53 protein-coding genes and 2 pseudogenes (2 of these 55 cut by a window edge) are annotated in these 55,813 nt (G+C 71.6%); 26 read left to right on the top strand and 29 right to left on the bottom strand.

The window, feature by feature from the left end:
* The 16 genes from ACZ6AQ_RS06750 to ACZ6AQ_RS06675 all read left to right on the top strand — a co-directional run.
* A protein-coding gene (locus tag ACZ6AQ_RS06750; protein WP_468758024.1) for an SPDY domain-containing protein crosses the window boundary here: on the top strand, positions 1–26 show its final stretch. It extends 730 nt beyond the left edge of the window; 26 of the gene's 756 nt are visible here — the last part of the coding sequence; its start codon lies off the left edge, out of view; the stop codon is at positions 24–26.
* A 110-nt stretch (positions 27–136) separates the two neighbouring features.
* The gene (locus tag ACZ6AQ_RS06745) at positions 137–913 is read left to right on the top strand and encodes an SPDY domain-containing protein (RefSeq protein ID WP_468758022.1); all 777 of its coding nucleotides are present in this window, start codon (positions 137–139) and stop codon (positions 911–913) included.
* Between the two features lie 40 nt (positions 914–953).
* Complete coding sequence (locus ACZ6AQ_RS06740; RefSeq protein ID WP_468758021.1) at positions 954–2,756, top strand: type IV secretory system conjugative DNA transfer family protein; 1,803 nt, start codon at positions 954–956, stop codon at positions 2,754–2,756.
* Positions 2,753–3,211, top strand: coding sequence for an XF1762 family protein (locus ACZ6AQ_RS06735; RefSeq protein WP_468758020.1), 459 nt, complete (start codon positions 2,753–2,755; stop codon positions 3,209–3,211). The genes ACZ6AQ_RS06740 and ACZ6AQ_RS06735 overlap by 4 nt, the downstream gene beginning before the upstream one ends.
* A 56-nt stretch (positions 3,212–3,267) precedes the next feature.
* The gene (locus tag ACZ6AQ_RS06730) at positions 3,268–4,242 is read left to right on the top strand and encodes a hypothetical protein (protein WP_468758019.1); all 975 of its coding nucleotides are present in this window, start codon (positions 3,268–3,270) and stop codon (positions 4,240–4,242) included.
* Positions 4,243–4,325: 83 nt separating this feature from the next.
* Positions 4,326–5,156 (top strand): hypothetical protein, encoded by an 831-nt coding sequence (locus tag ACZ6AQ_RS06725; RefSeq protein WP_468758017.1) that lies wholly within the window; start codon positions 4,326–4,328, stop codon positions 5,154–5,156.
* A gap of 226 nt (positions 5,157–5,382) precedes the next feature.
* Positions 5,383–6,207 (top strand): hypothetical protein, encoded by an 825-nt coding sequence (locus ACZ6AQ_RS06720; protein ID WP_468758016.1) that lies wholly within the window; start codon positions 5,383–5,385, stop codon positions 6,205–6,207.
* 172 nt (positions 6,208–6,379) lie between these two features.
* Complete coding sequence (locus tag ACZ6AQ_RS06715; RefSeq protein WP_468758014.1) at positions 6,380–7,183, top strand: hypothetical protein; 804 nt, start codon at positions 6,380–6,382, stop codon at positions 7,181–7,183.
* A 67-nt stretch (positions 7,184–7,250) separates the two neighbouring features.
* Positions 7,251–7,730 (top strand): hypothetical protein, encoded by a 480-nt coding sequence (locus ACZ6AQ_RS06710; RefSeq protein WP_468758012.1) that lies wholly within the window; start codon positions 7,251–7,253, stop codon positions 7,728–7,730.
* Positions 7,731–7,825: 95 nt separating this feature from the next.
* Complete coding sequence (locus ACZ6AQ_RS06705) at positions 7,826–8,686, top strand: adenine nucleotide alpha hydrolase family protein (protein WP_468758557.1); 861 nt, start codon at positions 7,826–7,828, stop codon at positions 8,684–8,686.
* A 31-nt stretch (positions 8,687–8,717) separates the two neighbouring features.
* Positions 8,718–9,314, top strand: coding sequence for a hypothetical protein (locus tag ACZ6AQ_RS06700; protein ID WP_468758011.1), 597 nt, complete (start codon positions 8,718–8,720; stop codon positions 9,312–9,314).
* Positions 9,315–9,491: 177 nt separating this feature from the next.
* The gene (locus ACZ6AQ_RS06695) at positions 9,492–10,610 is read left to right on the top strand and encodes a DNA cytosine methyltransferase (protein WP_468758010.1); all 1,119 of its coding nucleotides are present in this window, start codon (positions 9,492–9,494) and stop codon (positions 10,608–10,610) included.
* Positions 10,610–11,767 carry a DnaB-like helicase N-terminal domain-containing protein gene (locus ACZ6AQ_RS06690; protein ID WP_468758008.1) on the top strand — a complete coding sequence of 386 codons (1,158 nt, stop codon included), beginning with the start codon at positions 10,610–10,612 and terminating at the stop codon, positions 11,765–11,767. The genes ACZ6AQ_RS06695 and ACZ6AQ_RS06690 overlap by 1 nt, the downstream gene beginning before the upstream one ends.
* A 14-nt stretch (positions 11,768–11,781) precedes the next feature.
* The gene (locus ACZ6AQ_RS06685) at positions 11,782–13,083 is read left to right on the top strand and encodes an SPDY domain-containing protein (protein WP_468758007.1); all 1,302 of its coding nucleotides are present in this window, start codon (positions 11,782–11,784) and stop codon (positions 13,081–13,083) included.
* A gap of 407 nt (positions 13,084–13,490) precedes the next feature.
* Positions 13,491–13,730: a DUF397 domain-containing protein gene (locus ACZ6AQ_RS06680; RefSeq protein ID WP_468758005.1), complete on the top strand. Its 240-nt coding sequence runs from the start codon at positions 13,491–13,493 to the stop codon at positions 13,728–13,730.
* A 179-nt stretch (positions 13,731–13,909) separates the two neighbouring features.
* A complete protein-coding gene (locus ACZ6AQ_RS06675; protein WP_468758004.1) occupies positions 13,910–14,749 on the top strand; it encodes a DUF5753 domain-containing protein in 840 nt (279 codons plus the stop codon).
* A gap of 18 nt (positions 14,750–14,767) precedes the next feature.
* On the opposite strand, the gene ACZ6AQ_RS06670 is transcribed toward ACZ6AQ_RS06675, so the two are convergent.
* From ACZ6AQ_RS06670 to ACZ6AQ_RS06660, 3 genes are all read right to left on the bottom strand, one after another.
* The gene (locus ACZ6AQ_RS06670) at positions 14,768–15,595 is read right to left on the bottom strand and encodes an SAM-dependent methyltransferase (RefSeq protein ID WP_468758002.1); all 828 of its coding nucleotides are present in this window, start codon (positions 15,593–15,595) and stop codon (positions 14,768–14,770) included.
* A gap of 174 nt (positions 15,596–15,769) precedes the next feature.
* On the bottom strand, positions 15,770–16,096 hold the full coding sequence (locus ACZ6AQ_RS06665) for a hypothetical protein (RefSeq protein ID WP_468758000.1): 327 nt from the start codon (positions 16,094–16,096) through the stop codon (positions 15,770–15,772).
* Between the two features lie 311 nt (positions 16,097–16,407).
* On the bottom strand, positions 16,408–16,674 hold the full coding sequence (locus ACZ6AQ_RS06660) for a hypothetical protein (RefSeq protein WP_468757999.1): 267 nt from the start codon (positions 16,672–16,674) through the stop codon (positions 16,408–16,410).
* Between the two features lie 879 nt (positions 16,675–17,553).
* On the opposite strand from ACZ6AQ_RS06660, the gene ACZ6AQ_RS06655 reads away from it, so the two are divergent.
* Positions 17,554–18,000, top strand: coding sequence for a hypothetical protein (locus tag ACZ6AQ_RS06655; RefSeq protein WP_468757997.1), 447 nt, complete (start codon positions 17,554–17,556; stop codon positions 17,998–18,000).
* A 142-nt stretch (positions 18,001–18,142) separates the two neighbouring features.
* Positions 18,143–19,003, top strand: coding sequence for an endonuclease/exonuclease/phosphatase family protein (locus ACZ6AQ_RS06650; protein ID WP_468757996.1), 861 nt, complete (start codon positions 18,143–18,145; stop codon positions 19,001–19,003).
* Between the two features lie 101 nt (positions 19,004–19,104).
* On the opposite strand, the gene ACZ6AQ_RS06645 is transcribed toward ACZ6AQ_RS06650, so the two are convergent.
* From ACZ6AQ_RS06645 to ACZ6AQ_RS06605, 9 genes and pseudogenes are all read right to left on the bottom strand, one after another.
* Positions 19,105–19,494 carry a hypothetical protein gene (locus tag ACZ6AQ_RS06645; protein WP_468757995.1) on the bottom strand — a complete coding sequence of 130 codons (390 nt, stop codon included), beginning with the start codon at positions 19,492–19,494 and terminating at the stop codon, positions 19,105–19,107.
* 380 nt (positions 19,495–19,874) lie between these two features.
* Positions 19,875–20,726, bottom strand: a complete 852-nt coding sequence (locus tag ACZ6AQ_RS06640; RefSeq protein ID WP_468757994.1) for a DUF5655 domain-containing protein — start codon at positions 20,724–20,726, stop codon at positions 19,875–19,877.
* 1,389 nt (positions 20,727–22,115) lie between these two features.
* Entirely contained in the window at positions 22,116–23,177 is a 1,062-nt protein-coding gene (locus ACZ6AQ_RS06635) for a hypothetical protein (protein ID WP_468757992.1), read from the bottom strand.
* Positions 23,178–23,510: 333 nt separating this feature from the next.
* Positions 23,511–25,535, bottom strand: a complete 2,025-nt coding sequence (locus tag ACZ6AQ_RS06630; RefSeq protein WP_468757990.1) for a DNA recombination protein RecN — start codon at positions 25,533–25,535, stop codon at positions 23,511–23,513.
* Positions 25,532–26,107 carry an ABC-three component system middle component 2 gene (locus ACZ6AQ_RS06625; RefSeq protein WP_468757988.1) on the bottom strand — a complete coding sequence of 192 codons (576 nt, stop codon included), beginning with the start codon at positions 26,105–26,107 and terminating at the stop codon, positions 25,532–25,534. The genes ACZ6AQ_RS06630 and ACZ6AQ_RS06625 overlap by 4 nt, the downstream gene beginning before the upstream one ends.
* A gap of 47 nt (positions 26,108–26,154) precedes the next feature.
* Positions 26,155–27,129, bottom strand: coding sequence for a serine/threonine protein kinase (locus ACZ6AQ_RS06620; RefSeq protein ID WP_468757987.1), 975 nt, complete (start codon positions 27,127–27,129; stop codon positions 26,155–26,157).
* A 103-nt stretch (positions 27,130–27,232) separates the two neighbouring features.
* A pseudogene (locus tag ACZ6AQ_RS06615) lies at positions 27,233–27,480 on the bottom strand (XdhC family protein); the annotation flags it as partial.
* 557 nt (positions 27,481–28,037) lie between these two features.
* Entirely contained in the window at positions 28,038–29,366 is a 1,329-nt protein-coding gene (locus ACZ6AQ_RS06610) for a class I SAM-dependent RNA methyltransferase (protein ID WP_468758556.1), read from the bottom strand.
* Between the two features lie 69 nt (positions 29,367–29,435).
* Positions 29,436–31,478 (bottom strand): annotated as a pseudogene (locus ACZ6AQ_RS06605) (APC family permease); the annotation flags it as partial.
* A gap of 234 nt (positions 31,479–31,712) precedes the next feature.
* On the opposite strand from ACZ6AQ_RS06605, the gene ACZ6AQ_RS06600 reads away from it, so the two are divergent.
* Together ACZ6AQ_RS06600 and ACZ6AQ_RS06595 are read left to right on the top strand one after the other, a co-directional pair.
* Positions 31,713–32,381, top strand: a complete 669-nt coding sequence (locus ACZ6AQ_RS06600; protein ID WP_388694119.1) for a potassium channel family protein — start codon at positions 31,713–31,715, stop codon at positions 32,379–32,381.
* A complete protein-coding gene (locus ACZ6AQ_RS06595; protein WP_388694122.1) occupies positions 32,381–33,052 on the top strand; it encodes a potassium channel family protein in 672 nt (223 codons plus the stop codon). Before ACZ6AQ_RS06600 ends, ACZ6AQ_RS06595 begins: the two co-directional genes overlap by 1 nt.
* A gap of 101 nt (positions 33,053–33,153) precedes the next feature.
* Here the strand turns inward: ACZ6AQ_RS06595 and ACZ6AQ_RS06590 are convergent, their stop codons facing one another.
* From ACZ6AQ_RS06590 to ACZ6AQ_RS06555, 8 genes are all read right to left on the bottom strand, one after another.
* On the bottom strand, positions 33,154–33,885 hold the full coding sequence (locus ACZ6AQ_RS06590; protein ID WP_468757985.1) for a DUF3159 domain-containing protein: 732 nt from the start codon (positions 33,883–33,885) through the stop codon (positions 33,154–33,156).
* Positions 33,886–33,888: 3 nt separating this feature from the next.
* On the bottom strand, positions 33,889–34,287 hold the full coding sequence (locus ACZ6AQ_RS06585) for an OB-fold nucleic acid binding domain-containing protein (protein WP_388694127.1): 399 nt from the start codon (positions 34,285–34,287) through the stop codon (positions 33,889–33,891).
* Between the two features lie 114 nt (positions 34,288–34,401).
* Positions 34,402–35,088, bottom strand: a complete 687-nt coding sequence (locus ACZ6AQ_RS06580; RefSeq protein ID WP_468757983.1) for a response regulator — start codon at positions 35,086–35,088, stop codon at positions 34,402–34,404.
* A 113-nt stretch (positions 35,089–35,201) separates the two neighbouring features.
* On the bottom strand, positions 35,202–37,748 hold the full coding sequence (locus ACZ6AQ_RS06575; protein WP_468757981.1) for a DUF4118 domain-containing protein: 2,547 nt from the start codon (positions 37,746–37,748) through the stop codon (positions 35,202–35,204).
* Between the two features lie 77 nt (positions 37,749–37,825).
* Entirely contained in the window at positions 37,826–38,494 is a 669-nt protein-coding gene (locus tag ACZ6AQ_RS06570) for an ABC transporter ATP-binding protein (RefSeq protein ID WP_468758555.1), read from the bottom strand.
* Between the two features lie 361 nt (positions 38,495–38,855).
* A complete protein-coding gene (locus tag ACZ6AQ_RS06565) occupies positions 38,856–39,620 on the bottom strand; it encodes a DUF3710 domain-containing protein (RefSeq protein ID WP_388694134.1) in 765 nt (254 codons plus the stop codon).
* 1 nt (position 39,621) lies between these two features.
* The gene (gene dut, locus ACZ6AQ_RS06560; RefSeq protein WP_388694136.1) at positions 39,622–40,134 is read right to left on the bottom strand and encodes a dUTP diphosphatase; all 513 of its coding nucleotides are present in this window, start codon (positions 40,132–40,134) and stop codon (positions 39,622–39,624) included.
* The gene (locus ACZ6AQ_RS06555) at positions 40,134–40,718 is read right to left on the bottom strand and encodes a PaaI family thioesterase (RefSeq protein WP_468757979.1); all 585 of its coding nucleotides are present in this window, start codon (positions 40,716–40,718) and stop codon (positions 40,134–40,136) included. The genes dut and ACZ6AQ_RS06555 overlap by 1 nt, the downstream gene beginning before the upstream one ends.
* 170 nt (positions 40,719–40,888) lie before the next feature.
* On the opposite strand from ACZ6AQ_RS06555, the gene ACZ6AQ_RS06550 reads away from it, so the two are divergent.
* Complete coding sequence (locus ACZ6AQ_RS06550; protein WP_468757977.1) at positions 40,889–41,404, top strand: DUF3093 domain-containing protein; 516 nt, start codon at positions 40,889–40,891, stop codon at positions 41,402–41,404.
* A 44-nt stretch (positions 41,405–41,448) separates the two neighbouring features.
* On the opposite strand, the gene ACZ6AQ_RS06545 is transcribed toward ACZ6AQ_RS06550, so the two are convergent.
* The 4 genes from ACZ6AQ_RS06545 to ACZ6AQ_RS06530 all read right to left on the bottom strand — a co-directional run bounded on the left by ACZ6AQ_RS06545 (position 41,449) and on the right by ACZ6AQ_RS06530 (position 45,081).
* On the bottom strand, positions 41,449–42,480 hold the full coding sequence (locus tag ACZ6AQ_RS06545; RefSeq protein ID WP_468757976.1) for a hypothetical protein: 1,032 nt from the start codon (positions 42,478–42,480) through the stop codon (positions 41,449–41,451).
* A 12-nt stretch (positions 42,481–42,492) separates the two neighbouring features.
* On the bottom strand, positions 42,493–42,789 hold the full coding sequence (locus tag ACZ6AQ_RS06540) for a DUF4193 domain-containing protein (protein WP_468757975.1): 297 nt from the start codon (positions 42,787–42,789) through the stop codon (positions 42,493–42,495).
* 395 nt (positions 42,790–43,184) lie between these two features.
* On the bottom strand, positions 43,185–44,423 hold the full coding sequence (locus ACZ6AQ_RS06535) for a sensor histidine kinase (RefSeq protein WP_468757973.1): 1,239 nt from the start codon (positions 44,421–44,423) through the stop codon (positions 43,185–43,187).
* A gap of 4 nt (positions 44,424–44,427) precedes the next feature.
* Positions 44,428–45,081, bottom strand: coding sequence for a response regulator transcription factor (locus ACZ6AQ_RS06530; protein ID WP_468757972.1), 654 nt, complete (start codon positions 45,079–45,081; stop codon positions 44,428–44,430).
* Between the two features lie 377 nt (positions 45,082–45,458).
* Between ACZ6AQ_RS06530 and ACZ6AQ_RS06525 the strand changes: the two genes are divergently transcribed.
* Positions 45,459–45,632: a hypothetical protein gene (locus ACZ6AQ_RS06525; protein ID WP_468757971.1), complete on the top strand. Its 174-nt coding sequence runs from the start codon at positions 45,459–45,461 to the stop codon at positions 45,630–45,632.
* Between the two features lie 86 nt (positions 45,633–45,718).
* Here ACZ6AQ_RS06525 and ACZ6AQ_RS06520 read toward each other — a convergent pair whose 3' ends face one another.
* Together ACZ6AQ_RS06520 and ACZ6AQ_RS06515 are read right to left on the bottom strand one after the other, a co-directional pair.
* Positions 45,719–46,528 carry an inositol monophosphatase family protein gene (locus ACZ6AQ_RS06520; RefSeq protein WP_468757969.1) on the bottom strand — a complete coding sequence of 270 codons (810 nt, stop codon included), beginning with the start codon at positions 46,526–46,528 and terminating at the stop codon, positions 45,719–45,721.
* A 130-nt stretch (positions 46,529–46,658) separates the two neighbouring features.
* Positions 46,659–47,786, bottom strand: coding sequence for a ferrochelatase (locus ACZ6AQ_RS06515; RefSeq protein ID WP_388694156.1), 1,128 nt, complete (start codon positions 47,784–47,786; stop codon positions 46,659–46,661).
* 204 nt (positions 47,787–47,990) lie between these two features.
* On the opposite strand from ACZ6AQ_RS06515, the gene ACZ6AQ_RS06510 reads away from it, so the two are divergent.
* Complete coding sequence (locus ACZ6AQ_RS06510; protein WP_468757967.1) at positions 47,991–49,256, top strand: MFS transporter; 1,266 nt, start codon at positions 47,991–47,993, stop codon at positions 49,254–49,256.
* Positions 49,195–50,544 carry a D-arabinono-1,4-lactone oxidase gene (locus ACZ6AQ_RS06505; RefSeq protein ID WP_468757965.1) on the top strand — a complete coding sequence of 450 codons (1,350 nt, stop codon included), beginning with the start codon at positions 49,195–49,197 and terminating at the stop codon, positions 50,542–50,544. Before ACZ6AQ_RS06510 ends, ACZ6AQ_RS06505 begins: the two co-directional genes overlap by 62 nt.
* A gap of 38 nt (positions 50,545–50,582) precedes the next feature.
* Here the strand turns inward: ACZ6AQ_RS06505 and ACZ6AQ_RS06500 are convergent, their stop codons facing one another.
* Positions 50,583–51,605 (bottom strand): hypothetical protein, encoded by a 1,023-nt coding sequence (locus ACZ6AQ_RS06500; RefSeq protein WP_468757964.1) that lies wholly within the window; start codon positions 51,603–51,605, stop codon positions 50,583–50,585.
* Positions 51,606–52,056: 451 nt separating this feature from the next.
* Between ACZ6AQ_RS06500 and sepH the strand changes: the two genes are divergently transcribed.
* Positions 52,057–53,127 carry a septation protein SepH gene (gene sepH / locus ACZ6AQ_RS06495; RefSeq protein WP_388694169.1) on the top strand — a complete coding sequence of 357 codons (1,071 nt, stop codon included), beginning with the start codon at positions 52,057–52,059 and terminating at the stop codon, positions 53,125–53,127.
* Between the two features lie 81 nt (positions 53,128–53,208).
* Here sepH and ACZ6AQ_RS06490 read toward each other — a convergent pair whose 3' ends face one another.
* Positions 53,209–54,036: a sulfurtransferase gene (locus ACZ6AQ_RS06490; protein WP_468757962.1), complete on the bottom strand. Its 828-nt coding sequence runs from the start codon at positions 54,034–54,036 to the stop codon at positions 53,209–53,211.
* 162 nt (positions 54,037–54,198) lie between these two features.
* On the opposite strand from ACZ6AQ_RS06490, the gene ACZ6AQ_RS06485 reads away from it, so the two are divergent.
* Positions 54,199–54,969: a VOC family protein gene (locus ACZ6AQ_RS06485; protein ID WP_468757960.1), complete on the top strand. Its 771-nt coding sequence runs from the start codon at positions 54,199–54,201 to the stop codon at positions 54,967–54,969.
* 33 nt (positions 54,970–55,002) lie between these two features.
* Here ACZ6AQ_RS06485 and ACZ6AQ_RS06480 read toward each other — a convergent pair whose 3' ends face one another.
* Positions 55,003–55,813, bottom strand: the 3' portion of a protein-coding gene (locus ACZ6AQ_RS06480) for a polysialyltransferase family glycosyltransferase (protein WP_468757958.1). The gene runs 554 nt beyond the window's last position; only the last 811 of its 1,365 coding nucleotides appear in the window; the start codon falls outside the window, past its right edge — the gene reads right to left on this strand; its stop codon occupies positions 55,003–55,005.

The raw sequence follows: 55,813 nt of genomic DNA, 5'->3' as shown, positions 1-55,813 counted from the left end.
CGTCAGCACGCCGCCGCATCCGCTGACGCTCCCTGCCCGCACCGTCTAAGGACCTTCCCTTGCGATCCGCCCCCTCCTCCCCGGCCCCCGCACCAGTCCCGGTCTCGGCGCCCGTCCGGCGAACGGCGGCACCGCGATGAGCGTGCCCTCCGAGACCGTCGAGGTCGACTTCGTCACCCCGCGCCACCTGGCCGGCGGCGGCGACCCCGCCTGGATCACCGTCCCCCTCCACCGCGCCTGCGGCTGGAGCCACGGCAACGATCCGCTGATGCCGCGCGTTCTGCTCTCCAGCCCCGACCAGCAGGCGCTCCTGCGTCTGGACCCCGACCCCGACGGGCAGTGGTGGACCCTGCACCACGCCCCGGCTCCAGGACGGCCCGCCTGGTACGCCTCCTTCGGCGGCCGGACACCGGTCGAGCTGATCGCCGCGGTCACCGATGCCCTCACCGACCCGGCCTTCGCCGCGAACGCGCCGTCCGACCCGTACGAACCGCTGCGCCAGAGCGCGTGGACGCCTTCCGCCGGCGCGCCGGGACTCGTCTCGCCCGACGGCACGGCGCACGTCCAGCGGCTGGGCGACGAGGAGGGGGCCTGGTTCGTCACGGCCACCCTGGGCCAGGACGACCGGCCGGTGTGGCAGGCCCGCTTCGGCGAGCACGCCCCCGTCCGCCTGGTCGCCGCCTTCACCGCCGCGCTCGCCGACCCGCGCCCCGCGCTGCGCACCGACGGTGTACGCCGTCTCCCGACCTGCGACCCGAAGCTCGTCACCCGCCGGCCCACGGACGTGCCGGTCGCGCTGGTCGCCCATGCCCTCGAAGACCGGGTCCGGTCCCTCGCCGCCCGGCATACGCCGGCGCCGACGAACCCGGGCTCGCCACGGCGGACACCGCCCGCCAACGGCCGCAGTCGCTGAACCCTCGCCCCCCGCCCCCTGCCCGGAAGTACGTAGCCCTTTGCCCTCCTCCTCCAGCGGTTCCACCGACGGGTACGACCTCGCCCTGAAAGTCGGCCTCGGCGCCCTCGCCGTCGGCACCCCTCTCGCCTCCTTCGCCTGGCTGTCCGCGAACATCGCCGCCTGGCTGTCCCGGACCGGACCATGGGCCCCTTACCGGCCGGTCGAAGCACTCCTTCATCCCGAACGGCTCTGGCCCCGGGCCGGAGAAACGTCCCTGCTCATCACGACCCGTGTGCTGCCCGTCCTGCTGACCCTGCTCCTCGGCGCCGTCGCCGGAAAGCTGTGGCTGCGGTACAAGAACCGCTCCGGCGGCGGGAAGAAGAGGGTCGACGGCATGGCCACGGCCCGGGACATCGAGCCCCTGCTCGCCAAGGCGGTCGAGGCCAAGGCCCGCTCGCTCCGGCCCAGTCTGAAGACCGTCCCGCGCATCGTCCCCCGTGACGCCGGTGTCCTGCTCGGCAATCTGGCCGGGAGCCGTCATGAGGTGCGGATGGGCTTCGAGGACGTCGCGGTCGCGATCATGGCGCCGCGCTCGGGCAAGACGACCTCGCTCGCCATCCCGTCCGTGCTGGCCGCGCCTGGTCCGGTCCTGCTGACCTCGAACAAGGCGGCCGGCGACGCCTACACCGCGTGCCTCGACGCACGCGCCGCCGTGGGACGGGTGTGGTCGATGGACCCGCAGCAGATCGCCCACGCCGAGCGGACCATGTGGTGGAACCCGCTCGCCGACGCCAAGACCCTCGACGGCGCCGGACGGCTCGCCGGGCACTTCCTCGCCGCGAGCGTCGATGCCTCCCAGCAGGGCGACTTCTGGTCGAAGGCCGGCAGCAACATCCTGTCCCAGTTGCTCCTGGCCGCAGCCCTGGACGAGCGGCCGATCACCGACATCATGCAGTGGCTGGCCTTCCCTGGCGACCGGCGCCCGCTCGACATCCTGCGCGACCACAACTTCGCGGCGGTCGCCTCCCAGCTCAAGGGCACCGTCGAAGGGCCGCCCGAGACCCGGGACGGCATCTACGAGACCGCCCGCCAGTACGCCGCCGCCCTGCTCAACGAGGACATCGCCGCGTGGGTCACCCCGCAGAAGGACGTCCCCGAGTTCCGGCCGGCCACCTTCGTGACCTCCCGCGACAGCCTGTTCCTGCTGTCGAAGGACGGCGGAGGCGGCGCGAGCGCGCTGATCGCGGCGTGCGCGGACTCCGTGATGCGTGCGGCGACCGCCCAGGCCGAGCGCGCCGGCGGTCGGCTCGACCCGCCGATGCTCGCGATCCTCGACGAGGCCGCCAACGTCTGCAAGATCAGCGACCTGCCCGACCTGTACTCCCACCTCGGCTCCCGCGGGATCATCCCGATCACGATCCTGCAGTCCTACCGCCAGGGCCAGCGGGTCTGGGGTGACGCGGGCATGGACGCGATGTGGTCGGCGGCCACCGTGAAGATCATCGGTGCCGGCATCGACGATCCGGACTTCGCCGACAAGCTCTCGCGGATGATCGGCGACCACGACGTGGAGACCACCTCCACCTCGCACTCCGAGTCCGGCAAGTCGACCTCGATCAGCATGCGGCAGGAACGGATCCTGCCCGCCGACGCCATCCGCGCCCTCCCCAAGGGCAGCGCGTTGTGCCTGGCCACCGGCATGCGTGTGGCCATGCTCGATCTGCGCCCCTGGTACGCCGAGCCCGACGCCGACCGGCTCGCCGCCGCCTCCGCCCGCGCCTCGAAGGCCATCACCACCCGGGCCCTCGCGAAACACACCTCGGCCTCGGCACAGCCCGGCGATGTCGGGACGGCGGCATGAGCGAGCCCCGCCTGCACCTGGTGCCCGTACGCTCCCGCGAGGCCAAGGAGTTCGTCCGTCTCTGGCACCGCCATCACCCTCCGCCCGCGGGACAGATCTTCTCCGTCGGCGCCGCCGACGAGACCGGCGTCCTGCGCGCCGTGGCGGTCGTCGGCCGCCCCGTCGCCCGCCACCTCGACGACGGCGCCACCCTGGAAGTCACCCGAACCGCCAGCGACGGCACCCGAAACGCCAACTCCCTTCTCTACGGGGCCGCCTGGCGAGCGACGAAGGCACTCGGGTACCGGCGGCTGGTCACCTACACGCAAGCGGGTGAGAGCGGCGCTTCACTGCGCGGCGCCGGGTGGCGCGTCCTGGCCCACCGCCCGCCGCGGCCGGGCTGGCATACGCCGTCCCGGCCGCGGACAGCCCGCGGGACCGAGCAGATCGCCCGCACCCTCTGGCAGGCCCCCTGATACCGGCCACTCGACAACACCGTCGGTGACGACCCCGACTCCTGGAGATCTCTTCCTTGAAGCAGCCCCGCCCCGCGCCCGCTGCAGCCGAGCTGACGGTCATCGTGCGCGGTCTGACCTGGCAGCAGCGTGCGGCGTTGCGCGTCCTGGTCCGTACACCGAGCCGGATCCGGCAGCGCGGCAACGGCTCGCTGTACGTGGATACGCAGTCGTCCTCGTCCTTGCCTCTTGTCACCTTCCACGCCCTGGAACGCAAGGGTCTTGCGTACCGCGACCATGAGGCCCATCCCGCCTCGCTCCTCGGCCAGCGGCTCGCACCGACACCGCTCGGGCTCTTCGCCCTTGCTCACCTCACCGCTCTGTCCTTCCCGCCCTCGGCTGCCCGGCTCTGGCCGCCCCACCCCCCGAAGTACCTCACAGCAGCCCCCGGTCTCCTTTCTGCCTCTGCCCGGGGGGGGCCGACCGTGCAGATGATCGACCTGATGGAGCAGGCCCGGCTCCTTGGCATGGTGTCCCGAGAACTCGAGCGCCTGGCCGAGGAGATCGACCGGGTACGTAGCGGTGAGATCGCTCGGCCGGTCCGCGAGATCACCCCGCTCGGTGTACGGGCTCATACCCTCTCGATCCGGTGCCTGACGCAGCTCGACACCCTCGCCAGCAGCCAGTGCGCCGTCATGAAGGAGGGAGCCGAAGCTCTCGCCGACATGGCCGAGGCCGTCATGGGAGTCGGCTTCGCGGCCGGCACGTGTGCGCAGGCGATCACCGACCGGACCGGTGCCCTGATCTACGAAGCGGCCGACGCGACGGCCTCGACGGCACGCGAGCGGCTGGGCGAGGCGAGTAAAGAGCTACGGCAGGTCGCCGACGTGTACAGGGAGTTCTCGCAGCGGCTCACTATCCGTCTGGTGACGCCTGCCGCCAGGATCGAGGACGGGCGCCTGATCGCCCGTGCTCTTGACCGGTCCGCCGCCACCCCCCTGCCGCCGGGCCTTCCCAGCCGGCCGGCCCCCGTGCCAGGCCACCGCCGGTAGCACCCGCACCGCCCGCTTCCCCCGCGACGGCACCCCGCAGTCCACTCACCCGGCCGCCCCCCTGACCGAAGGGCTTCTCCGCCTTGCCCGACTTCCACCACCAGGTCCCCGAACCCGGGGATCTGCACATCCTCGGCGACCGGCTTCTCCGTATCGCCCGTACGCTCCACGACCTGCCCCGGCCCGACGCCGACGTGCTGGAACGCCTCGTCCCACTCGCCCCCATCTGCCTGGGCACATCCCGGCACGCGAGCGACCTCGCCACCCGGGCGGCGGGAAGCAGTGCCGCGTGCTCGGTCGACGGCCGGGCGGCGATCGACCTGCTGACGAAGGTCACGACCATCACGACGGCAGCCACCGTCCACGTCACCGCCGCCCTGTCCGCCGTGCGCCACGGCCACCGGGCCGCCGGTGACGACCACGTCCGTGCGGCGCTGGCCGAGCTGTCCCCGGTCCACCGCGCCTGTACGGACGCCGGTGCCGCGCTCGTGCGGCACGCCGGCATCCTCGACGCCCGGCGCGAAGCCGAGGCCCACCCCGTTCCGGAGGAAAAGCCGGAGGCCGTCACCGAGCCCCAGCAGCAGGCCCTGGCCCATATCGCCTACGGAACCGCCGTCCTGCACACCTACGACTACGACCGCCCGCGCGAGGTGCGCGGGGCGGGCACCGTGCGGACCTCGACCGTCGACGCCCTGGTGAAAAAGAACCTCGTCGTCCTCACCCCGCTGCCCGACGCCCCGCTCCTGAAGACCATCACCCTGACTCCGTCCGGGCGGCACACCCTGATGGCCGCGGCCACGGCGCACCACGCTTCCCCCACGACTCCGGCCGCCGCCGCGGGACGTTCCACCCGCCCGGCAACGGCACGGCGTTTGCCGACAACCGCTGCCCCGGTCACCGGACGGGGCAGGTAGCCGTACCCCCACGAGCGGGTCCTGGTCTCCCCCGGCACCCGGCCGGCACCGGTGACCGGGTACCTGCCCTCCGCTCGGCCGTCGGGCGCCCAGCACGCCGCCCTGGAAACCCTCCGCCCAACCCAATGCCCGACCTCAAGGGCCCAGATGGAAGAACCCGCATGAACGAATCCTCTCCCAGAAAAATCTCCGCCCCTGTTTCCGTCCGGCCGGAAGGACCGAAGCGATGACGACCGCGCACGAAGCAGACAGCGAGCCGATGGCAGAGGCCCTTCCCTCCTACGTCCTCACGCTCGCCGAACAGACCACCCGGTTTCGCGATCACCTGTCCAGCCTGGAGTTCAGCGACCCGAACGCCGCGCTCAAGGCCCATGAACTCGCCGAGCACGCGGGAGACCTCTGTGAAGCCGTGAAGACGGCGACGGCCAAGATCGGCACGGTCCGGCTCCACCAGAGCCCCACCATGCTGGACACCTTCAACCGCCTACGTCTCCTGGCCTCCCAGGCGCATCTGGCCGACGAGCATCTGACGTGGACCGGCGTCTACCTGGGCGACCTGACGACCGAGGAGCGCTCACACCGGCCCTATCCGCCGGGCCGTGTTCTCGACGCCTTGCTCGAAGCCGGCCGTCACCTGCGGCAGGCGGACATGCTGACCGCCCTCGGTGCGCCTGACGCCCTGCACGCCGCTAAGGATCTCGCCGTCGCCGTGCGTCACCAGAAGACCGACAGCCGGCCACAGCAGATGTCGCCCGCGCAGTACGCCGTTCTGCACGCGACAGCGTCCGGATACGTCACGGTCGGCACGCTAGGGACCGAGGAGTGGGCCCGGGCCCGCCGGGACCGGATCTCGATGGCCACCGTCCGCTCCCTGGAGGCGCGCGGCTGGGTCCTTCGCGAAGCGCATCACCCCGTACCCGGGTCGCGGTCGACGCGCCTGCACCTCACCGACGCCGGGCGCATCGCGCTCGCCTCCCGGCTCGGGCGTGCCCCCGTCGCGTCCCGCCCGTCTGCGGTCCCCGCCCGGCCGGCTCGACCCCGCATCCGCTGATCCGGATCTTCCTGAACGGAGGTTCTCCCACGTCCCCCTCCATCCTGACCGCGCACGCCCCCGCCGTCCCCGCACCTGCCGGCCCGCGGCCAGGCCCCGTCCACCGGGCGGGCGTCGGCGCACCCGCATCCCCTGCCCCGCCGGCCGGGGGAAGCCGACGCTCCCTCCACCGATGACCGCCCCCACCCCGCCCGCCGAGCAACTTCTCGCCCTGGCGGCCGATTTCACCCGTCACAACGACGCTCTCGCCGAGATCCTCCTCCACGGCTCCAGCCCGGCCACCGACCTCACCGGACAGGTCGTCGCCGCCCGGCGCCTGGCCGATGCGGCGCTGGAGATCGTGGACGGCTCCGGGTACGAGCAGTGGGTCAGCCACAGGGCCGTGCGTGCACGAATCCGGCAGCTCGCCCACCTGGCCCTGGAAGCCGCCGATCACCTCGCCGACACCGTCGATCTCCTCGACGACACCCGGGCCGGGCTGCCCGTGCGGGGCGAAGGACCGGTGCTGTCCCCCCGGCAGGCCCTGATGGCCGCCGTCGCCCGGCTGCCCCAGATACACGACCTGACCCTGCTCGGCGCCCGGGACGCGGTCAACGCCGCCGAGCGGCTCGTCGCCGAGCAGCGGCGCCGGGGCTGGTCCCCTCAGCACCGGCCGCCCGTTCTCTCCCCCGCCCAGGACGCCGTGCTGTACGCCGTCGCGCGGGGCCAGGTGACGGTCCTGGGCAGCAAACCTCAGCCCTACTACACCCACGCCGGCGTCGTCTTCACCACGATCAGCACCATCCGCGCCCTGGAGTCCCGCGGTCTCGTGGCCCGCGAGATGTGCTCGCCCCGGTCCAGCCACGAGCGGGTCCACCTCACCGCCGGGGGCAGCCGTGCTCTCGCCGCGTCCTTCGGCCGGCCACGGCCCCCCGCGCTCACCCCCGCCCGCCCCGCCGTCACGGCCCCCGCCCCCTCCGCCGGCCGGACTCGCTGATCCTCCGCCTCCACCTCCACCTCCGCCTCCGCCTCCGCCTCCGCCTCCGCCTCCGCCAAGGATCTTCTTGCACCCCTTCCACCTCTTCACCCTCCAGCTTGCCGACCGCCTGCCCGGCACCTGGACGGCCACCTTCAACCAGTACGCCCGTCCCCTCGACGAGTTCGCCGCCACGCAGCGTGTGTGGACGCCGTACGACGCCCGGCCCTCCATCAACTTCCGCAGTCACGGTGCCACCCTGCGGCGCGACGACGGCCCGGAGCTCTACCTCGTCGAACACCGTCGCAGGCGGGTTCTGGTCTGCCCCGTGATCCCCGGCGGTCTGCACGAGGACGTCACCGACCCCATCCCCGCGCCGCCGACCGTCGCCGTCCCCCGTGACCCGGCCCGTGCCGCCTGGCGGATCACCGACCGCGTCCTGCCCCACTACACCGACGCCCTCGCCAGCGCCCGCAGAGCCGCCGACGCCCTCGCCGCCCGCCGCTCCGCCGCCCCCGCGCTCCCGCCCGCCCCGGCAGCCGGCGCTTCCCGGCCGCGCACTCGCTGACCCACCCGCTTCCGCGCTCCGCCCAAGGATTTCCCATTTCCCCTTCTCCTCAGTTCCGTGCGCTTTCCCTCGGTGCCGGCGTCCAGTCCAGCACCCTGCTCGCCCTGTCCGCCGAAGGCATCCTCCCGAAGATCGACTACGCGATTTTCGCCGACACCGGATGGGAACCGCGCTCCGTCTATGACCATCTCGACCGCCTCGAACGCGAGATAGCAAAACCCGCTGGAATACCCGTCCTGCGGGTCTCGTCCGGAAACATCCGCGACGACGCCCTGAATCCGGATCACCGTTTCGCCTCCATGCCCCTGTACATCCTCAACAAGGACGGGCGACCGGGGATGACCCGGCGCCAGTGCACCGGGGAATACAAGGTCAAGCCCATCAAGAAGGCGATCCGCAGCCTTCTCGGCTACCCGTATCCGGTCCGGGTTCCGAAGGGTGTTTTCGTCGAGCAGTGGATCGGGATATCCACCGACGAATTCCACCGTGCCAAGGACGCCGATGTGAAGTACATGCGTAACCGGCATCCGCTGATCGACATGGGCTGGTCGCGGTCCGACTGCGTCCGCTACCTCACTTCCCTCGATCTGGCCGACACCCCGAAATCCTCCTGCCTGGGCTGTCCTTTCCACGGCAACGCCCAGTGGCGGCACATCCGGGACAACTCCCCCGCCGAATGGGAGGACGTCGTGGAATTCGACGCGGCGATCAGGAAGGGCAACGCCCGCGCGAACGCCGGCGGAAACCGGCTGTTGGGCGAGGCGTTCCTGCACCGCTCGCGCGTCCCACTCGACCGGGCCCCGATCGACCACGTCACCGCCGCCGAGTGGGCGGCCCTGCAGCAGGAACTCGCCGGCGAGGACGAGCTGGAGCAGGGCGTCACGGACGGCTGCTCCCCCTGGGCGTGCCGCGGCGATGCCGAGGCGGCGCAGGACGGCTTCGGGCTCACCGCATGACCGCCCGCGCCTACACCCAAGGCGGCTGCCCGTGACCGACATCCACCAGGCTCTGGCCCTTTACGACATGGCCGGCCGGATCGACCGTTTTCGTTTTCAGCTGCGCACCCTGCCCCCCGCACCTTCCATTCCGGACGTCAGCACCGTCTCGGCGCAGGTATACACCCTGGCCAAAATCATCACCGCCGTCAGCGAGAAAGTCGACTACCTCCTGTCCGACCCGTTCTCCACGAACGCGAAGAAGGCCGTCGAGGCGTACAGCGACGCCCTCTCTCAGCTAGGCGAGGTCATGACCGAAATGGGCCGCATGCAGGCCCAAGTCGCGCACTTCCACTTCACCGCCCTTCCTGCGACCAAGAGGAATCAGTCAGATCTGGGGCAGCTGAACCGGCTGTCGAATGAGATGATTTCCGGATGCTGCGAGGCGGCTGACGAAATACTCGAAGCAGTAGTCACCGGGCTCCGGGAAGCAGCGATCAAAATGGCACCGCCCTCCGGCCGTGTGCAGGAAGCCTCCCACGCCCAATCGCCTCACGCCCCCGACTCCGGGCAGTCCCGCCCCGCCCCTGCCTCGCCGCGGCCCCCGGCACTTCCCGCCACGGCACCGCGCACAGCGAAAAGCCGCTGACCCCCTGGCCCGATCCGAAAGACCACCTCGCATGAAAATCCAGACCCCGTCCACCATTTCGATATCCTGCCCGCCTCACGGCACCACCCCATGCCGATACTTCCGTGACACCGTCCCCGCCGAGCGGGCTTCCGCAACCGGGACAGTGCGGGGCGGCTTCGGGCTCCCCGCGTGATCATGCGCCGGTTGATCCTGGATTTGTTCGCGGGCCCGGGGGGTTGGAGCGTCCCGCTGTACCGTGCCGGGATCCGGGACGTGGGTCTGGAGTGGGACGAGTGGGCGTGCCGGACCCGGGCCGCGGCCGGGCTGCTGACGATCCGTACCGACGTGGCGATGTACCCGGCGTGGATCTTCGCCGGGCGGGTCCGGGGGTTCATCGCCTCGCCGCCGTGTCAGGCGTGGTCGATGGCCGGCAAGCGGCTCGGGCTGGTCGACCAGCCGCTGGTCCACCAGGCGGTCGCCGACCTCGCCGCCGGCCGGGACACCCGCGAGCGCCTCCTCGCCGCGTGCCGCGATCCGCGTTCCCTGCTCGCGGCCGAGCCGATGCGCTACCTCCACGCGCTCCATGCGGTCGGCGAGCCGGAGTGGATCCTCATGGAGGAGGTTCCCGACGTGCTGCCGCTGTGGCGCCAGTACGCGGCGATCCTGCGCGGATGGGGGTTCTCCGTGTGGTGCGGGATCCTGAACGCGGCCGACTTCGGCGTGCCGCAGACCCGGCGGCGGGCGATCCTGATCGCCTCCCGCGTCCGCACCGCCGAGCCCCCGCCCCCGACGCACGCCCGGGCCGCTGAGCCCGAGAGCCTGTTCGGGCCGGGCCGGGCGCGGTGGGTGTCGATGGCGCAGGCCCTGGGGTGGGGGGCGACCGACCGGCCCGTTCCCACCGTGTGCGCCGGTGGCGGGCCCGGCGGCGGCCCCGAGCCCTTCCCTTCCGGGGCCCGCAAGACGCTCGTCGACGCCCGGGCCCGCGGGACGTGGGCGCTGCGCAGCAACAACCAGGCCAACGCCACCGTTCGCAGCGTCGACGAGCCGGCCGGGACGCTGTTCTTCGGGCACCGCGCCAACGAATGCACCTGGGTCCCCTCCGACGAAGCAGCCGAGGCGCTGGAGCCGATCCGGATCACCGCCGTCGAGGCCGGCGTCTTGCAGACCTTCCCCGCCGACCATCCCTGGGCCGGCAACAAAGGCCAGCAGTTCTCCCAGATCGGCAACGCGGTCCCGCCGCGGCTCGCCGCGCACCTGCTCGCCCCGCACCTCGACCGTGCCCTCAACCCCGACGACTTCACCCTGGCCGCCTGATGCCCCACACCCCCGACCCTCACAACGACGACCCGTACGACAGGCCGGCCGAGCCCACCCCCGTGGTCTTCGCCGAGAAGGCGCTCCTGGGCGCCCTGCTCCTGGCCCCCGCCCGCCTCGCGGACGTGTCCGGACTCGAGCCCGAGAGCTTCTCCAACGCGGCGCACGGCTCGCTGTTCGCCGCGATGCGCACCGTCCCGGCCCCGGGCACGCGGGAAACCCGGGCCGGGCTGGACTGGCTCAACTCCGTGCTGGAACAGGCCCGTCGGGAGGCGCCGGGGCTGACCGCCTCGTACCTGCACACCCTGATCTCCGCCTGCCCGCGCGCCGAGCACGCGAGCGCGTACGCGGCGATGGTCCGCGCCGAGGCCGCCCGCCGCAGCATCCGCCGGCACGCCGACCAGCTCGCCCGAGCCGCCGACGAGACCACCGTGCCCGACCCGCCCCGGCACGTCCTGGACGCGGCGGACGCACTCGCCCGGCACCTGGACGATCTCGCCGCCCACTTCCCCTCCCACCCCGGCTCCCTGCCCCGCACCCCGCCACCTCCCACCGTGTCCGGGGCCGGCCCGGACGTCGCGGCGGAGGAGGAACGGCTGCTGCTCGCCAGCGCCCTCGCCTGGCCCGACGCCGCGCAGGCGATGCGCTGGCTCGTACCGGAGGACTTCACCGACTCGGTCCACGGCGGGCTGTGGCAGTGCCTGACCACTCTGCTGCACCGCGGGCAGCCGGCCGATGCGGTCACCGTGCTGTGGGAGGCCCAGCAGCGCGGCATCCTGGCCGCCGGCGTCACGCCGACGGAGGTGGTCGCCCTGCTGTCGGAACCGGCCGGAACCCCCGACCACTGGGGCGAGCAGGTCCTGGGCCGGGCCCTGCTCGCCCGCGCCCGGCAGACCGCCGCCCGGATCAGCGCCTACGCCGACGACCCGGCCACCACGCTCTACCAGGTCCTCACCGGCTCCCGACGGGCGCTCGCCGACCTGACCGCCGTACGCACCCGCTGGCAGCACGCCACCCTCCCCCCGAAGACGGCGCCGACGGCCACCGTCGAGCCCGCCGTCGCCGCACGGGCCGGCCCCCGCTCCCGGCCCTCCACCACACCACCCGCCCCCCTCCACTCCCCCGTCTCCCGCCGGGTCGCCGGCCGGACTCCGTAACCGAAGGCTTCCTGTTGCCCTACGCTCCCGCCGACGCGCACGTCCGCTTCGCTCTCCACCCCGACCACCACCCCGGCGTCGTCGCCACCACCACCGGGCCGACCGCCGACGCCGCCCGCTCCCACCTGCACGACGCCGGCTTCCGCAGCACCGGACCGGACACCATGGTCCTGGCCCGCATCGACCGCGAAGAGCCCTTCTACACCGGCAAGACCGCCGACCTCCTCAAGGGCTACGGGTTCACCGTCGAGATCGAGCCCTCCCTCCAGAAGGAGATCGACACCGAGTGGACCTGGGGCACCTACCCCATGCCCTGGTGCACCCGCGAGGAGATCCGCGAGATCAGCGCCGCCGCCCAGCGCATCCACGACGACATCGCCGAGGGCCGCCTGGTCATCCACGCCCACGCCCACGACGGCCACACCACCGTCGCCGTCGGCACCTACACCACCGGCGTCCACCGCCACGTCCACCTCCACGGCGAGAACCACCTCCGGCAGGAGACCGACATCAGGTTCGGCAGCGAGACCGAAGCCGTCGCCGAGTTCCACCGGCTCTACTCCGTCGCCGTCCGCCCCGGACCCGCCCCGCTCACCGGCCTCGAACACGCCGTCCGCCGCGCCCTCGGCGCCGGCCCCCAGCCGCCGCAGCGCCAGGAGGAAACCGTCGACATCCCGGCGCCGCCCACGGCCGGGCCCGGCGAGCACGAGGAGTTCCTGGACGCGTTCCTCGACGCTTCCCCCTCGTGGGAGAAGTACCGGACCTGGAGCGACGAGACGACCGTCGTCTCCCACGAGTCCCTGACCGTCCGGGCGGTGTTCGACCACGAGGCCCGCCACCGCACCGACACCGCCTGGACGATCGCCGAGTACGACGGCCCCGTCGGCCAGCGCCTCTGGCACGCCACCCTCACCGCCACCACCCCCGTCCCCCTGATCCGCGCCCTCCTGCAACACCTCGACAACCCGCCGTCCACGTACGTCCCGGAGCCGTACGAGGCGCTGCGGGACGCCGGCTGGCACCCTGCGAGCCACCCTGCCCGTACCACCTGGCACGCCCCGGACCGCACCCTCACCGTCGAGCATGTCCCTCACGCCCAGGACGACCGGTGGACCCTGTACGGAGGCGACGACCTCAACCGGTCGGCCTGGTCCATCCGTCTCTCCGCCGCCGCCCCGCACGACCTCCTCGCCCAGCTCACCGCCGAAGCCGCCGACCTCGTCCCGCCCCGCCCCCGGGCTTCCGCCCCCGCAGCACCGCGGACGGCATCCGCCCTGGCGCTTCCCCCACCCGTTCACAGGTCCCGGTACCGCTGAACCGGCCACCCTTACCGGGCGGCACGGCGGTCGCGATCCCGAACGGCAGCGGTCCGCACGTACTTGGTGCGTGCGGACCGCTGTCCAGCCATAGGCAAAACAGGCAACTTTAGCGAACCTGCCTAGCCTCCGTTCCGGGTTTTAATAAATCAACAGCAACACTGGCCATATCCAGCCATTCACGAACTACCTTCACACCCTTAAATATGATTATCTTACGTATTCTTTCAATGCCGCTGAGAACACCCTTGCGAGGGACAGCGGCACGCCCTGGAGAGGGTCTAGCATCTCGTCCGTTCTCACCGACCCGTGAAATTTTCACGTCGTCGTGAAAGTGAGGAGCCCACCTCAACCGCTGAAGCGGCAAGTGGGCATGTCAATGCTGGCCCGAGGACGAGAGAGAGGCAATGAAAGTGCAGGAACTCCACAACGGCATGGCCGCCGGGACGCTGATCGGGGCTCAGTGGGTCAAGGCGAGCGCGAGCGACGGAAGGGATGACTGCGTCGAGCTTGCACAGGTTGGTGAAAGCGTCGCGCTGCGCAACTCCCGGTACCCCGACGGGCCGGCCTTGATCTTCACGAAATCCGAGATCGCCGCATTCGTCGACGGTTCCTCGAAGGGCGAGTTCAACGTCATGATTGTCTGAATCCCTTGGCCACGGCTTGCGGGTCGGCGCTGGGGACGGACATGCTCTGATTAGATGGGCGGCGAGGTGCCGCCCGTGTTCAGGGAGTTGAATTGTCCCCTCATCTCGCCCTGCTGCCGGAGCCCGAAGGGGAAAGGCCGCGGCGGTCCGTTCATCCTCTGGAGCGGGCCGTCGCGGACATGCTCGTGCAGTACCGCAAAGGCCAGCCCCAGGGCGAGGTCGTGCTCGCGGTTCCGGAGGTCGGCTCGGTCCCGACGCTGAGCCGTTACGAGAACAACAAAGTGGAGTTGAAACCTGAGAAGGTCGAGGCCCTGCTTACGTACTACGACGCCCCGCAGAAGGACATCGAAGAGGCACTGGACTGCCTGGCCCGGGCGAAGCAGACCCCGGGCTGGGCGCCGCCGGCTGACACCTCCGAGGCGTTTCGCGCGCTGTTCGCGATGGAGTCACGCGCCAAGATCATCCGGGTCTATCACGAGGCCAGCATCCCCGGCATGCTGCAGACCCGCGCGTATGCCCGGTCACTCATGGAGGAGTTCAACCGGACGCCGCGCGAGGAGAGCCTGCGGCACAGGCAGCAGACGGACCTGGACGAGCGTCTGGAGTTCCGGATGCGGCGCCAGGCGCTGCTCGAAGGTGACCGTGGCGTCATCTACGAGGCTCTCATCGCCGAGGCTGCTCTCCTCACCCAGCGGGGTGGCCCCGCCGCGCAGAGGGAGCAGCTGCGGCACCTCTACAACGTGGCGGAGAACAAGCCCCGCACGCATCTGCGGGTTCTTCCCGGCTCGTCGGCCCGGGCGGGTTCAGCTCTGCACAACGCCATGACCCTGATCAAGCCCTATGACGAGGACAGGGGCCGGGCCGTCTACCTGGAGAACCGGAACCGGGGCGGCGAGCTGATCCTGGAGGGCCCCGAGCTGGAGGCGTACGTCCAGTCGCTGGACGAACTGTGGCTGGATGTGGGCAGCAAGGAAGAAACGCTGGAGCTGATCCAGAAGCACATCGACCTGATCGGCTGAAGCCGGCACGCAGCGGCTTTACTTGATGAGGGCGACCCCTCCGTACTCGATCCACTCGCTGTTTTCGCCCTGACGGGGGCCGAGGTCTCCGTCAGGGCGCCAGGTGGAGACCTCCACCGGTTCCTGCCTGTCCACTTCAAGCAGTTCGAGCCCTTCGAAGAAGCGCTTCACCTCATCCGTCGAGCGGACTTCGCCCCACTGCCCTTCGGTGATCTCGTCCATGAAGCCGGTGATCCTGGCGCGCAGTTCGGGGTCGTCGCTGGCGAGCTGGGAGATGACCATGTAGCTGCCGGCGGGCAGCCGCTGGGCAACACGGCGGACCAGGCCCCAGGGGTCATCGGCTTCCGGGATGCAGTGCAGGACGGAGACGAACAGCGCCGCGACGGGCTGGTCCCCCCGCAGGAGCCTGGTGACCTCGGGGGAATCGAAGATCCGGTCCGTCTCGCGCATGTCGATTTCGAGTATGGCGGTCGTGGACGGGTCCTCGGCCAGGCTCACTCTCCCGTGAGCGGCCACCACGGGATCGTTGTCGATGTAGACGACCTTGCATGACGGGTCGACCGCCTGGGCGACTTCGTGCACGTTCGGGCGGGTCGGCAGACCGGAACCGTGGTCGAGGAACCGGCGGACCCCTCGCTCCTCGGCGAGATAGCGGACAGCTCGGACGAGCCACGCCCTGTTGACCAGCGCTAGCTCTCTGGTGGACGGTGCCATTCGCAGTAATTCGACGCAGGCGTCCCGGTCTACCTGGTAATTGTCCGTTCCGCCGAGAAGATGATCATACATTCTCGCGACGCTGGGTTTACTGGAATCGAAAATGGGAGGCTCCCTACGCTGCGGCCACACGCCTCCCCGCGAGTGCGTGGGCCCTTCCAAGGCAGGGATCACATGCTATGCAGGTGACTTGCGCCAGGGCTACCCCGCCCACACCTTCGAGCGAGGCACGTTCGGAGCAAATCTGCCGCCGGGATGCCGTGAAATGCTCCGGCGTACGCCGTCGAGCGCCAGTCCGCATTCGACTCAGGCATATGCCCCGCCTTCTCGGGGCCGGGGCGCCTTCATGAGCGCGGTACGTCGCAGCAGTTCGAAGGCGTCGGACGACAGGCCCATGGCGCGCCCGCCGGCGGCGGCAGAGCACCCGAGCCGGTGCCGCAGAACCAGGGCGTCCGCCTCGGTGGCACGGAAGTTCTCGTACAGGAACCGAACGGATCGTGTTCGATAAGGCGCCAGAGCGCCTGTCAGCAGGTTCCAGGCGTACCTGGACGGCGAGGCGCTGCTCAGAGCGGCCGGCCACCGGGCCCCCAGCTCCTCCAGGACGGATCGCGCCAGGTCCTGGCCGACAGACACGTCACCTGTGACGACTGCGGCAAACCGGGAGTAAACCGGCCAGTGCTCACGGCAGAAGGCGGCGTAGGAGGTCTCGGCGGAACGCCGCCTCAGGGACTCGCCGACGGCGTTACGCCGCGCCCGGCTGTCGTTTTCACCGCGCGTCTGCGGCGTTGAACGGAGTGGGTGCCGCCGCACGTTCGTCACCTCGTTTCACGGCGGCCCGCAACACCGCGGCGGACGAAGCCTGATGGTGTTGCGGGCCCTGTGGAGTTCCCGGATGCGCTCAGGGGGCCGGCCGCCGCGCGAGCGGGCGCGGCGGCCGGCACAGGTCAGCGGAAGCGGCGGATCTTGAAGAGCACCAGACAGCTGGGGTCGGTGCAGAAGGCGAGCGCAACGGCGAGGACGGTCTCGGCCGGCACCAGCTCCGGCCTGACCGTGGATACGACGGTCACGCCGGCCGTAAGCACAGAGCCGAGGCGAAGCTGCAGCAGAACAACGCCCTCCGTGCCGGTTTGCAGAGCGTGCGAGAACGGAATGCTAACCTCTGGCATCGCCGAAAGAATGCGCGCGAGCTTTCGGCGGAAGTGCTGGGCCATCTTCTCTCCTTGGGTCGAGTACAGGTCCGGCACGGCCAAGGGGGGTCCCGTGGGCGACCGCAAATCAATCCCGGGGCCCCTTTTCCGTGCCTGTTCGGACACTAGCCGCCACTCCTCGCCGGCGCAGTTCCCCGATATCCGTGAAAGCGGAGTACGGAACTCCTCATGCCGGGGCTGCCACCGCCTCATCCGAACCGCATTACGGCGCGGGGGCCGCCAGGACGAACACGGCCAGAAGAATTCGAGCAAATCCGGTCGGAAAATCTGCACGCCCCCCTGAAAGCCTGGTTACGCCACCCCGACGAAGGCCACTCTTTGGAGTGAATTGCGATCAGAGTGCAGGCACACCGGCCGGCGCCTGCGAACTCGTACGACGGGGGACAACCGCAGGACCCGTCAGTGCCCTTCCCCGGGCGCCGCAGCAGGGCGAGGCCGAACCGCACTACCGTGAGCCGGCACGACGGTGCTGATCATCGGAGGGCACGGATGCCTGAGGACCGAACTGGTGCACCGGGAAAGCTCGCAGGCCGCGCGACAGCCCCGCCGTTCCACCAACTCCCCAGCAGCACTCCCGGACCTCCGAGGAGATCGGTACGTCGAGGTCGCTGCGGCATCCAGCGCGAAGACCTGCCGCGCGAAGGCTGCCGCGCTACCCTGGGCCGGTCGTTCGGCTGCGCGGACCTTCGCAGGCGGCAAGGGACCCGACAGCGTCGCTTGAGGAGGGGACCCCATGAAGCAGTTCGCGTTTTCAAGGCCGTCCGCGGCCGAGCGGGATGCCGGCGCTGGCGGCGCACGTTACGTGCCCCGCCCGGAGTGGACGATGAGCTGCTGCCGTTCGCGTACGGTCGCCGTGCCTCCCCGAGGCGGTGCTCCCCGCTGATGGTCGGCTGGAGCGTGTTTCTCGCCCTCGTGGTGTCGGTCGGCGGCCTGATCGCGTGGGGCTTCGCCCGCAGCGTGGTCCGGGGAGCCGTGCAGGCCGGCCAGGAGCAGGTCCGCCGAGACCTGATCGCTCTCGGCCAGAACCGCTCCGTGGTCGAGGAGCTGTCTCTCCGGACCGGCGAGGCGGCCGTGGCTTTCGCGGCGCCCGGCGCCGATGGCCGCGAGTACATGATCGGCTGGCTGTGGTGGCGCGCGGAACTCGCTCCCGAGGGGTCGGTCCGGCACACCACGGGGTGGGCGCTGACCTACCGGCGGGCACGCCGGGCCGCCGGCCTCCCCATGTCCATGCGGGCGCGCACCCCTGAGTTCGTCATCGCGCGGACGCCCGTCGATGCAACGCCGGCAGGCAAGAACTGTCCGGATGCGATGCACCAAGATCGGCAGTAGGGGTCCCGCGCGAGGCCAAGGGGTTTCTCGGCCAGCTGCCTGCGATACACGGCTGGAACCCGCCTTTGGCACACCTGCTCGCGCGGAGCGGAGTAGGGTCGCGCCGCGGTCTTGGGGCTGCCGTTCACGGCCAGGAGGAGCAATGGAACTGCGGATCGTCGTCCAGAACCTAGGGCTCGGAGGGCTGCGTAACAGTAGCGGCGATCCGGAGGACCGGTGGCCGGCCCTCGCCGAGCGGATCCTGAGCGCCGGCCGTCCGGACCTGGTCTGTCTCCAAGAGGCCCAGGGGTGGGGTGATTTCGGGCACCGGCAACTCGCTCGGGCCGCGAATGACCTGGACATGGACCCGCTGCCGCTCCCGCCGTCCAGCTCGGGCATCATGCCGGCGCTGTTCTACCGCCGTGAGACGCTCGGCCGCTGGACGCACTGGAACACCGACTTCGCCGGCCAGACCCTGCACGGCTTCGGCGTCGCCGTCTTCGACGTGGGCCTGCCCGCCCCGCTCGCCGTCATCAGCGCCCATCTGGACCCGTTCGTCCCGGACCGGGCCCGGCACGAGGCCAAGCTGCTGGCGACCCGGGCCCTGCGGTACGGGCCGTACGGCATCGTCGCCGGCGACATCAACTACCCACCGGCCAGCCCGGACCACCCGGCGCCGGACTACGCCGAGATGCGCCCGTACAACCGCTCCGCCCGCACAAGACTCCCCTCCGAGTCTGACGGCCGGATCACGCCGGAACGCCGGGTCGCCGAGACCCTGTCGTACACCGGGTTCGTCGACGCGGCCTGGGAGCTGTACGAGCGGACCGGCGACGAGAAACTGCTCCGCCGCACGTGCGCCGAGGAGCGCATCGACCAGCTGTGGGCGTCGGCGCCGCTGCGCGACGCGATCACCGACTACCAGCTGCTCGACTCCCCGCCCGGAGCGTCCGACCACCATGGCCTCGCCGTGACGCTCGACCTCGCTCTCGCGTCCACCGAGAACGTCTGGGAGTACCGGTAAAACCAGGTTCCGCAAGGGCATGCCGCAGCGCAGACGGGCCCCTCGAAGCGATCGAGGGGCCCGCCTGCGCTACTGGTAGACCTGCACTTCAAGCATGCCGGTCAGATCTGCAGGATCAGCGTCTCGACCTGGTCGAGCGACGTCACACCGGCCCGGGCCGCGTCCCGCGCCTTCGACAGCTTCTCCATCCACTCGATCCGCTGATCGGCCGGCAGCGAATCCTCTCCGACCTGGACCCGCAGACGGCGCGCCTCCTCGAAGTCCGTCATCAGCGTGTGGGCGGAGTCCATGGCCCGCTGGTAACTCCCCTCGACAAGCTCGACCCGGGCGGGCAGCTGCTGCCGCAGGGCGGCCAGCTGGTCGCGGGGGTCGACCGGCACCTCCTCGCGCGAGGTGCCGCCGTTGCCGGTACCCGCACTGTTCTCGGCGCCCGTGGAGGTGCCGGTGTCCGCTCCGGCCGGGGCCGGGCGGCCCAGTTCCACGGGGAACATCTCGTCGAACCACGCCTTGTCGGCGACGAAGGCGGTGGGCCGGACGGGGGTCCGAAGACCTTGCCGCCCAGGGGTTGCTGTAGAAGAGGGACGAGCCCTGCAGGACGTCGGAGGCTCCTGCCCAGCCGGTGTTCTCGGCGTGCGCCTGTTCCCAGCAGAAGTCCACGGCCGCAGGGCCGGTGCGAGTGAACCAGTAGAGGCTGGCGGCAGTCAGCAGGTTCTAAGCGGCGCAACATAGCGCGGGATCGCCGGTTAGCCAAACCGGCGATCCCGCGCACCATTGATAGTCCACCGCCACGCCCTGCCCACCTATCGAAAGGCATCTCCCGACGACCACAGAGCAACCGCGAATCGAACACGTCCCGCAGAGCAGCTTGCGATCACGCAGCCGCGTAGCTCGCGCGGAACAGATCCTGCGCCCGCTCCACGTCCTTCGGCGTACGGAGCTGCACCTCCAGGTCGCCCGTCCCGTGGTGACCGAGACCGGAGACGTCCCGGGTGAAGCCCGGTACGAGGTCGATCTCCTTCGGGTCGACCTTCAGGTAGACCAGGAGCTTGCTGCGCTGCGGCGGGCAGACACACGCGAAGTTCCGCAGCCGCTGGTAGGCCCGGTACATCTTGCGCTCGACACGGTTCACCCCGTCCCCGAGCCCGAGCAGCGCTTCGTCGACCGCGCTCGCCAACTCCACCATCGCCGCGCACTGGGCCTCGGCAACCGCCCTGGAGGCCGTCTGGCGGCGCGCCCGGCGGGCTACCGGCATGCCGCCGCTGACGGATGCCACGGTCTCAAGGCCGAGCAGGTCGCTGCCGAAGAGCCGGTAGCGCACCAGGTCGATCGAGCGCCGGTGCTCGCGGACAGCGTGCACGTCGTAGCGGGTGAAGTCGCCTGCGATGCAGATCAGCCGCGGACCGCTCCACAGCACCTGGGACGCGGCCGTCGCCCCGAGCCGGTCGCGGACCAGGTGCTCGAACTCGGCCCGGTGGTCCACCAACCAGCTGAGATAGAACAACCCCTGGTTGATGACGCCGGCGTCGACGCCCCGCTTGTACTCGACGATGACCGGCGATCCGTTCTCATCCAGCCCGAGCGAGTCGATCCGGCCCCCGTGGACCGGCCCCGTGCCGTACTCGCTCGCCAGGAACCGGACTCCCAGCAACGTCTCCATGTGCGTCTCGACGAGACCCTGCAGATCTGCCTCGACCTCGGCAAGACGCGGCATGACCTCGGTCATGCCGCTATTTGTCGTGTCCGTGCGGAACAGCTTCAGCCCCCGACACCTCCCCCTCTTCGACTAGGAGATCTCAACGTCGAGCCGATGCGAGATTGTTTCCGTGAGGGGCTTCGGGGGTGTGAAGATGGTGTGAGAAGCTACGCCCGGACCACCGAGGGACAACTACGTCCCACGGATTCCCAAGGATCGCCAGATCCCACATACGTCCCACAGGATCGCGGGGCGAGCGTCCGGAAGGCTGCGTTTTCGCAGGTCAGCCCCCGTAGCTCAGTGGATAGAGCAGGTGCCTTCTAAGCGCCTACTCTGTCGTACCCAGTCGCCCGCAGGGGTCGATCGCCCTGCGAGGGAACTCAAGGATGGTGAGCAATGCGAACGAGGGAAAGTCACTGCGGACACCCAAAATCACGACTCTCACACTGATGTATTTCGCCAGCAACCCGGACTGCGGGGCTCTAATTTCGGCGGCGCTTCGCAAAATGCGCGATGACCCAAGTGCGCACCCCGAGGCGATATCGTTCCGCCGGGCAGTCAAATAGTTACACCTACGGGTCTACAAACAGAGGGAGCGGGAAACTCCCCCATTACGTCCAGAGGTAGAAGCAAAACCGCTCTGCAGTGGACTTCGCGGGCCGCTCCCAGCCACTCGTGGCGTGAGACGACGATCTGCCGCTCGGAGTGCGCAGGCTCTGGTTCCTGGCAGACCGGCTACAGCGGCGTCGACCTCGGGAGCTGCCTCAGAGCTGGAACCTTCCCTCCGGGGCAACTGCCATCAACCCGGCCGATTGTCAGAGGGGTTAGCTACGATGGTTGCAGTTGTCGAGACCTCGGAAGGCAGGGCGCGTCGATGCAGGGAGTCAGCTATCACGGCGGGACGGCCGCGATCCTATAGGAGCGCCTGGCCGGCGCTCTCCTATGGCGACGCCCGATGGGCGGCGACGTCGTGACCCCGATCCGGCGGTGGGTTGACACCCGCCCTGGCTCTGTGACGGCGCTCTCTCGAAGTTCCGGAGGGCCCCTTGACTACACCCGCTTCTACCTGCGACCACGGCATTTACCACGTTGTCGTCGTCACTCTGACCTCCATGGTCGCTGGGCTCGCCATCGGGATCGGCTCCGCCGCTCTCGGACAGGCTCCGTTCACCGCTGCCGCGTCCGGTGCGGCCGCCCTGGCATTCACGTTTGGTGCGGGTATGAGCATGATTACTTACGTCAGCAGGCACCGGTAGCAAGGTCCTCGCACGGGGCGGCCGGTCGAGGCCGCCCCAAGAGCGCTCCGCCCGAACGGTTCGTCATCATCTGCCATGACGCAGGAACCATCACAGGCACACCACGTTCGCCAACCTTTTGTCCAATCCTCAACATCCGGACACGTTGGAGCCGTGAATCGAGCTACCGTCGGCCCTGATCCGGTACGTCCAGGGCGGGAGATCCGCTGCGCTCAAGCCAGCGGTCGACCCAGGCGGGCACGTTGAGGAGAAGCTGCTGCTGGGCTTCGTAGAACGCCGGGTGGTCCTCCTGGATTCGCGCGAGGCGGTCGCCGCGACGCTGGATGGCCCGGACCTCCAGCACGCCGGGCCGCTCCGCCGCCCCGGCGATGGTCGTGGTGCACTGGTCGTGCCCAGGCGGCAGATGGCAGTTGCAGCGGGCGTCCCGGAGAGTGACTGGCAGGCCCCACCCTGGGGCTGCGAGCAGCGCCATCATCCGCCGGTGGCTGTTGGCACCCTGACCTCCCTCGAACATGGGGTCGATGATCCAGCGTTCGCCGCCACCTTCGTGGTGGCCGACCCAGCCGGTCACGGCCAGAGGAACCCCCAGGGTGCGGATCAGGCCCACTCGGCGCAGCAGCCCGCTGGTCAGCCAGGCCGACACCACAGCGGCCCGGCGTCCCACCCGTAGGTAGGGGCGTTCTGCAGAGTGCGCCCGGTTCGGCTGGTCGCGGTGGCAGAGCGTCATGCCATACGTACTCAACTTCTGGTCCTGGACATCGACCGCATGCAGCCATTCGTCGGGGCTCAAGCCCAGCAGGGTGACGGAGGCGGAGGTGCCCACCAGGCGTAGCACTACCCGTCCGTCCTCAACGCGAGCGCGGGCCCCGGGAATCCCGTGGATTTCGCCGTACTCGTCGACACGCGGCAGCAGGACCTCGGCCAGGTCCAGAGCCTGGGTCTCGTCCCGGTAGCGCCGCATGCCTGGGTCTGCCTCAAACCGGATCAGGAGGCGATCGGAGCGTGGGTCGACGTACTCAATGCCCCACGGATACACGGTGCTGATCCGGCGCCAGACCACTGCGGCCATGACGCCAGCCTCCAGCAGCAGCTGATGGGCGTCGGGCTGGTGAATCAGCGGGGAGCCAGGCATGGTGGCCTCGACCCGACGTCGGGCGGACTGCCAGGACAGCCCAGTGTAGAGGCGCAGCAATTCGGTGCGCCGTTCGATAGGGGATGACTTCATTCTTCGGAGCCCCTCACCACCACGGAGCCGTCCCGACACAGCCCGCGGCAAGGAGTCACGAGAAACATGCGGACCTTGCAGCGGTGCCGGCCGTGTTGGCTTCTCCACAGCGTGCTCCATGTCGGGTCGAGCACAGGGTAGGGGCCCCGCCGGGCCCACCGCTTCGCAGTAGACCACTTCGGATCAGATCCAACCGTCGGCCGACTAGGCAGCGCGCCGCTATGTCACCCGAATACCGCCCCCGCCGACTGTGGCCGGACCGACGCCAGCTGCCACCCTTTGGCGCGGCGCCTTACCTTGCACCTGAATCGAGCGGTTAGCCGGGAACACCTGTCAGAGATTGGCCTCCACCTCTTCATCCGTAATGGTTTCGTCCTCGATCAGTCCGTACGGCGGGCGCTCCTCGTTGCGGCTGTAGCGCACCACCACATCGTTCTCCACCAACGGCGGCGGACTGTTGTCGGCGACGATGAGCTGCGCTTGGCTGCCGCGGTCCGCCAGCCAGCGAGAGAGGTGCTGGTAGAAGTCGCTGATCGCCACGGCATCCGCGATCACGGCATCGAGAGTGCCGCCGTGGCCGAGGTTCTTCTGAGGGCTGTCGATCATGAGGAATCCAGGGTGTGCGGCCCCCTCTTCGACGGCGATCTCGAAGACGGCAAGCTGCCAGGCCAGGGTCAGCAGGGTGCGGGCGCCGGACGAGGCTTCCTGGTACGGCTCACCGCGTACGAAGGGGGTGAGGTCGGTCTTGATGAAGGGGGTGCTGACCTTGGGGTAGCGCCAGGCCCGCAGGAGTTCGCCATACCGGCTGCTGATCTTGGCGATGACACGGTCGCGGTCGTGGGAGGCGTCTCCTAGCCGCGCAAGTTCATCCCGGAGACGGGCGATCTCGGTTTCGTGGCGTTCCACGGCGTCGGCCCGTTTGGTGAGTCCATCGCGAAGCTTGACCGCGCTCTCGGCCTGTTCGAGTTGGCGCAGGACCTGCTCGCGCCTTCGGTGGAGGTCGTCGCGGGCAGCGAGGAATGGTGAGACGGAGGGGGACGTCGCGGCGTCCAACGCGGCGGCGGCTTCCTCCTCCCGCAGAGCCGCATCTTCGGCCTGGACCTTGAGCGGGGCGAGCGAGGCACCGAGTTCGTCGATGTAGCTGCTGATCTCCCTGAGGCGGGCCTTGGTGGACCGGGTCTCCGCCTTGACGTCCACACGGCTGTCCCCGGCCTGGCTGCCGGCATCGGCAGTGCCCAGGACCAAGGCCCCCTCTTGTGCGCTCAGTTCGTGACGGCACAGGCTACAGCGTCCGTTGTCCGCGGTGGGGGCGGCCGAGAGCCGGTTCAGGCAGGCGGGGCAGGTGGTGACGCTCAAAGGGTCGAAGAGTTGCTGCGCCTCGCCGAGCATGCCGAGCTTGAGGAGATCATCCGCGTACTGGGCCCGCAGGGGCATCAGGCGTTGGAGCTGAGTTTCGCAGTCCCGCAGGACCGCTGCCGCCCGGCGGGAAATCTCGGCCGCCGCTTTGTGCTGGCTACGCAGCTGGGCCGCGAATTCCGTTCCCGCCTGCGCACGGCGGTCCAACTCTCTCAGCCGGCTCGTAATGTCGGCCAGTTCCCGTTCGTGGACCGCAGGAGTGGAGTCGTTGTTCAGCGCGGTGGGAGCCTGCTCCACGACGAAGGTACGGGCTGCCGCGAGTTCGGCCTTGGCGCGGTTGAGCCGGCCGCCGAGTTCCTGGATGCGCTGGCCGAGCTCGACGGCGCGGTCATCGTGGACCCCGAAGGCGACATCGACGACCTGCCGTAGCTTGTGCTTGCGCATGTAGTCGTTCTCGAACAGGAAGTTCTTGTCCGCGACGCGTTCGTTGGGAAGGAAGGCGAGCCACATCACGTCGCGGAAGCTAAGCGGATCCGTACGGGATTCGCTGTTCCTGGGCGCTTCACGTAGCTGGACGCCTGCGAGCTTGCAGTGGCTCAGCAAGAGGGAAGACAGGCTCTCCTGCGCCCCGGGCGGATCGATGATCCTGCTCTCGGCCCGGGAGACGGTCGTGCTGACGAGCGTTCCGCGGCGGACGAAGGCGACCTTGGAGGGCTCTCCGACCGACCGCTCGATCACATGCGGCTCGCCGGAGAGCTCGACCTCCAGGAGGCACGAACGGACCCTGCGCAGCACTTCCTGGTGGCGGGGGTGCCGCTTCGCGCCGAGCCCGTAGGCGATGAACTCCAGGACCGCTGTTTTGCCGGAGCTGAACGCCCCGGCGATGACGGAGAGGTTCCGCACCCTCTGGTCGGCGGTGAAGTCGACGTCGTAGGACCGCTCCATGCCGACCAGGCGCAGGCGGCGGATGCGGATGCCGGGAAGCGGCTCCATAGTGATCATCCCTCCCAGGACGTTTCCAGCACGGGCCCCGGGCCCAGGATGCTTATGAGGGCAGCAGCGGGTCCATCGGATCCGTCCGGCCTCAGCCACCGAGCGGTCTGCTCGCGCAGTCTCTTGTCGGTGAGTTTGCGGAGCTGGCGGACGACGATGCCGGCGGCGGTGGTGAAGGAGGTGGCGTAGGTGGCGGTGAACCGGCCGCCGAGATCCTGACCAGCCTCGGTGATCGAGTAGGTGAGGGAACCGTCGCGGTTGCGGATGCGGCAGCACCCGTAGGCCACCAGGAGCGCCAGGTCGTGCTGGATCCGTTCGCGTCGGCTTGTGAACCGCTGGGAGGAGGATGCGTAGGCCAGGACCTGCGGGTCGAATCCGGCCAGTCGCAGCAGGCTGGCGTCCCGGCCCTCGGGGGGAACGACGAGGAAGGGGTTCGCGGACAGGAAGTCGTAATACCCGATGCGCTCCAGTGTCGCCCCGTTCGCGTCCTGCGCGGCGACGGCGTCCAGGAGCAACAACAGCTGAGCGAGGCGGAAAGGCACCTCGTCCTCGGGCATCACGACCGGCCGGTCTGCGTGCACGGCATGCTCCTCATCAGTGGTCAGGCGGTACGGGCAGTCGAGACATCTCAGTCGTCGGCGTGACCGCTCGCGATCTGCCGCCAGTGCGTGACCCATCCTGCCCGGCGGTTGTCGACCAGCCGGTGGACCAGACCCCAGCTGTGCGTTACCTCCAAACGCAGCACCGTGGGCAGTTTGTCGTGCTCGGAGCGCACCTCGCGCCAGACCCGGCCGTGCAGAACGGGGAGGGTACCCTCGGCCAAGCACTCGTTGAACTGCATCTCCCACACGCCGTGCAGCGTGGCGTCGGCAGAACTCAGCGCGGCGACCTCGCTCGGCACGCCCTTGTGTGCGACTTCGCGCGCCACCAGGTCGGCGTTGAAAAACTGCCTTTTGGCCGAGTCCAGTTCGACGTGACCGGCCTCGGTCATCTGCCGCACGAACAGGGCAGAGTCGAGCGCGGTCGCCTTGTCCTCCTCCACGTCCAGCACGAGGCGCGTCTGCCCCTGGGCGGGGGCGGCGGGGGCTGTGAAGGGTTCGTAGTAGGCGCGCCGTACGTGGTCGCCTTCGGGGCTCTGCAGCTTCTTCACGAGCGTGGCCTTGTCCCACAGCTCGATGACGAGGCCGTGCGCCTTCTCCTGCCGCTTCTTCCAGCCGTCCCACCAGTTGGCTGCTGGCCCGTCCATGCTGGAGGGGATGCACAGGATCCAGAGCGTGATGGTGTGACCGTTGGCCGCAGCGGCTTTCAGCGCGTTCTTCAGGGAGTCGCGAATCTGGTCCGACTGGCTGGTGGTGGTCTGCGGCATGAAGTACTTGGACTGCCAGACCGTGATGGCGCCCCCGAGGTCACCGGCGAAGGCGTCGATTCCCCAGTCTCCCGGATTCGCGGCGATCATCCGGACGTTCGGATTGGTCGCACCAGCGAGCTGCGCGAGCATCTCCTCGAAGTCGGCCCGCGCCCCGTCCGCGCTTCCGGTCCGCAGCTCGTGCACGCGGAAATTGATGGGCGGAACCCCGGCCCCCACCTGCATGGAGCTGTTCAACCTGCACCCCCATATCCCGCGGGCACCCCGAACGAACCGTATTCAGCGGCCTGTTCCCCCTGCACCACGCACAGTAACGGCCGTCAGCGTACGTGGAGCGGAATCATCCGATCAAGGTGCTTGCGACGGGCAATGTCTCGGCCGCAGCGGAGCGATGGATGGGGCCGGTACGCAGCGACAGCGGCAGCCCGCTTGCCCCATTGGCGTGGGCGATGATCTCGGAGGTGATGGAAACGGCCGTCCCCTCGGGCGCACGGGCCCCCAGACCGAGGTCGATAGAAAAACGCAGTGTGGCCAGCGCAAGCGTTCCTCGTGGGAGCGGCGGGAACCCATCGCGCCGACGTAGCCGACGTAGCCGACGTAGCCGACGTAGCCGACGTAGCCGACGTAGCCGACGTAGCCGACGTAGCCGACGTAGCCGACGTAGCCGACGGGCAGGCTACCCAGGAAGGCCGCACTGCCGTTCGATCAAGGCGACCGCTAGTGCCAAGGTCTCGGCGGCTGCGCTCCGACCTACGTCGAGTAGACCCGAATGGGTACCGTTCGCCGTGGGAGTCCTCTGGGACTTTCCTGGGACTTCCAACCCCATCAACCGGCATGAGCGTGAAACAACCGAAAGACTATTTGCGCAGGTCAGCGATCGAGGACTCCTCACCGCGGCAGGTCACAGCGCTGGCTGATCTCTTCCGGGACATCTGATCTGCACGATCCGGTGGCCCCGCATTGAGCGTCACCAGCCCTCGGCGTCACATCTTCACTCGCAGCTTTGGCGCCACCTGACCAGCCCAATGCGCACCTGACACCCAATCAGAACGAGCGTCAAATGAGCGTCACGAGCGTCATTTCAGCGTCAAGATATCGCCCGTAACGCCCACACCGCACATAATGCGCACGGGCAAAACTGCAGGTCAAGAGCCCTTCGAAGCCGGTTCGAGGATGGCGACACACTCCACATGATGCGTCATCGGAAACAGATCGAACACCCTCAGCGTCCGCACCCGGTACCCCCGCTCCCGGAAGTACCCCAGGTCCCGGGCCAGGGCCGCCGGGTCGCAGGCGACGTAGGCGATGCGGCGGGCGCCCAGGGTCGCCAGGTGGTGGACGGTCTGCTTGCCGGCGCCGGCGCGGGGCGGGTCCAGGACGATGAGGTCCACCTCCGTGATGCCGGTGCGCGGGAGGACCGACTCGACCTTGCCCTGTTCGATGCGGACGCGCGGGAAGTCGGCCAGGTTGTGGCGGGCGTCCTCCACCGCGCGCTTGCCGGACTCGATGCCGAGGACCGCGCCCTGGTCGCCGACCCGGTCGGCGAGGGCGCCCGCGAAGAGGCCGACGCCGCAGTAGAGGTCGAGGGCGGTGTCGCCCTTGCGCGGGAGGAGGCCCTGCATGACGGCCTTCATGAGGGTGTCGGCGGCCTTCGGGTGGATCTGCCAGAAGCCGCCGCTGCCGACGCGGTGGGTGCGGTCGTCGGCGCGCTCGCGGACGAAGGCGCGGCCGTGGACGCGGTGGACCCCGCCGTCCTTCTCGTCCACGCGCATCACGGAGACCGGCTTGTCCAGCTCCACCAGGGGGAGGCGGGCGCCGGGGCGGGGGGTGAGGATGACCTGGCGGTCGTTCGAGCCCGAGGCGGCGATGGCCTCGACCGAGGCCATCCCCTCCCACGTGCGCTTCTCGACGCCCAGCTCCGAGACGCCCTGCGCGGCGATCATGCAGTGGTCGATGACCTCCACGTCGTGGGAGCGGTGCTTGCGCAGGCCCGCGCGGCCCTCGGCGTCGATCGCGTACTGGACGCGGGTGCGCCACTGCGGGACCTCGCCGGCGGGCAGCTTGTCGCCCTCGGCCGGCATGACCGTGCCGTCCCAGCCGGCCTCCTCCGGGGTGAGCCCGGCCAGGCGCTGGAGCTGTTCCGCGACGACCTCGCCCTTCAGGCGGCGCTGGGCACCGGGCTTGGCGTGCTGCCAGTCGCAGCCGCCGCACCTGCCGGGGCCCGCGAAGGGGCAGGGGGCCTCGACCCGGTCCTTGGAGGGCTCCAGGACCGTGACCGCGTCGGCGCGCAGGAAGCGGGAGGTCTCCTCGCCCTCGGTGACGCGGGCGACGACCTTCTCGCCGGGCAGCGCGTGGCGGACGAAGAGGACGCGGCCCTCGTCGGTGCGGGCGATGCAGTGACCGCCGTGGGCGACCGGGCCGACCTCGACCTCGTACTCCTCCCCGACCAGCGACGAAACAGGGGTGTTCTGCATGGTGGGGGGTCTCCAAGGGGAAGCGGGGGTGGGGTGGCGGTGGGGCGGGAGCCCCCCCACCTCCCCGTTCTTCGCGGCCGGTTCCTTGTGCCTCTTCTCCACCGGTCCGCGGCGGACCGAGCCCGGCGCGTTCCACTCCTGCCGCTTCCGGGCCCGCTTCTTCGCGACCTCGGAGGACTGGAGCTGGTACGGGACCGAGGTCACCATGACGCCCGGGGTGAAGAGGAGCCGGCCCTTGAGGCGCAGGGCGCTCTGGTTGTGCAGCAGGTGCTCGTACCAGTGGCCGACGACGTACTCGGGGATGTAGACGGAGACGGCGTCGCGCGGGCTCTCGCGGCGGATGCTCTTCACGTACTCGATCACCGGGCGGGTGATCTCGCGGTACGGCGAGTCGAGGATCTTCAGCGGGACGTCGATGCCGCGCCGCTCCCACTCCTCCTTGAGCGCCTTCGTCTCGGCCGGGTCGACGTTGACGGTCAGCGCCTCGACCTGGTTGGCGTGCACGAGCTTGGCGTAGGCCAGGGCGCGCAGGGTGGGCTTGTGGAGCTTGGAGACGAGGACGATGGAGCGGACCCGGGAGGGGCGCACGTACTCGTCGGGCTTCTCCTCGGCCGCGGCGATCTCCGCCGCCACCGAGTCGTAGTGCTTACGGATCGCGGTCATCGTGCCGTAGAAGATCACCATGCCGAGCAGGGCGACCCAGGCGCCGTGGGTGAACTTGGTGGCGAGGACGACGACGAGGACGAGGCCGGTGAAGAAGGCGCCGAAGGCGTTGATCGCGCGGGAGCGGATCATGTGGCGGCGCTTGGCGGGTTCGCGTTCCGTCGCGAGGTGCCGGTTCCAGTGCCGGACCATGCCGATCTGGCTGAGGGTGAAGGAGACGAAGACGCCGACGATGTACAGCTGGATCAGGCGGGTCGAGTCGGCCCCGTAGATCCAGACGAGGAGGGCGGCGGCGCCGGCGAGGAGCACGATGCCGTTGGAGAAGGTGAGCCGGTCGCCGCGGGTGTGCAGCTGGCGCGGCAGGTAGCGGTCCTGGGCGAGGATCGAGCCGAGGAGCGGGAAGCCGTTGTACGCGGTGTTGGCGGCCAGGAAGAGGACGAGCGCGGTGGCGGCGGCGAGGACGACGAAGAAGAACGTCCCGTCGCCGAAGACGGCGGCCGCGACCTGGGAGATCACCGGGTCCTGGACGTAGCCCTCGCCGACCGGGACGCCGTCGCGGAGCAGGTCGTGGGCGGGCTTCTCGGCCATCCGCACCTGGGTGGCCATGGCCAGGAAGATGATGCCGCAGAACATGGTGACGGCCAGGCCGCCCATGAGGGCGAGGGTGGTGGCGGCGTTCTTCGACTTCGGCTTGCGGAAGGCGGGGACGCCGTTGGAGATGGCCTCGACGCCGGTGAGGGCGGCGCAGCCGGAGGAGAAGGCGCGCAGCAGCAGGAAGACCAGGGCGAAGCCGGCCAGGCCCTGGTGTTCGGCCTTGATCTCGAAGTCCGCGGTGGGGGCCTTCATCGTCTCGTCGAGGACGATCCCCCGGTACGCGCCCCAGACGATCATGAGGAAGACGCCGGCGACGAAGACGTACGTCGGGATGGCGAAGAGGGTGCCCGACTCCTTCACCCCGCGCAGGTTCATCAGGGTGAGCAGCAGGATGACGGCGACCGCGGAGGCGACCTTGTGCTCCACGACGAAGGGGACGGCCGAGCCGAGGTTCTCGATGCCGGAGGCGATGGAGACGGCGACGGTCAGGACGTAGTCGACGAGCAGGGCGCTCGCCACGGTGAGTCCGGCCTTCGGCCCCAGGTTGGTGGTCGCCACCTCGTAGTCGCCGCCGCCGCTGGGGTACGCGTGCACGTTCTGCCGGTAGGAGGCGACGACCGTGAACATCAGGACGACGACCGCGAGCGCGATCCACGGGCTGAAGTGGTAGGCCGACAGACCCGCGACGGAGAGGACGAGGAGGACCTCGCCGGGCGCGTACGCCACCGAGGACAGCGGGTCGGAGGCGAAGACGGGAAGGGCGATCCGCTTCGAGAGGAGGGTCTCTCCGAGCTTGTCGCTGCGCAGGGCCCGCCCGATCAGGATCCGTTTGGGCACGTCGGTCAGTTTGGACACGGAGAGGATCGTAAGCGTTCGAAAAGAGCCAAGTTCACCGCGACCCCCTATCCATACGGAATCTTTTCGTCAAGCACCTCGGATGCGGTCCCGGTCGGCGTTGCCGCATAAGCTCGGACCGGACGACCCGGCAGGGCGTCGTCCGCCGCGGCCCGGGCGGATCGGGCGAGGAAAGTTGTGAGCAGGGTGTTTTCGCAGGTCAGCAAGGCGATCAGGAGTGCGGGGTAAGGGGACGTGCACATCGTCATCATGGGCTGCGGGCGAGTGGGAGCCGCTCTCGCGCAGACCCTCGAACAGCAGGGGCACACGGTCGCGGTCGTGGACCAGGACCCGACGGCGTTCCGCCGCCTGGGGTCGGGTTTCGGCGGTCGTCGCGTCACGGGCGTGGGATTCGACCAGGACACGCTGCGCGAGGCCGGGATCGAGGACGCCGGGGCCTTCGCCGCGGTGAGCAGCGGCGACAACTCGAACATCATCGCGGCGCGGGTCGCGCGCGAGATGTTCGGCATCGAGAACGTGGCGGCGCGGATCTACGACCCGCGCCGCGCCGAGGTGTACCAGCGGCTCGGCATCCCGACGGTCGCGACGGTCCGCTGGACCGCCGACCAGATGCTGCGGCGGCTGCTGCCCTCGGGCGCCGAGCCGCTGTGGACGGACCCGAGCGGCGGGGTGCAGCTCGCCGAGGTGCACACCTCGCCGTCCTGGATCGGTCACAAGATCAGCCGGCTGCAGGACGAGACGGGTGTGCGGGTCGCGTTCCTCACCCGGCTCGGCGAGGCGGTCATCCCCACGTCCCAGACGGTGCTCCAGGAGGGCGACCTGGTGCACGTGATGATGCGTACGGACGAGATCGCGAAGGTCGAGGAGGCCTTCGCCGAGGGTCCTGAGGAGGGCGGTCACTGATGCGTGTCGCTATTGCGGGCGCGGGTGCGGTGGGCCGTTCCATCGCCGGCGAACTGCTGGAGAACGGCCACGAGGTCCTGCTGATCGACAAGGCGCCGACCGCCATCTCGGTGGAGCGGGTGCCGCAGGCGGAGTGGCTGCTCGCCGACGCCTGCGAGATCACCTCCCTGGACGAGGCGGCGCTCCAGCGCTGCAACGTGGTGATCGCGGCGACCGGTGACGACAAGGTGAACCTGGTCGTCTCGCTGCTCGCCAAGACCGAGTACGCCGTGCCCCGGGTGGTCGCCCGGGTGAACAACCCGAAGAATGAGTGGCTGTTCAACGAGGCGTGGGGCGTGGACGTGGCCGTCTCGACCCCGCGGCTGATGTCGGCCCTGGTGGAGGAGGCGGTGAGCGTCGGCGACCTGGTCCGGCTGCTGCGCTTCAGCCACGGCGACGCGAACCTGGTCGAGCTGACGCTCCCGCCGGAGTCGGCGCTCGCCGGCACCTCGGTCGGGGACGTGGACTGGCCGCAGGACACCTCGCTGGTGACGATCATCCGCGGTTCGCGGGTGCTGACGCCGAGCGCCGAGGAGACCCTGGAGGCCGGTGACGAGCTGCTGTTCGTGGCCGCGCAGGCGCGCGAGGAGCAGCTGGAGGACCTGTTGCAGGTCCGCCGCGAGCCTTCCTGACCGGCCGCGGCCGTACGCGTACGGGAGGGCCCGGACCGGCCGGTCCGGGTCCTCCCGTACGTGCCGGGGCTTCCCGCGTGCGGCGGGCGCCGGCGTCCCGGTCAGGCCTCCGGCCGTCCCCCGGCCGCCGCCTCGCGGGCCTTCTCGGCGCGCTCCTCGGCCTCCATCTCGGCGAAGACGTCGATCGGCGCCGGGGCCTTCGCGAGGAAGACCCAGGTGAGGTAGACCGCGAGCAGGAACGGCGGGATCTTCAGGGCGACCGAAACCCAGCCGAACCGGGTCGGGTCGGCCCACCAGTACAGCGGGAAGAGCACCGCGCACTTGCCGAGCAGGATCAGGCCCCAGGCCCAGCTCGCCTTCGTGTACGCCTTCTTGCGGCCGGGGTTGCGGGTGCGCCAGGAGAGGTTCTCCTTGAAGACCGGACCGAGGATCAGGCCGATCAGCGGCACCCCGGCGGCGGCGGTGACGATGTACGCGAGGGCGAGGCCGAGCGTGTACAGCATGCCCGGCAGGTAGAAGTCCTTGGCGTTGCCCGTCATCATCGCGAAGACCACGCCGAAGGCGACGCCGAAGACGCCGCTGAAGGCGTGCTTGACGGTGTCGCGACGGATCAGCCGGACGGCGACGAGGACCAGCGAGACCGCGAGCGCGGCGATCGCGGAGACGTGCAGGTCCTTGTTGACCGTGAAGATCGTGACGAAGAGCAGGCCCGGCAGAATCGTCTCGATCATGCCGCGCAGGCCGCCGAACGCCTCGAACAGCGCGGCCTCGGTGACCTCCTTCGGGGTCCGGTCGTCCTGGTCCGTGCTGGTCGGCTTGTCGAGGGACGTCACCGGCTACTCCTGTCCGAGCGGTCGGAGCTCGTATTTGGGGTTGAAGAGGACCCGTCGGCCGTGGCTCATGGAGACGCGGCCGGAGGCGATCAGCTTGCGGCCCGGCTCGATGCCCACGATGGAGCGGCGGCCGAGCCAGACGACGTCCAGCGGCGCCGTGCCGTCGAAGAGTTCGGCCTCCAGGGCGGGCACGCCCGCCCGGGGACGCAGCGTGACCGTGCGCAAAGTACCAGCCACCATGACCACCTGGCGGTCGGAGCAGTCGCAGATGCGCGTGCACCCCGACGCCTCGGTGTCCTCCTGGAGCTCCTCGGACTCCAGGTCCTCGGGCGAGGAGGAGAGCCGGTCGAGCATCCGGCGGAACCTGCCGGCCGGCTTCTCTGTACGCGGTGCAGCACTCATACAGAAAGCGTACCGGCCGCCGCCGTCACGGGAGGCGGCTCCGGCGCCGTACGGAGGCGGCCCCGGGCGGTCCCCTCCGCACGGTCCGGGACGCCCCTCCGTACGGTGTCCGGTTCACCGTTCGAAGCGGTACCCCATGCCCGGTTCGGTGACGAAGTGCCGGGGGTGGGACGGATCGCTCTCCAGCTTGCGGCGGAGCTGCGCCATGTACACCCGGAGGTAGTTGGTCTCCGTGCCGTACGAAGGTCCCCAGACCTCCTGGAGCAGTTGCTTCTGGCCGACCAGGCGGCCGGCGTTGCGGACGAGGACTTCGAGGAGGTGCCATTCGGTGGGGGTGAGCCGGACGTCCCGCCCGTCGCGGTGGACCTTCTTCGCCGCCAGGTCGACGGTGAAGCCTTCGGCCTCGACCACCGAGGGTCCCTCCCCGGTGCCGCCGACCGGCTCGGCCCGGCGCACGGCCGCCCGCAGCCGGGCGAGCAGCTCGTCCATGCCGAAGGGCTTGGTGACGTAGTCGTCGGCGCCCGCGTCGAGGGCCTCGACCTTCTCGTCGGAGGTCTGCCGGGCCGAGAGGACCAGGATCGGCACCCGGGTCCGGCCGCGCAGTTCCCTGATGACGTCGACGCCGTCCCGGTCGGGCAGGCCGAGGTCGAGGACGACGACGTCCGGGTGCCGGTCGGCGGCGAGGCGGAGGGCGGTGGCGCCGTCGGGCGCGGAGTCGACCTCGTACTTCCGCGCCTTGAGGTTGATCACCAGGGCGCGGACGATCTGCGGCTCGTCGTCGACCACGAGGACCCGGGTCATGGGGGAGGGCCTTTCTTTCGGTTCTTTCGGTTCTTGCGGTTCTCCCGGCCCCCGTGCGGGCGGGTGGACGGTGCGTACGGAGGGGTGGCGCGTACGGAGGGACGGGGCCCGGTTCAGGTCGCGGCACCGGCCGCCGGGTCCCCGGCCGGCACCGGGGGGCCGCCCGGCGCGGCGCGGAGGGTGAGCACCATGGTGAGGCCGCCGCCGGGAGTGTCCTCGGCGTCGAGCGTCCCGCCCATCGCCTCCACGAAGCCGCGGGCCACCGCGAGGCCGAGGCCGACGCCGGAGCCGCGCGGGGCGTCGCCGAGGCGCTGGAAGGGCTCGAAGATCCCGTCCTTGGCCTCGTCGGGAACGCCGGGCCCGCGGTCCACCACCCGCAGTTCGACCCTGTCCCCCAGGGCGCTGGCGGCGACGGCGACGGGCACGCCCTCGGGGCTGTACTTCACGGCGTTCTCCACGATGTTGGCGACGGCCCGTTCCAGGAGGCCCTTGTCGACCTCGACCATGGGCAGGGTCTCGGGTATGTCGAGCCAGGCGCTGCCGTCCGGCACTCCCCCCAGGGCCATGGGGACGACTTCGTCGAGGTCGACGACGCGCATGAGGGGCCTGACGGTGCCGGTCTGGAGACGGGACATGTCGAGGAGGTTGCCGACGAGGAGGTCGAGGCGGTCGGCCCCGTCCTCGATGCCCTCCAGGAGTTCGGCCCGGTCCCGCTCGGACCATTCGACGTCGTCGGAGCGGAGGGAGGAGACGGACGCCTTGATGCTCGCGAGCGGGGTCCGCAGATCGTGGCTGACGGCGGCGAGCAGGGAGGTGCGGATCTTGGTGCCCTCGGCCAGTTTCCGCGCCTCCTCCGCCTCGCCGACGAGCCGCTGGCGGTCGAGCACGACGGCGGCCTGGGCGGCGAAGGCGCCGAGCACCCGCCGGTCCTCGGCGGGCAGCACCCGGCCGGACAGGGCGAGCGCCAGGTGGTCCCCGACCGGCATGTCCACGTCGGCCTCCTCCGGCCGGGCCGCCGGGTGGGGGCCGACGCTGGCGGCGGGCGTCCACGGCTCCACCTCGTTCTCGCGCTCCAGGAGGGCCACCGACTCCATGGAGAAGGTCTCGCGGACGCGTTCGAGGAGGGCGTCCAGGCTGGTCTCGCCGCGCAGCACGCTGCCCGCGAGGTACGAGAGCACCTCGGCCTCCGCGCGGAGCCGGGCGGCCTGGTGGGTGCGGCGGGCGGCCAGGTCCACCACGGAGGCGACCGACATCGCGACGCCGAGGAAGACGGCGATGGCGACGATGTTCTTGGGGTCGGCGACGGTGAGCCGGTGGACGGGCGGGGTGAAGAACCAGTTGAGGAGGAGCGACCCGGCGGCGGCCGAGGCGAGCGCCGGCAGGAAGCCGCCGAGCAGCGCGGCGGCCACGGTCAGGGCGAGGAAGAGCAGCATGTCGTTGGCGAGCCCGAGGTCGGCGTCGACATGGGTGAGCAGCAGGGCGAGACAGCCGGGCCCCGCGACGCCGACCGCCCAGGCGGCGAGGGTCCGGGAGCGGCCGAGGCGGGCGCCGCGCGCGACCGGCAGGCCGCGCCCCTTGGCGACCTCGCCGTGGGTGACGATGTGGACGTCCAGGTCGGGTCCGGAGTCGCGGGCCACGGTCTGGCCGACTCCGGGGCCGAGGATGTACTGCCAGGTCCGGCGGCGGCTGGAGCCGAGGACGATCTGGGTGGCGTTGACCCCGCGGGCGAACTCCAGGAGCGCGGAGGGGACGTCGTCGCCTATGACGTGGTGGAACGTGCCCCCGAGGTCCTCGACGAGGGTGCGCTGGACGGCCAGCTCCTTCGGGGAGGCCGCGGTGAGTCCGTCGCTGCGGGCGATGTAGACGGCGAGGACCTCGCCGCCTGCGCCCTTCTCGGCGAGCCGGGTGGCCCGGCGTATGAGGGTGCGTCCCTCGGGGCCGCCGGTGAGGCCGACGACGATGCGTTCCCTGGCCTGCCAGGTGGAGCGGATGTTGTGCTCGCCCCGGTACCGCCGGAGGTACTCGTCGACCCGGTCGGCGGTCCAGAGCAGGGCCAGCTCGCGCAGGGCGGTGAGGTTGCCGGGACGGAAGTAGTTGGAGAGGGCCGCGTCGACCTCGTCGGGGGTGTGGATGTTGCCGTGGGCCATCCGGCGCCGCAGGGCCTCCGGGCTCATGTCGACCAGTTCGATCTGGTCCGCCCGGCGCACGACCTCGTCGGGGACGGTCTCCCGCTGCCGTACGCCGGTGATCGCCTCGACCACGTCGCCGAGCGACTCCAGGTGCTGGATGTTGACGGTCGAGACGACGTCGATGCCGGCCGCGAGCAGTTCGGCGACGTCCTGCCACCGCTTGGGGTTCCGGGAGCCGGGGGCGTTCGTGTGGGCCAGCTCGTCGACGAGGGCGACGGCGGGGCGGCGGGCCAGGACGGCGTCGACGTCCATCTCGGCGAGGACGGTCCCCCGGTGCTCCGCGGTGCGGGGCGGGACCCGCTCCAGGCCGCGCAGCACCGCTTCCGTGCGCGGCCGTCCGTGGTGCTCCACGCACGCCACCACGCAGTCCGTGCCGCGCTCCACCCGGCGGTGGCCCTCGGAGAGCATCGCGTAGGTCTTGCCGACGCCCGGCGCAGCGCCGAGGTAGATGCGTAGTGTGCCGCGTCCCATGGCTCGACCCTACGTCCGGCCGGCCGGGCCGGGGCCGCCAGGCCCCGGTGCTCCCCCGGTCCCGCGCCGGTTCCCCGTCAGTGCTCGGCGATCTCGCCGTCCCGCAGCTCCAGGACCCGGTCCGCGAGCCCCAGGAGCTGGGGGTCGTGGGTGGCGACCAGGGCCGTGCAGCCCTCGCTGCGGACCACCGCGCGCAGGAGCTGCATGACGGCGAGCCCGGTCTCCGCGTCCAGCTGGCCCGTCGGCTCGTCGGCTATCAGCAGGGCCGGCTTGTTGGCCAGGGCGCGGGCGATGGCGACCCGCTGCTGCTGGCCGCCGGAGAGTTCGCCGGGCCGCTGGGCCGCGTGGTCGGCGAGGCCCACCAGGCCGAGCAGCAGGGCCACGCGCTCCTCGCGCTCCTTCGGGTCCGCCTTGCGCAGCCGCAGGGGGACGCCCACGTTCTCGGCGGCGGAGAGGATCGGGAGCAGGCCGAAGGACTGGAAGATGAAACCGATCCGGTCGCGGCGCAGCTCCAGGAGGCCGCTCTCGCCGAGCGTGGAGAGGTCGGTGCCGTCGATGACGATCCGGCCGCCGTCGGCGGAGTCGAGGCCGCCCACGAGGTTGAGCAGGGTCGTCTTGCCGGAGCCCGAGCGGCCCTTGAGCGCGACGAGCTGGCCGCGCGGGATGTCGAAGGAGACGCCGCGCAGGGCGTGCACCGCGGCCTCGCCCGTGCCGTACGAGCGGCGCAGGTTCTCGACGCGGACCATGGGAGGTCCGGCCGGGTCCTCGATGACGGCCGTCGCGGACCTCGTGCTGCTCTCACTCACCCGGTGTTCCCCCTCCTCGAACATGTGCGCTCGCCAGTATGGTCCGCCGCCGGGCCCGAGGGCCAGAGCCGGAGGGCCGGGCCTGTGGAAAACCGGGACGACGGGAAGAACGGCCGACGGGAGACGGCAGGTGGAGGGCCCGGGAGGCGGGTGAAGGGCCCGGGACGACGGCCGGTGGGCCGCTCCCCGTACGCGCGGTACGGGGAGCGGCCCACCGCTCGTTCTCCTCCGCGCCGGAAGGCGGCGCGGTGCGTCCCGCCGGGGCGCGCGGAGGTCCCGGAGCGCGCCGCGGCCGGAGGGGTCAGCGGATCTCGGAGATCTCCGGGCCGCGCTGGAGCTGGCCCATGCCGCCGGAGAAGCGGGAGCCCTCCTGCTCCTCCTGCTGAACGCCGTCCGGCACCATCTGGGCGTCGTTCGGCAGCTTGAGGACGATCGGGTCGCGCGGGGCCATGGGGGCGTCGCCGCGGACCACCACGGTGTCGCGGACGATCTGCTCCAGGAGCCCGGCCGCCTCGGGCTGGACCGCGCCCTGCCCGGAGATCACTCCGCGCAGGAACCAGCGGGGGCCGTCGACGCCCACGAAGCGGACGAGCTGCACACCGCGGTTGCCGTCCGGCAGCTGTACGGGGACCTGCGCGCGCAGCTCCCAGCCCAGCGGCCCCTCGACCTCGTCGATGACGCCGCCCTGCTGGATGATGCCCGTGGCGATCTCGTCGCGGACCTCGCCCCAGATGCCCTCGTTCTTGGGGGCGGCGAACGCCTGGAGCTGTACGGCGCTGTCGCGCAGCACGACGGTGGCCGCGACGATCGCGTCTCCCGCCACTTCCACCCGGAGTTCCATGCCCTCGACACCGGGCACGAAGATCCCTCCGAGGTCCACGCGGCCCTCCTCGGGCGTGGTGACCTCGGAGATGTCCCAGGGCCCGTCGGGCCGGGGCGCCGGCGGGAGGTTCACGCGGCGCGGCGCACCGGCCGCGTCCTCGTCGTCCTCCACCGCGTCGACGACCTGCTCGGCCTCGCTCGCCGCGTCCTCGGCGGCACCGCTCTTCTTGCGACGTCCGAACACGTCACTGTCCTTCCCGGTCGGATACGGCCGAAGCGTATCGATTCCCACCCGTTGTGCCGTCCACGGCGGTGTGACCGCCGGTGGACCCGAAGCCCCCCTCGGCCCGCGCCGAGCCGGGAAGCTCCGCCACCTCGTGGAAGCGCACCTTCTCGACCTGCTGGACGACGAGTTGGGCAATCCGGTCGAACCGCTCGAACCGCACGCTTTCGCGCGGGTCGAGGTTGACCACGATCACCTTGATCTCTCCACGGTACCCGGCATCCACCGTCCCCGGGGCATTCACGAGCGCCACTCCGCAGCGGGCCGCGAGTCCGGAGCGCGGATGCACGAAGGCCGCGTACCCGTCGGGGAGGGCGAGGGAGATCCCGGTGGGGAGTACGGCGCGCTCGCCGGGGGCCAGTACGGCGGCCTCCGTGGTCACGAGGTCGGCGCCCGCGTCGCCGGGGTGCCCGTAGGCCGGGAGCGGGACCTCGGGGTCCACGCGCCGGATCAGTACGTCCACGGGGTTGCGCATCAGGGGTTCACCTCGAAGGCGCGGGCGCGCCTGGTCTGGTCGGGGTCGGACATGGCGGCCCGGATCTCCTCCGGCCGGCCGTTGTCGATGAAGTGGTCGACCTTGACCTCGATGAAGAGGCCGTCGGCGCGGACGGCGACGGGGCCCTCCGGCCCGCCGATCCGGCCGACGGCGGTCGAGTAGAGCTTGCGGCCGTGCACGGCGGTGACGGCGGCCTCCAGGTGGAGCACGGTGCCGACCGGCACGGGCAGGAGGAAGTCGGTCTCCAGGCGTCCGGTCACGGCGATGACCCGCAGCAGCCAGTTGAGGGAGCCGAGGGTCTCGTCGAGGGCGGTGGCGAGGACGCCGCCGTGCGCGAGGCCGGGGGCACCCTGGTGGTCGGGGGTCACCGTGAACTCGGCGGTGACGGTCACGCCCTCGCCCGCCCGCGACTCCAGGTGGAGGCCGTGGGGCTGTCCGCCGCCGCATCCGAAGCAGTGGCCGTAGTGCGAACCGAGGAGCTCGCCGGGAGCCGGCGCGTCGGGGTGGCGTACCGGCGGTACGGCGTCGGCGGGCGGGGTGAGGGCGGCAGATGTTGCAGTCACAGGCGCAGACCTTACCCGCGCGGGCGGACGCGGTGCGGGCGGCGGTCGGCCCCCCGGAAGAACACGGGCCCGCCCGCGCGGGCGGACCGGACGCGATGGCGGCGCGGACGCCGCACACGGCCCCCACCCGCGCGGGCGGGGGCGGGACGCGCCGTGCCAAGCTTGGACGCATGCAGCCTTCCGTACCGTCCCCGGCCTCCTCCCCCGAGCCCTCCGCCGCCCCGGCCGCGCCGCTCTTCGACGAACGGCTGACGGCTCCCCGCTCCTGGTGGGCGATCGCGGGCCTGCTCGGCCTGTCCGGCGGTCTGATCATGTTCCCGCTGGGCACGGTCCCGATGCTGGGCGGCCTGATCGCGGCGACGGTGCTCGCCGGGATCGCGGTCTCCTCGTACGGCTCCGCCCGCGTCCGGGTGGTGGCCGGTTCGCTGGTGGCGGGCGACGCCCGGATCCCGGTCTCCGCCCTGGGGGCGGCCGAGGTGCTGGACGCGGAGGAGGCGCGCGCCTGGCGCACGTACAAGGCGGACACGCGCGCCTTCATGCTGATGCGCGGCTACGTGCCCCGGGCGGTACGGATCGAGGTGACGGACCCGGCGGACCCCACGCCGTACGTGTACCTCTCCAGCCGTGAGCCGGAGGCCCTGGTGGCGGCACTGGACGCCGTGCGGGACGGCGCCGGGGACTACTGAGGGACGGTTTCCCCCGGGCCGCCGTTCCAGGGTCCGGGCCCGCCCTAGGAGCCCGGTCTCCCGGGGTCGGCGGGCCGGTCGAGGGCGGGCAGCTCGCGGAGGGCGTCCCAGGGGACCTGGCGGCGGCGCAGGTCCTCGCGGACGCGCGCGGCGAGCTTCCTGGTGTCGCGGCGGTTCATGACGGCGCCGACGGCGGCGCCCACCATGAACGGCATGAGGTTCGGCAGGTTGCGCACCATCCGCTTCATGATCTGCTGGCGCAGTTCGCGTTTGAGCTGTCCGCCGAGCGCCGCGTTGACGGTGGTGGGCCGGGTGGGGTCGACGCCCCGTTCCTCGGCCCAGGAGGACAGGTAGGCCGTCGAACGCTGGGGAAGCCGGCCGGGGGGCCGCAGGCCGTACACCTCGTGCAGTTCGGCGATGAGTTTGAGTTCCACGGCGGCGACGCCGGTGATCTCGGCCGCCAGTTCGGCCGGCAGGGCCGGGGGGACGGGGAGCATGGCGGCGGCGCCGACACCGGCTCCCACGGTCGAGCTCGCGTGCGCCGCGCCGGCGACGAGCTTGTCGGCGAGCTCCTCGGGACCGAGCCCGGGGAACTGGGCGCGGAGGGTCGCCAGGTCGCGGACGGGAATCCGCGGGGCGAGGTCGATCAGCCGGTCGGCCAGGTGGCCGATGCCGGCCCTGGCGCCGTCTCCGCCGCGCTTCACTCCGTACGCGACGCCGCGCCGGACGGCGTCGATCCGGCGGGAATCGACCTTGAACCGGTCGAAACGGCCCCGGGCGGGGACGGCCGGGCGGTCGGCGTCGGGAAGACCGTCCTGTCGGACTTCGACGGTCCCGTCGTCCCGTCCCGCCTCCCGTTCCGCGGGAAGGGGTACCCGCTCCGGCCCGGTGGCCGCCTCGAGCGAGGCCGGCAGGCCCCGCTCGTCGTCACGTGCGCCGAGAGGGGGCAGGGAGGCGGTGGGCTCGGCTTCGGGGGCCTTCTGGGCACCCTCCGCCGGGCCCGGGTCGCCCTTGTGCGTCCGCGGGCTCCCGGGGAGCCACGAACGCCGCTTCCGGGACGGTGTGTCGCCTGCCACGGCCGGTCCTTCTCAGTCGCAGTCGCGGCAGATGGGCTGACCGTTCTTCTCCTTGGCCAGCTGGCTGCGGTGGTGCACGAGGAAGCAGCTCATGCAGGTGAACTCGTCGGCCTGCTTGGGCAGGACCCGGACGGCCAGCTCCTCGTTCGAGAGGTCGGCGCCGGGAAGCTCCAGGCCCTCTGCGGCCTCGAACTCGTCGACGTCGACGGTCGAGGTCGACTTGTCGTTCCGGCGGGCCTTCAGTTCTTCAAGGCTGTCCGAGTCGACGTCGTCGTCGGTCTTGCGTGGGGTGTCGTAATCCGTTGCCATGTCGCTCTCCCCCTCTGGGTGGTTGCGGTGTCTCCAGCGCACGTAACGCGTGAGAGGTCGGACTTGTGCCCGACCTGAGGCGGAGATTTTGCCTCACATCAAGGTCTGTTACTCAATCGACACCCGTCGCGCCTTCTCGCGAGTGATCGGCTTCGGGTGGCGATGCGGACCGTACACGGTCCTTCGGGCGTTCCTCACAGGCGCCACCCCGTGTACTTCCCGTCATACCGGGGCCCGGAAACCCGTACTTTTCCTGGTTTTCCGAGGGGTTTCCCGGTCACGGAGAGTGGAGAACCACCCACCCCGGCCTGTGATCGATCACACACGGGCGTCTCAGGACCGGGGGGACGGAATTCCGCGCAAAGCGAACAGAACGGGTCGGGTCGCGCAGTCTGTCAGATCGGCAGGGTGACGCGCATCACGAGACCGCCGCCCGCGCGGGGCTCCGCGATGATACGGCCTCCGTGGGCCCGGGCCACGGACCGCGCGATCGACAGGCCGAGGCCGACCCCCTTGTCGCTGCCGGTCCGCTCCTGCCGGAGCCGCCGGAACGGCTCGAAGAGGTTGTCGGTCTCGTACGCGGGGACCACGGGGCCCGTGTTCGACACGACCAGGACCGCCTGGCCGTGCAGGGTCCCGGTGGTGACCTCCACCCAGCCGCCCTCCGGCACGTTGTACCGCACGGCGTTCTGGAGCAGGTTCAGCATGATCCGTTCGAGCAGGACGCCGTTGCCCTGGACGACGGCGGGCGCGCGCTCCCCGCGGATCTCGACGCCCTTGGCCTCGGCCTCGGCGCGCACCTGGTCGACGCCCCGTTCGGCGACCTCGGCGAGGTCGACGGGTTTGCGCTCGACGATCTCGTTGTCGCTGCGGGCCAGCAGGAGCAGACCCTCGACGAGCTGTTCACTGCGCTCGTTGGTGGCGAGCAGGGTCTTGCCGAGCTGCTGGAGCTCCACGGGCGCCCCGGGGTCCGAGAGGTGCACCTCCAGGAGGGTGCGGTTGATCGCGAGCGGGGTCCGCAGCTCGTGCGAGGCGTTCGCGACGAACCGCTGCTGGGCGGTGAAGGCCCGTTCCAGCCGCTCCAGCATCTCGTCGAAGGTGTCGGCGAGCTCCTTCAGCTCGTCGTCCGGGCCGTCCAGCTCGATCCGCCGGGACAGGTCCGAACCGGCCACCTGGCGGGCGGTGCGGGTGATCCGGCCGAGCGGGGAGAGCACCCGTCCCGCCATGGCGTAGCCGAAGGCGAAGGCGATGATGCTCAGACCGAGCAGGGCGAAGAGCGAACGGCGCAGCAGGTCGTCCAGGGCCCGGTCGCTCTGGTGCTGGAGGCAGACGGACACCGCGTCGTTGAACTGCTCGCCGGTGCCCGTGTCGGGCAGGTCGCACCACGAGGTGGTGGGCTGGACCTCGCCCTTGACGATCTTGAAGGGCAGATGGGCCGCGCTGTCGCTGAGGGCCTGCGCGGTGAACAGGTAGATGATCGAGAGCAGCAGGATGCCCGCGATCAGGAACATCCCGCCGTACAGCAGGGTGAGCCGTATCCGGATGGTGGGGCGCAGGAGCGGGCGGACCGGGTCCCTGGGGTCCCAGGTCGGCTTGGGGGGCGCCTGGGGGTGCGGCGCGGGAGTGGTGGCCATCGGGTCAGATCCGGTACCCGGAGCCGGGCACGGTGACGATGACGGGCGGCTCGCCGAGCTTGCGGCGCAGGGTCATGACGGTGACGCGCACCACGTTGGTGAAGGGGTCGGTGTTCTCGTCCCACGCCTTCTCCAGGAGCTGCTCGGCCGAGACCACGGCGCCCTCGCTGCGCATGAGGACCTCCAGGACGGCGAACTCCTTCGGCGCGAGCTGGACCTCCCTGCCCTCGCGGAAGACCTCGCGGCGGTTCGGGTCGAGCCTGATGCCGGCGCGCTCCAGGACGGGCGGGAGGGGCACGGTCGTACGGCGGCCGAGGGCGCGCACGCGCGCGGTGAGCTCGGTGAAGGCGAAGGGCTTGGGCAGGTAGTCGTCCGCGCCGAGTTCGAGCCCCTCCACGCGGTCGCTGACGTCGCCGGAGGCGGTGAGCATCAGGACACGGGTGGGCACGCCGAGTTCGACGATCCTGCGGCAGACGTCGTCGCCGTGCACGAGCGGGAGGTCGCGGTCGAGGACGACGACGTCGTAGTCGTTGACCCCCACCCGCTCCAGGGCCGCCGCGCCGTCGTACACGACGTCGACGGCCATGGCCTCCCGGCGCAGTCCGGTGGCCACCGCATCGGCGAGCAGCTGCTCGTCCTCGACGACGAGTACGCGCACGTCGTACATCCTTCCCGTGGGGCCGCGGCCGGAGGGGTGCCGGCCGGACCTGAGTGTGCTGACTGTGGGTGTCCCATCCTGCCCCGTACGCGCGTAAACCGGCTGTAAGGCGGCGGTCGGCGCCCCCCGGGACGGTCCGCGGGCCCGTGGGCGGGGGCCGGACCGGGCATCGGGGGCGCTCCGGGAGTCCGCCCGATTTCCGGGCCGGTTGAGGTTTCTCTGAGGAAAGGGCTGGGGAGGACGACTGCACACCCCGCGATCACGCCCTGTATGTGGCACGCCACCCGACGCTCCCTGTCCCCAGGGGCCACAGGGTGTGATCCGACCCACCCTCGGCACACCCCCGTGCCAGCCGACCCACGACGAGGGGGCGCACGATGGACGCTTTCACCGCCGGCCTGCTGCACCGCATCAGGACCACGCAGACGGACCTCACGCGGGCGCGTGAGACGGGCGACGACTACCTGGTGGAGGTGGAGCAGGCGGAGCTGGAGGACCTGCACCGCCTGGCCGCCGAGCACGGGGTGGAGGTGGCCGCGCCGACCGCCTGACCCGTACCGCCCGCGGCCCCGTGAGGCCGCGCGAGGGCCCCGGAGCCGTCCCCCGGCTCCGGGGCCCTCGCGCGTCCCGGTCCCGGTCAGTCGTGCCAGGCCCCCAGTTCCTCCAGGAGTTCCTGGAGGGGCCCGAAGAGCCCGGGGGAAGCCGCGACCGTCAGTTCGCCCGACTCCGGCTCCCCCGGGCGGCCGCCCGTCAGCGCCCCCGCCTCGCGGGCGACGAGCGCGCCCGCCGCGAGGTCCCAGGGGTTGAGGCCGCGCTCGTAGTAGGCGTCGAGGCGTCCCGCGGCGACGTCGCAGAGGTCGACGGCCGCCGAGCCGCCGCGCCGGATGTCGCGGACGCGGGGGATCAGCTGCCGGACGACCTCGGCCTGCCGCTCGCGCCGGTTCCTGAGGTAGCCGAAGCCGGTGCCGAGCAGGGCCTGGTCGAACGGGGGCGCGGGGCGGACGGCGAGGGGCCGGTCCCCGGCGTGCGCTCCGCGGCCGAGGACCGCGTGGTACGTCTCGCCGCGCATCGGCGCCTCGACCACGCCGACGACGGTCTCGCCGTCCCGCTCGGCGGCGATCGAGACGGCCCAGGTCGGCAGGCCGTACAGGTAGTTCACGGTGCCGTCGAGCGGGTCGATGACCCAGCGGATCCCGCTCGTGCCGGGGCTCGACGCGCCCTCCTCGCCGAGGAAGCCGTCCTGCGGGCGGTGCTCGGCGAGGAAGCCGGTGATCAGCTTCTCGGCGGCGATGTCCATCTCGGTGACCACGTCGATGGGACTGCTCTTGGTCCTCGCCACGGCCAGGTCGCCGGGCCGGCCGTCGCGCAGCAGCGCTCCGGCGCGTCGCGCCGCTTCCAGGGCGAGGTCGTGCAGCTCGGTGAGGAGGTGCTCTGCCGGATCGGTCACGGGGGTCTCCTTGCGCGTGCGGTCGGTCACGGATCTTCTGCGCGTGCGGGGCGGTCACGGCAGGTCTTCTCGCGCGTACGGGCCGGGCACGGCGGCTCTTCCTCCGCGCGGGCCGGCCACGGGCTTCTTCCTACGCGTACGGGCTGTCGGCGCCGGCCGCCGCGGGCCGCTCCGTCCTGGCCGGGCAGCAGCCGACCGGGCACAGGTCGTGGGAGGGGCCGAGCGCGCCCAGGGCGCACCGCTCCGGCCGGGCCCCCCGTTCCGCGGCGGCCCGCTCCAGGACCAGGTCGCGGACGGCGGCGGCGAAGCGCGGGTCGGCGCCGACGGTGGCCGAACGGCGGACGGGCAGGCCCAGTTCGGCGGCCTTGGCGGTGGCCTCGGTGTCGAGGTCGTACAGGACCTCCATGTGGTCGGAGACGAAGCCGATCGGGACCATGACGGCGGCGGGGGCCCCGGCGGCGCGCAGCTCCTCCAGGTGGTCGCAGATGTCGGGCTCCAGCCACGGGATGTGGGGGGCGCCGCTGCGGGACTGGTAGACGAGCTTCCAGGGCCGGTCGGTGCCGGTCCGCTCGCGGACGGCGTCGGCGATCACCCGCGCCACGTCGAGGTGCTGGCGCACGTAGGCCCCGCCCCCGCCGTGCCCGGTGGCCGGCCCCGAGGTGTCGGCGGCGGACTCGGGGATGGAGTGGGTGGTGAAGGCGAGGTGGGCGCCGTCCCGGACGGCGGGGTCCAGCTCGGCGAGGGAGGCGAGGACGCCCTCGACCATGGGTTCCACGAAGCCGGGGTGGTTGAAGTAGTGCCGGAGCTTGTCGACCCGGGGCAGCGGGAGCCCCTCCGCCTCCAGGGCGGCGAGCGCGTCGGCGAGGTTCTCGCGGTACTGGCGGCAGCCGGAGTAGGAGGCGTAGGCGCTGGTGGCGAGGACGGCGATGTGGCGCCGGCCGTCGGTGACCATCTCCCGGAGGGTGTCGGTGAGGTAGGGCGCCCAGTTGCGGTTCCCCCAGTAGACCGGGAGGTCGAGCCCGGACTCCGTGAAGTCCTGCCGCAGCGCGTCGAGGAGCGCGCGGTTCTGGTCGTTGATCGGGGAGACGCCGCCGAAGAGGAAGTAGTGCTGCCCCACCTCCTTGAGGCGTTCCTTCGGGATGCCGCGGCCGCGCGTCACGTTCTCCAGGAACGGGACCACGTCGTCCGGCCCCTCGGGGCCGCCGAAGGAGAGCAGCAGCAGGGCGTCGTACGGGGCGGGATCGTGCTGATCGGACATGGCACCGATCCTGCCACCCGCTTGCGCCGGAGGGGGCCCGGCCCGTCCGGGGGGCCGTCGGGCGGGGTAGCCGACCGGGAAAAAGGGGGCACCCCGCAACTTCAACACTGTAGGCTTTAGCTATTAATTACACCTGTCGGTGCCGGCGTCCCACGGGTCGTGCCGTCGCGCGGGACCCGGCTCCGCGGCACGTACGGAGTCCCCTTGGCCAGTCCCTATCGCGCGATCTTCGCGGCGCCCGGAGCCGCCGCGTTCTCCGTCGCCGGCTTCCTCGGACGGATGCCCCTGTCGATGATGGGCATCGGCATCGTCACCATGATCTCGCAGGTCACCGGCGCGTACGGGCTCGCCGGCGCGCTCGCGGCGACGCTCGCGATGTCGGCCGCGGTCCTCGGCCCGCTGGTCTCCCGCCTGGTCGACCGGCACGGGCAGCGCAGGGTGCTCCGGCCGGTGACGCTGGTGTCGCTCGCCGGGGCCGCCGGCCTCCTCCTCTGCGTGCAGCGGGACGCGCCGGTCTGGACGCTCTTCGCGTTCACGGCCGTGATCGGCTGCGTGCCCAGCGTCGGCGCGATGGTCCGGGCCCGCTGGGCCGAGATCCACCGGGGCGGAAGCAGGCACCTGCACACGGCGTACGCCTGGGAGTCGATCGTCGACGAGGTGTGCTTCATCTTCGGCCCGATCGTCTCCATCGGCCTGTCCACGAACTGGTTCCCCGAGGCGGGCCCGCTGTTCGCCGGGGCGTTCCTCGCCGTCGGCGTCTTCTGGCTGACCGCGCAGCGCGCCACGGAACCCCGGCCCCACCCCCGGCGGAGCGGGGAACGGCGCGGCTCCCCGCTCCGCTCCCCCGGCCTCCAGGTCCTGGTCCTCGCCTTCGTCGCCACCGGCGCCGTCTTCGGCTCGGTGGACGTGGTGACCGTGGCCTTCGCCGAGGAGCGGGGGCGGCCGGGCGCCGCCAGTCTCGTCCTGGCCGTCTACGCCCTGGGTTCCTGCCTGGCCGGAGCCGTCTTCGGCCTGCTCCACCTGAAAGGGGAGCCGTCCCGCAGGTGGCTGCTGGGCGTCTGCGCGATGGCCGTGAGTATGATCCCCCTCCTACTGGCCGGGAACCTGCCGTTGCTGGCCGTGGCGCTCTTCGTCGCGGGCCTCTCCATCGCGCCCACCATGGTGACCACGATGGCCCTCGTCGAAGCGCACGTACCGCGCACCGCACTGACCGAGGGCATGACCTGGACGAGTACCGGGCTCGCGGTCGGCGTGGCGCTCGGCTCCTCCGCCGCCGGCTGGGTGGTCGACGCGGCGGGCGCCGAGACGGGGTACGTGGTGCCCGTCGTCGCGGGCGCCGCCGCGGTCGCGGTGGGTCTCCTCGGACACCGCCGGCTGCGCAGGCCGGCGCCGAACCGGGAGGGGCAGCGTGAACGGGACGACAACAGCGGGGCCGGGGAACAGCAGGACGGCGAGCGGTCCGTGGCGTAACTGGGCGGGGAACGTCACCTCCCGTCCGGTCCGGGAGGCGAACCCGGCCTCGGCCGAGGAGCTCGCCGAGACGGTGCGCCGGGCGGCCGAGGACGGGCTGCGGGTGAAGACGGTCGGCACCGGCCACTCCTTCACCTCGATCGCGGCCACCGACGGCGTGCTGATCAGGCCGGGACTGCTGAGCGGGATCCGGCGGATCGACCGCGAGGCGATGACCGTGACGGTCGAGTCGGGCACGACGCTGAAGCGGCTCAACGTGGCGCTGGCCCGGGAGGGCCTGTCGCTCACGAACATGGGCGACATCATGGAGCAGACCGTCGCCGGCGCCGTCTCCACCGGCACGCACGGCACGGGTCGCGAGTCGGCGTCGATAGCCGCGCAGATCCGCGGTCTCGAAATGGTGACCGCGGACGGGCGGCTGCTCACCTGCTCGGCGGAGGGGAACGACGAGGAGCGCGCGGTCTTCGCGGCCGCCCGGATCGGGCTCGGCGCCCTCGGCGTGATCACCGCGATCACCTTCGCGGTGGAGCCGGTCTTCCTGCTCACCGCGCGCGAGGAGCCGATGTCCTTCGACCGGGTCACCTCGGAGTTCGACGCGCTGCACGCGGAGAACGAGCACTTCGAGTTCTACTGGTTCCCCCACACGGAGAACTGCAGCACCAAGCGCAACAACCGCAGCGCGGGCCCCGCCGCTCCCCCCGGACGGATCAGCGGCTGGGTCGACGACGAACTCCTGTCGAACGGGGTCTTCCAGCTCGCCTGTTCGCTGGGCCGGGCGGTGCCGCCGGTCGTCCCCCCGCTCGCCAGGATCGCCAGCCGGGCCCTGTCGGCCCGTACGTACACCGACATCCCCTACAAGGTCTTCACCTCGCCGCGCCGGGTGCGCTTCATGGAGATGGAGTACGCGCTGCCGCGCGAGGCGGCCGTCGCCGCGCTGCGCGAGCTGAAGGCGATGATCGAGCGGTCACCGCTCAAGATCAGCTTCCCGGTGGAGGTGCGCACGGCCCCGGCCGACGACATCGCGCTCTCCACGGCTTCCGGGCGGGAGACCGCCTACGTCGCCGTCCACCTCTACCGGGGGACGCCCCACCGGGCGTACTTCACCGCGGTGGAGCGCATCATGACGGCGCACGGGGGCCGCCCGCACTGGGGCAAGATCCACACCCGGGACGCCGCGTACCTCTCCGGGGTCTATCCGCGCTTCGCCGAGTTCACGGCGCTGCGCGACCGGCTCGATCCGGACCGCCTGTTCACCAACGACTACCTGCGGCGCGTCCTCGGCGACTGACGGGAACGGCCGCCCCGCGCGTGCGGGGCGGCCGTTCCTCATTCGTCCCCGGGCTCCGTCCCGGTCCCGGGACCGGCCGGGGCCCGGGTCTCCGGGGGCGACGGGGGCGCCGGGGCCCCGGACGGTCCCGTCCCGGTGGACGGCTCCCCGGTCGGGGCGGTCGGTCCCGTCGTGGGGCCGGTCGGTTCCGGCGGGGGCGTCGTCCCGCTCCCGGTGGACCCGGAGGGGGACGGCTCCGCCGACGGGGAGCCGGTTCCGCTCCGCCCGGGGTCCGGCTGCCCGGACCCGCCGCCGCCCGGAGTCGGGACGGTGCCCGGCGCGGAGCTCGCGCCCCCGTCCTCCGGCCGCCCGGTGCCGTCGCCCGTCCCGGACGGCGCGGGCGTGGTCTCCCCGCCCGGGGCCGGCGCCTTCTTCCCCGTACCGCCGTCGCCGCGGACGGCGGAGCCGAAGGTGGTGGCGCCCTGCCTGCCGCCGAAGTCCTCTCCGGCGACCAGCTCGTAGGTGGTGATGCCGCCCATGGTGACGCCGAAGACCAGGGCGGCGGCGACCACCGGGCGCCTCCAGCCCCGGACGCGGGTGCCGTGGGTGGTCGCCTCCCCGAAGTCCTCCCCGCCGGGCGTCTCCCCGCCGGGCGTCTCCGCGCCGGGCGCCGGGACCGTGCGGAGCAGCAGGGTCCGGTCGTCCCCGTCGGGCGAGGTCGTGGTCACGAGCCGGATGCGGCGCGCCTTCGGCCGGGCCGCCGTGGTCACGTCGCGGACCTGTTCGCCCGTGCGCCGCAGGGCGTACTGGAAGAACGGGCCGCCGCAGGTGGCGATGACGCTGATCACGCCGGCCCCGACGATCGTGCCGTACACGCCGAGGGTCGAGGCCAGTTTGGCGGCGACGACCGCGGCCAGGGCGCTGCCCGAGACCTGGGCCATGCTCAGGTCGATCTTCCTCCTGCCGCTCCCCTCCGCCTTCCCGGCCGGCTCCGTCCTCTCCGCCGCCTCCGTCACCTTCGTCGCCTTCGTCCCCTCCGCCTCCTCTGGCTCGTCCGTGCCGGTCCTCGGCCTCTGCCCCATCTCCAACCCCTGCCGACTCATTGAGTGCTCTGCACCCAGAAGGGACAAATGGGAGAGGGGAATAGTTCCGTTTCCACCCTTTCTGTGAAGAGCGACACGTGCGGAGGAGGGGCGCGGGGAGTCAACTCCCGTACTGCCCGACACATTGGGCGGCGCGCCTGTCCACCCAGGTGGCCCGAATGGAGTACATTGGCGAACCCTGGGTCCGGACGCCCTCACGGGTGCCCCGGATCACGGGGCGGGAGCCGGGGACGGCGCCCGCACCGGCGGCGTTTCGGCATCACACGGGAACCGGCTGCACAGAGTGACCGCCAGTCACTGGCCGTAGCGATCGGGCAACCGTGACACCACGGCGTTCCGGGGTCCACGCCCGACACGCCGGGCAACTCGGCAAGTAGTGGCAGGCTGCACCCGGGCAGGCCACACTCGACTAGCGGAAGCAGCGACGCACGTGACGTCGGCAGGCACCACCCGGGAGGTACCCATGCCCGAACTGCGTGTCGTGGCCGTCTCCAACGACGGCACACGACTGGTGCTGAAGGCTGCTGACAGCACGGAGTACACACTTCCGATCGACGAGCGGCTGCGCGCCGCCGTGCGCAACGACCGTGCGCGCCTCGGCCAGATCGAGATCGAGGTGGAGAGCCACCTCCGCCCGCGTGACATCCAGGCGCGCATAAGGGCCGGTGCCTCCGCCGAGGAGGTCGCCCAGCTCGCCGGCATCCCCGTCGACCGCGTGCGCCGCTTTGAGGGGCCCGTGCTCGCCGAGCGCGCCTTCATGGCGGAGCGGGCCCGCAAGACCCCGGTCCGCAGGCCCGGGGAGAACAGCGGCCCCCAGCTCGGCGAGGCGGTGCAGGAGCGGCTGCTGCTGCGCGGGGCCGAGAAGGACACCGTGCAGTGGGACTCCTGGCGCCGGGACGACGGCACCTGGGAGGTGCTGCTCGTCTACCGGGTCGCGGGCGAGGTCCACACGGCCAGCTGGACGTACGACCCGCCCCGGCGGCTCGTCCAGGCCGTGGACGACGAGGCACGGGCCCTGATCGGCGAGACGGACGACACGATCGCCGCCGCGCCCGAACCCAGCTTCCCGTTCGTGCCGCGCATCGCCCGGCTGCCCCGGGACCGGCCCCTCGACCGCGCCCTGGACCGCCAGCTCGACCGCCACCAGCTGGAACGGACGCCCGCGCCCGTCGAGCCGGAGGACGAGCGGGACTCCCTGACGAGCCTCCTGGAGGCCGTGCCGAGCTTCCGCGGCGACATGGTCGTGCCCGAGCAGCCGGACTCCTCGGAGCACGCGGAGGAGCCCGCGGCGGAGGAGCCGCCGGCACCCGCCGCCTCGGCGGGGGCGGGCGCCGCGTACGCCGACGTGCTGATGCCGCGCGCGGTGTCGGGCCACCGCGACCGGCTCACCGGCACCACGGACCGCCAGGCCGAGGCCGACGGCGTCCGTCCGGGCCGCCGCGCGGCGGTGCCCAGCTGGGACGAGATCGTGTTCGGCACGCGCAGGAAGAAGCAGGACTGACCTTCGCGCGCCTCCGTACGGGGCCCGCGCCGCGGTCACGGCGCGGGCCCCGTACGGGCGTCCGGACCGGTGCCGCGCGCGCTACCGGGGGTCCGGACCCGTGGCCACCGGGCGGGACGGGTCGGCGGACCACTCCGACCAGGAGCCCGCGTAGAGGGCGGCCGGGATGCCCGCGACCTCCAGGGCGAGCACCTCGTGGGCGCCGGAGACGCCCGAGCCGCAGTACACCCCGACCGGGGTCCCCCCGGTCGCGCCCAGCGCGGTGAACCGCTCCCGCAGGACGTCGGCCGCCAGGAACAGCCCCTCGGCGTCGACGTTCCCGGTCGTCGGGGCGGAGACGGCGCCCGGGATGTGCCCGCCGACCCGGTCGATCGGCTCGACGTCCCCCCGGTAGCGCTCGGCCGCCCGCGCGTCCAGGAGCAGCCCCGTGCCGGCCAGTGCCGCCGCGCCGTCGGCGTCCAGCAGCCCGAGTGCGCCCGGCCGTGGCCGGAAATCGCCCGGCTCCGGGGCGGGGACCTCCGTCGTGAGGCCGCCCGTCCAGGCCGCGAGGCCCCCGTCCAGGACCCGCGCGTCCGGGTGGCCCGTCCAGCGGAGCAGCCACCAGGCGCGGGCCGCGCCCCAGCCGGAACCGCCGTCGTACGCGACGACCGGCCGGTCCGCCGAGACACCCGCGCGGCGCATCGCGGCGCCGAAGACCTCCGGGTCGGGCAGGGGGTGGCGTCCGCCGTTCCCGGGCGGGCCCGCCAGCTCCGTGTCCAGGTCGACGTAGACCGCTCCGGGCAGGTGGCCGGCCTCGTAGGCGGGCCGTCCGGGCGGGCCCCCGAGCGCCCACCGGACGTCCAGGAGGACCGGCGGCCGGGGTCCCGCCGACTCGCTGAGCAGTTCGCTTGCGGAGATGATGGGGTTCATGGGTGCCATACTCGCGCAGCCGCACGGCCGCGGGGGACGGACCCGGCGCCTCGCCCCCGGGATCGCGCCACCGCGTGGTGCGGCCGGGGTCCGCCGCGTCCCCGCCGGTGCCACCGCCGGACGGGCACACGGCCACGACGATGGTCCGAGGAGAGGGTGACGATGACCGAGGCGACTCGGCGCACCCCCGGCACGCCCTGCTGGGTGAGCCTGATGGTGCACGGGCTTGACGCCACGCAGGAGTTCTACCACGCGCTCTTCGGCTGGGAGTTCGTGCCCGGCCCCGAGCAGCTCGGCCCGTACGTCCGCGCCCTGCTCGGCGACAGGGAGGTGGCGGGCATCGGCCGACTGCCGGACGACCGGCGCCTGCGCATCGCCTGGACCCCCTATCTGGCCACCGAGGACGCCGACGAGACCGCCGAGAGCATCCGCTGCTGCGGCGGCACCGTCGCGGTGGGCCCGCTGGACGCGGCCGAGGCGGGTCGCCTGGCGATCTGCTCCGACCCGACGGGCGCGGTCTTCGGCGTCTGGCAGGCGGAGGCGCACCACGGCACGGCGACGGCGGGGCCGGGGACCCCGGTGTGGAACGAGCTCCTCACGTACGAGACCTCCTCGGCCGGGGAGTTCTACCGGGCGGTCTTCGGCTTCGAGGTGGAGCCCGTCCCCTCCACCGGGCAGGACTACGCGGCGCTGCACGTGGAGGGGATCCCGGTGGCCTCCCTGCACGGCGTCGGCGAGGGCCTGCCCCGGGACCGGGGCCCGCACTGGATGACGTACTTCGAGGTCGCCGACGCGGACGCGGCCGCCCGGCTCGTCGTGGAGCTGGGCGGCCGGGTCCTGCGCCCGCCGCACGACGGCCCGGCGGGGCGGGTCGCCGTGGTGGCGGACCCGGAGGGGGCGGTCTTCACCCTGGCCGGGTCCTCCGGGCGCTGACCCGGCCGGGCCGGTGGTGCGAGGGGCCCGGGATCAGCCCCGGCGGCCCCGCAGGAGGCTCCGGAGCGGCCGGGGCGCGCCGCCCGGGGTCCGCGCTCCGCCCGGCAGGCCGAGCAGGGTCAGCCGTTCGGTGGTGAAGTGGTGGGCGGTGCCGGGGTCGTCGTGGTGGGCGGCCAGGAAGCGGGCGGCCTCCTCCCGGAGCTCCGGGTGGCTCTTGTGGCGCATGCAGTAGCCGACGGCCCGGACCAGGGGCGCGAGCGAGGCGGGGGCCGGGCCGGGGACGGCGGGCTCCTCGCCCCGTTCCAGGTCGGCGACGAGGTGGTCGACGAGGGTGAGCGGGACGCGGTTGCTGTTCTCGTAGGGGGTGAGCCGTTCCAGGACCTCGGCCGTGCCCACGCGGGCGACGGGCACGCCGTAGTGGACGGCGGCGGTGAGCATCGCCGTGGAGAAGCAGCCGACGACGAGCCGGGGCCGGCACCGCTCGTAGAAGGTCTCGGCGAGCAGCGGCCCGTCGAGGACCGTCAGGCGGACGCCGGAGCGCTCCGCCTCCTCCTCCAGGGTCCGGGAGTAGCGGGCGGGTGCGGACGGGTGCGGTTTGAAGACGACCGAGCGGTGTCCGGCGGCGGCGGCTCCGCGCAGCATCCGTACGTGCAGGTTCTCCTCCTCCTCGGCGGTGAGGAGGTTCAGGGCCGCGAGGTACTGGCCGAGCAGGAGGGCCGTGGGCCCGGTGGCCGCCGCCCGCGCGATCAGGGGGTCGTCGGCGGCCTCCCCGGCGATCTCGGCGAGGACCGCGCGGAAGGCGTCGTCGGGGACCGGTTCGGACCCGACCCCGTACTCGCTCAGG

Source organism: Streptomyces sp. NPDC041191 (genome assembly GCF_055591945.1).
The sequence above is the reverse complement of the archived record's forward strand: the minus strand, read 5'-3'. Positions and strand labels throughout refer to the sequence as shown.

What these genes read in the sequence shown, in the direction of transcription:
- ACZ6AQ_RS06650 (WP_468757996.1), top strand. Translation starts at nt 18,143, where the DNA reads ATGGAACTGCGGATCGTCGTCCAGAACCTAGGGCTCGGAGGGCTGCGT.
- ACZ6AQ_RS06610 (WP_468758556.1), bottom strand. Translation starts at nt 29,366, where the DNA reads ATGCAGAACACCCCTGTTTCGTCGCTGGTCGGGGAGGAGTACGAGGTC.
- ACZ6AQ_RS06660 (WP_468757999.1), bottom strand. Translation starts at nt 16,674, where the DNA reads ATGGCCCAGCACTTCCGCCGAAAGCTCGCGCGCATTCTTTCGGCGATG.
- ACZ6AQ_RS06715 (WP_468758014.1), top strand. Translation starts at nt 6,380, where the DNA reads ATGACCGCCCCCACCCCGCCCGCCGAGCAACTTCTCGCCCTGGCGGCC.
- ACZ6AQ_RS06695 (WP_468758010.1), top strand. Translation starts at nt 9,492, where the DNA reads ATGCGCCGGTTGATCCTGGATTTGTTCGCGGGCCCGGGGGGTTGGAGC.
- ACZ6AQ_RS06735 (WP_468758020.1), top strand. Translation starts at nt 2,753, where the DNA reads ATGAGCGAGCCCCGCCTGCACCTGGTGCCCGTACGCTCCCGCGAGGCC.
- ACZ6AQ_RS06720 (WP_468758016.1), top strand. Translation starts at nt 5,383, where the DNA reads ATGACGACCGCGCACGAAGCAGACAGCGAGCCGATGGCAGAGGCCCTT.
- ACZ6AQ_RS06640 (WP_468757994.1), bottom strand. Translation starts at nt 20,726, where the DNA reads ATGACCGAGGTCATGCCGCGTCTTGCCGAGGTCGAGGCAGATCTGCAG.
- ACZ6AQ_RS06595 (WP_388694122.1), top strand. Translation starts at nt 32,381, where the DNA reads ATGCGTGTCGCTATTGCGGGCGCGGGTGCGGTGGGCCGTTCCATCGCC.
- ACZ6AQ_RS06500 (WP_468757964.1), bottom strand. Translation starts at nt 51,605, where the DNA reads ATGGGGCAGAGGCCGAGGACCGGCACGGACGAGCCAGAGGAGGCGGAG.
- ACZ6AQ_RS06655 (WP_468757997.1), top strand. Translation starts at nt 17,554, where the DNA reads ATGGTCGGCTGGAGCGTGTTTCTCGCCCTCGTGGTGTCGGTCGGCGGC.
- ACZ6AQ_RS06490 (WP_468757962.1), bottom strand. Translation starts at nt 54,036, where the DNA reads ATGAACCCCATCATCTCCGCAAGCGAACTGCTCAGCGAGTCGGCGGGA.
- ACZ6AQ_RS06745 (WP_468758022.1), top strand. Translation starts at nt 137, where the DNA reads ATGAGCGTGCCCTCCGAGACCGTCGAGGTCGACTTCGTCACCCCGCGC.
- ACZ6AQ_RS06580 (WP_468757983.1), bottom strand. Translation starts at nt 35,088, where the DNA reads ATGACCCGGGTCCTCGTGGTCGACGACGAGCCGCAGATCGTCCGCGCC.
- ACZ6AQ_RS06485 (WP_468757960.1), top strand. Translation starts at nt 54,199, where the DNA reads ATGACCGAGGCGACTCGGCGCACCCCCGGCACGCCCTGCTGGGTGAGC.
- ACZ6AQ_RS06675 (WP_468758004.1), top strand. Translation starts at nt 13,910, where the DNA reads ATGCTCGTGCAGTACCGCAAAGGCCAGCCCCAGGGCGAGGTCGTGCTC.
- ACZ6AQ_RS06635 (WP_468757992.1), bottom strand. Translation starts at nt 23,177, where the DNA reads ATGAAGTCATCCCCTATCGAACGGCGCACCGAATTGCTGCGCCTCTAC.
- ACZ6AQ_RS06585 (WP_388694127.1), bottom strand. Translation starts at nt 34,287, where the DNA reads ATGAGTGCTGCACCGCGTACAGAGAAGCCGGCCGGCAGGTTCCGCCGG.
- ACZ6AQ_RS06540 (WP_468757975.1), bottom strand. Translation starts at nt 42,789, where the DNA reads ATGGCAACGGATTACGACACCCCACGCAAGACCGACGACGACGTCGAC.
- ACZ6AQ_RS06690 (WP_468758008.1), top strand. Translation starts at nt 10,610, where the DNA reads ATGCCCCACACCCCCGACCCTCACAACGACGACCCGTACGACAGGCCG.
- ACZ6AQ_RS06515 (WP_388694156.1), bottom strand. Translation starts at nt 47,786, where the DNA reads ATGTCCGATCAGCACGATCCCGCCCCGTACGACGCCCTGCTGCTGCTC.
- ACZ6AQ_RS06570 (WP_468758555.1), bottom strand. Translation starts at nt 38,494, where the DNA reads ATGGTCCGCGTCGAGAACCTGCGCCGCTCGTACGGCACGGGCGAGGCC.
- ACZ6AQ_RS06680 (WP_468758005.1), top strand. Translation starts at nt 13,491, where the DNA reads ATGAAAGTGCAGGAACTCCACAACGGCATGGCCGCCGGGACGCTGATC.
- ACZ6AQ_RS06630 (WP_468757990.1), bottom strand. Translation starts at nt 25,535, where the DNA reads ATGATCACTATGGAGCCGCTTCCCGGCATCCGCATCCGCCGCCTGCGC.
- ACZ6AQ_RS06575 (WP_468757981.1), bottom strand. Translation starts at nt 37,748, where the DNA reads ATGGGACGCGGCACACTACGCATCTACCTCGGCGCTGCGCCGGGCGTC.
- ACZ6AQ_RS06645 (WP_468757995.1), bottom strand. Translation starts at nt 19,494, where the DNA reads ATGTTCCCCGTGGAACTGGGCCGCCCGGCCCCGGCCGGAGCGGACACC.
- ACZ6AQ_RS06550 (WP_468757977.1), top strand. Translation starts at nt 40,889, where the DNA reads ATGCAGCCTTCCGTACCGTCCCCGGCCTCCTCCCCCGAGCCCTCCGCC.
- dut (WP_388694136.1), bottom strand. Translation starts at nt 40,134, where the DNA reads ATGCGCAACCCCGTGGACGTACTGATCCGGCGCGTGGACCCCGAGGTC.
- ACZ6AQ_RS06535 (WP_468757973.1), bottom strand. Translation starts at nt 44,423, where the DNA reads ATGGCCACCACTCCCGCGCCGCACCCCCAGGCGCCCCCCAAGCCGACC.
- ACZ6AQ_RS06525 (WP_468757971.1), top strand. Translation starts at nt 45,459, where the DNA reads ATGGACGCTTTCACCGCCGGCCTGCTGCACCGCATCAGGACCACGCAG.